The 52,349-nt window shown below is 33.0% G+C and carries 45 protein-coding genes and 1 pseudogene; 18 read left to right on the top strand and 28 right to left on the bottom strand.

All coding sequences use genetic code 11. The annotated features are described in order from the left end of the window. Positions 1 to 2,147, bottom strand: a 2,147-nt coding sequence (locus tag Q0050_RS00550; protein ID WP_367277135.1) for a beta strand repeat-containing protein, incomplete at its 3' end; no start/stop codon positions are given. 247 nt (positions 2,148 to 2,394) lie between these two features. Here Q0050_RS00550 and Q0050_RS00545 point away from each other — a divergent pair. Continuing rightward, complete coding sequence (locus tag Q0050_RS00545) at positions 2,395 to 2,823, top strand: hypothetical protein (RefSeq protein WP_298391624.1); 429 nt, start codon at positions 2,395 to 2,397, stop codon at positions 2,821 to 2,823. Between the two features lie 66 nt (positions 2,824 to 2,889). On the opposite strand, the gene Q0050_RS00540 is transcribed toward Q0050_RS00545, so the two are convergent. The 9 genes from Q0050_RS00540 to Q0050_RS00500 form a co-directional block, all read right to left on the bottom strand. Then, complete coding sequence (locus Q0050_RS00540; protein ID WP_298391622.1) at positions 2,890 to 3,951, bottom strand: peptidylprolyl isomerase; 1,062 nt, start codon at positions 3,949 to 3,951, stop codon at positions 2,890 to 2,892. A gap of 32 nt (positions 3,952 to 3,983) precedes the next feature. After that, positions 3,984 to 5,102: a peptidylprolyl isomerase gene (locus Q0050_RS00535; protein ID WP_298391620.1), complete on the bottom strand. Its 1,119-nt coding sequence runs from the start codon at positions 5,100 to 5,102 to the stop codon at positions 3,984 to 3,986. A 13-nt stretch (positions 5,103 to 5,115) separates the two neighbouring features. After that, positions 5,116 to 5,670, bottom strand: a complete 555-nt coding sequence (gene gldI / locus Q0050_RS00530; protein WP_298391618.1) for a gliding motility-associated peptidyl-prolyl isomerase GldI — start codon at positions 5,668 to 5,670, stop codon at positions 5,116 to 5,118. 2 nt (positions 5,671 to 5,672) lie between these two features. After that, positions 5,673 to 6,677: a bifunctional oligoribonuclease/PAP phosphatase NrnA gene (locus Q0050_RS00525; protein ID WP_298391617.1), complete on the bottom strand. Its 1,005-nt coding sequence runs from the start codon at positions 6,675 to 6,677 to the stop codon at positions 5,673 to 5,675. A 95-nt stretch (positions 6,678 to 6,772) separates the two neighbouring features. After that, the gene (locus Q0050_RS00520) at positions 6,773 to 6,940 is read right to left on the bottom strand and encodes a hypothetical protein (RefSeq protein ID WP_298391615.1); all 168 of its coding nucleotides are present in this window, start codon (positions 6,938 to 6,940) and stop codon (positions 6,773 to 6,775) included. After that, a complete protein-coding gene (locus tag Q0050_RS00515) occupies positions 6,930 to 7,436 on the bottom strand; it encodes a DUF2237 family protein (RefSeq protein ID WP_367277133.1) in 507 nt (168 codons plus the stop codon). The genes Q0050_RS00520 and Q0050_RS00515 overlap by 11 nt, the downstream gene beginning before the upstream one ends. A gap of 14 nt (positions 7,437 to 7,450) precedes the next feature. After that, positions 7,451 to 7,822: a fluoride efflux transporter CrcB gene (crcB, locus tag Q0050_RS00510; RefSeq protein ID WP_298391613.1), complete on the bottom strand. Its 372-nt coding sequence runs from the start codon at positions 7,820 to 7,822 to the stop codon at positions 7,451 to 7,453. 6 nt (positions 7,823 to 7,828) lie between these two features. Next, a complete protein-coding gene (locus Q0050_RS00505) occupies positions 7,829 to 10,054 on the bottom strand; it encodes a redoxin domain-containing protein (protein WP_298391611.1) in 2,226 nt (741 codons plus the stop codon). 2 nt (positions 10,055 to 10,056) lie between these two features. Then, positions 10,057 to 10,971, bottom strand: coding sequence for an ABC transporter ATP-binding protein (locus tag Q0050_RS00500; protein WP_298391609.1), 915 nt, complete (start codon positions 10,969 to 10,971; stop codon positions 10,057 to 10,059). Positions 10,972 to 11,063: 92 nt separating this feature from the next. On the opposite strand from Q0050_RS00500, the gene guaA reads away from it, so the two are divergent. The 6 genes from guaA to yidC all read left to right on the top strand — a co-directional run bounded on the left by guaA (position 11,064) and on the right by yidC (position 19,212). Next, positions 11,064 to 12,593, top strand: coding sequence for a glutamine-hydrolyzing GMP synthase (gene guaA, locus Q0050_RS00495; protein WP_298391607.1), 1,530 nt, complete (start codon positions 11,064 to 11,066; stop codon positions 12,591 to 12,593). A gap of 87 nt (positions 12,594 to 12,680) precedes the next feature. Next, on the top strand, positions 12,681 to 14,579 hold the full coding sequence (locus Q0050_RS00490; protein WP_298391605.1) for a LysM peptidoglycan-binding domain-containing protein: 1,899 nt from the start codon (positions 12,681 to 12,683) through the stop codon (positions 14,577 to 14,579). Then, complete coding sequence (locus tag Q0050_RS00485) at positions 14,579 to 14,983, top strand: OsmC family protein (protein WP_298391603.1); 405 nt, start codon at positions 14,579 to 14,581, stop codon at positions 14,981 to 14,983. Before Q0050_RS00490 ends, Q0050_RS00485 begins: the two co-directional genes overlap by 1 nt. 84 nt (positions 14,984 to 15,067) lie before the next feature. Continuing rightward, entirely contained in the window at positions 15,068 to 15,304 is a 237-nt protein-coding gene (locus tag Q0050_RS00480) for a DUF3820 family protein (RefSeq protein ID WP_298391602.1), read from the top strand. A 149-nt stretch (positions 15,305 to 15,453) separates the two neighbouring features. Next, positions 15,454 to 17,064: a CTP synthase gene (locus Q0050_RS00475; protein ID WP_298391601.1), complete on the top strand. Its 1,611-nt coding sequence runs from the start codon at positions 15,454 to 15,456 to the stop codon at positions 17,062 to 17,064. 255 nt (positions 17,065 to 17,319) lie between these two features. Next, entirely contained in the window at positions 17,320 to 19,212 is a 1,893-nt protein-coding gene (gene yidC, locus Q0050_RS00470; RefSeq protein ID WP_298391599.1) for a membrane protein insertase YidC, read from the top strand. A 68-nt stretch (positions 19,213 to 19,280) separates the two neighbouring features. Here yidC and Q0050_RS00465 read toward each other — a convergent pair whose 3' ends face one another. Continuing rightward, the gene (locus Q0050_RS00465) at positions 19,281 to 20,243 is read right to left on the bottom strand and encodes a fasciclin domain-containing protein (RefSeq protein ID WP_298391597.1); all 963 of its coding nucleotides are present in this window, start codon (positions 20,241 to 20,243) and stop codon (positions 19,281 to 19,283) included. A 283-nt stretch (positions 20,244 to 20,526) separates the two neighbouring features. Further along, positions 20,527 to 21,489 (bottom strand): fasciclin domain-containing protein, encoded by a 963-nt coding sequence (locus Q0050_RS00460; RefSeq protein WP_298391595.1) that lies wholly within the window; start codon positions 21,487 to 21,489, stop codon positions 20,527 to 20,529. Between the two features lie 163 nt (positions 21,490 to 21,652). Between Q0050_RS00460 and Q0050_RS00455 the strand changes: the two genes are divergently transcribed. The 5 genes from Q0050_RS00455 (at position 21,653) to pafA (ending at position 28,085) form a co-directional block, all read left to right on the top strand. Beyond that, positions 21,653 to 22,360 carry a hypothetical protein gene (locus tag Q0050_RS00455; protein ID WP_298391593.1) on the top strand — a complete coding sequence of 236 codons (708 nt, stop codon included), beginning with the start codon at positions 21,653 to 21,655 and terminating at the stop codon, positions 22,358 to 22,360. A gap of 103 nt (positions 22,361 to 22,463) precedes the next feature. Further along, complete coding sequence (gene mnmA, locus Q0050_RS00450) at positions 22,464 to 23,651, top strand: tRNA 2-thiouridine(34) synthase MnmA (protein ID WP_298391591.1); 1,188 nt, start codon at positions 22,464 to 22,466, stop codon at positions 23,649 to 23,651. Between the two features lie 25 nt (positions 23,652 to 23,676). Then, positions 23,677 to 25,287 carry a S8 family serine peptidase gene (locus Q0050_RS00445; protein ID WP_298391590.1) on the top strand — a complete coding sequence of 537 codons (1,611 nt, stop codon included), beginning with the start codon at positions 23,677 to 23,679 and terminating at the stop codon, positions 25,285 to 25,287. A 9-nt stretch (positions 25,288 to 25,296) separates the two neighbouring features. Then, entirely contained in the window at positions 25,297 to 26,235 is a 939-nt protein-coding gene (locus Q0050_RS00440) for a nitronate monooxygenase (protein ID WP_298391588.1), read from the top strand. Between the two features lie 233 nt (positions 26,236 to 26,468). Then, positions 26,469 to 28,085: an alkaline phosphatase PafA gene (gene pafA / locus Q0050_RS00435; protein WP_298391587.1), complete on the top strand. Its 1,617-nt coding sequence runs from the start codon at positions 26,469 to 26,471 to the stop codon at positions 28,083 to 28,085. 62 nt (positions 28,086 to 28,147) lie between these two features. Here pafA and lysA read toward each other — a convergent pair whose 3' ends face one another. After that, a complete protein-coding gene (lysA, locus tag Q0050_RS00430) occupies positions 28,148 to 29,353 on the bottom strand; it encodes a diaminopimelate decarboxylase (protein ID WP_298391585.1) in 1,206 nt (401 codons plus the stop codon). Between the two features lie 409 nt (positions 29,354 to 29,762). On the opposite strand from lysA, the gene sucC reads away from it, so the two are divergent. Beyond that, positions 29,763 to 30,956: an ADP-forming succinate--CoA ligase subunit beta gene (gene sucC / locus Q0050_RS00425; RefSeq protein ID WP_298391583.1), complete on the top strand. Its 1,194-nt coding sequence runs from the start codon at positions 29,763 to 29,765 to the stop codon at positions 30,954 to 30,956. A gap of 348 nt (positions 30,957 to 31,304) precedes the next feature. On the opposite strand, the gene Q0050_RS00420 is transcribed toward sucC, so the two are convergent. After that, positions 31,305 to 31,745 (bottom strand): DUF1456 family protein, encoded by a 441-nt coding sequence (locus Q0050_RS00420; protein ID WP_298391581.1) that lies wholly within the window; start codon positions 31,743 to 31,745, stop codon positions 31,305 to 31,307. Between the two features lie 79 nt (positions 31,746 to 31,824). Beyond that, positions 31,825 to 32,628, bottom strand: a complete 804-nt coding sequence (locus Q0050_RS00415) for an alpha/beta hydrolase-fold protein (RefSeq protein ID WP_298391579.1) — start codon at positions 32,626 to 32,628, stop codon at positions 31,825 to 31,827. 59 nt (positions 32,629 to 32,687) lie between these two features. Between Q0050_RS00415 and Q0050_RS00410 the strand changes: the two genes are divergently transcribed. Next, positions 32,688 to 33,089 carry a TerB family tellurite resistance protein gene (locus tag Q0050_RS00410; protein WP_298391577.1) on the top strand — a complete coding sequence of 134 codons (402 nt, stop codon included), beginning with the start codon at positions 32,688 to 32,690 and terminating at the stop codon, positions 33,087 to 33,089. Between the two features lie 179 nt (positions 33,090 to 33,268). On the opposite strand, the gene Q0050_RS00405 is transcribed toward Q0050_RS00410, so the two are convergent. The 3 genes from Q0050_RS00405 to Q0050_RS00395 form a co-directional block, all read right to left on the bottom strand. Next, entirely contained in the window at positions 33,269 to 33,742 is a 474-nt protein-coding gene (locus Q0050_RS00405; protein ID WP_298391575.1) for a hypothetical protein, read from the bottom strand. 203 nt (positions 33,743 to 33,945) lie between these two features. After that, positions 33,946 to 34,473 (bottom strand): hypothetical protein, encoded by a 528-nt coding sequence (locus Q0050_RS00400; protein ID WP_298391573.1) that lies wholly within the window; start codon positions 34,471 to 34,473, stop codon positions 33,946 to 33,948. Positions 34,474 to 34,643: 170 nt separating this feature from the next. Further along, positions 34,644 to 35,051, bottom strand: a complete 408-nt coding sequence (locus Q0050_RS00395; RefSeq protein WP_298391571.1) for a hypothetical protein — start codon at positions 35,049 to 35,051, stop codon at positions 34,644 to 34,646. 384 nt (positions 35,052 to 35,435) lie between these two features. On the opposite strand from Q0050_RS00395, the gene Q0050_RS00390 reads away from it, so the two are divergent. Beyond that, the gene (locus Q0050_RS00390; protein WP_298391570.1) at positions 35,436 to 35,861 is read left to right on the top strand and encodes an Hsp20/alpha crystallin family protein; all 426 of its coding nucleotides are present in this window, start codon (positions 35,436 to 35,438) and stop codon (positions 35,859 to 35,861) included. 50 nt (positions 35,862 to 35,911) lie between these two features. Here the strand turns inward: Q0050_RS00390 and uvrB are convergent, their stop codons facing one another. The 7 genes from uvrB to Q0050_RS00355 all read right to left on the bottom strand — a co-directional run bounded on the left by uvrB (position 35,912) and on the right by Q0050_RS00355 (position 43,448). After that, a complete protein-coding gene (gene uvrB, locus Q0050_RS00385) occupies positions 35,912 to 37,900 on the bottom strand; it encodes an excinuclease ABC subunit UvrB (protein ID WP_298391568.1) in 1,989 nt (662 codons plus the stop codon). A gap of 3 nt (positions 37,901 to 37,903) precedes the next feature. Further along, entirely contained in the window at positions 37,904 to 38,200 is a 297-nt protein-coding gene (locus tag Q0050_RS00380; protein WP_298391566.1) for a type II toxin-antitoxin system RelE/ParE family toxin, read from the bottom strand. Beyond that, a complete protein-coding gene (locus Q0050_RS00375) occupies positions 38,185 to 38,415 on the bottom strand; it encodes a hypothetical protein (protein WP_298391564.1) in 231 nt (76 codons plus the stop codon). The genes Q0050_RS00380 and Q0050_RS00375 overlap by 16 nt, the downstream gene beginning before the upstream one ends. Before the next feature lie 38 nt (positions 38,416 to 38,453). Then, positions 38,454 to 39,461 (bottom strand): 23S rRNA (adenine(1618)-N(6))-methyltransferase RlmF, encoded by a 1,008-nt coding sequence (rlmF, locus tag Q0050_RS00370; protein WP_298391562.1) that lies wholly within the window; start codon positions 39,459 to 39,461, stop codon positions 38,454 to 38,456. 53 nt (positions 39,462 to 39,514) lie between these two features. Then, on the bottom strand, positions 39,515 to 40,177 hold the full coding sequence (locus tag Q0050_RS00365; protein WP_298391560.1) for a thiamine diphosphokinase: 663 nt from the start codon (positions 40,175 to 40,177) through the stop codon (positions 39,515 to 39,517). Between the two features lie 81 nt (positions 40,178 to 40,258). Next, positions 40,259 to 41,071 (bottom strand): DUF4249 domain-containing protein, encoded by an 813-nt coding sequence (locus Q0050_RS00360; protein WP_298391558.1) that lies wholly within the window; start codon positions 41,069 to 41,071, stop codon positions 40,259 to 40,261. Between the two features lie 4 nt (positions 41,072 to 41,075). After that, the gene (locus Q0050_RS00355; RefSeq protein ID WP_298391556.1) at positions 41,076 to 43,448 is read right to left on the bottom strand and encodes a TonB-dependent receptor; all 2,373 of its coding nucleotides are present in this window, start codon (positions 43,446 to 43,448) and stop codon (positions 41,076 to 41,078) included. A gap of 226 nt (positions 43,449 to 43,674) precedes the next feature. Here Q0050_RS00355 and Q0050_RS00350 point away from each other — a divergent pair, with 226 nt between their 5' ends. Then, positions 43,675 to 44,292: a hypothetical protein gene (locus tag Q0050_RS00350; RefSeq protein WP_298391554.1), complete on the top strand. Its 618-nt coding sequence runs from the start codon at positions 43,675 to 43,677 to the stop codon at positions 44,290 to 44,292. Positions 44,293 to 44,341: 49 nt separating this feature from the next. On the opposite strand, the gene Q0050_RS00345 is transcribed toward Q0050_RS00350, so the two are convergent. From Q0050_RS00345 to trmD, 3 genes are all read right to left on the bottom strand, one after another. After that, positions 44,342 to 46,561, bottom strand: coding sequence for an NADP-dependent isocitrate dehydrogenase (locus Q0050_RS00345; protein WP_298391552.1), 2,220 nt, complete (start codon positions 46,559 to 46,561; stop codon positions 44,342 to 44,344). A 242-nt stretch (positions 46,562 to 46,803) separates the two neighbouring features. Then, positions 46,804 to 47,160: a 50S ribosomal protein L19 gene (gene rplS / locus Q0050_RS00340; RefSeq protein ID WP_298391550.1), complete on the bottom strand. Its 357-nt coding sequence runs from the start codon at positions 47,158 to 47,160 to the stop codon at positions 46,804 to 46,806. Positions 47,161 to 47,308: 148 nt separating this feature from the next. Further along, complete coding sequence (trmD, locus tag Q0050_RS00335; RefSeq protein ID WP_298391548.1) at positions 47,309 to 47,986, bottom strand: tRNA (guanosine(37)-N1)-methyltransferase TrmD; 678 nt, start codon at positions 47,984 to 47,986, stop codon at positions 47,309 to 47,311. Between the two features lie 574 nt (positions 47,987 to 48,560). Between trmD and Q0050_RS00330 the strand changes: the two genes are divergently transcribed. Both Q0050_RS00330 and Q0050_RS00325 read left to right on the top strand, forming a co-directional pair. After that, entirely contained in the window at positions 48,561 to 49,130 is a 570-nt protein-coding gene (locus Q0050_RS00330; RefSeq protein ID WP_298391546.1) for a hypothetical protein, read from the top strand. A gap of 33 nt (positions 49,131 to 49,163) precedes the next feature. Continuing rightward, positions 49,164 to 52,349, top strand: a pseudogene (locus Q0050_RS00325) (hypothetical protein); the annotation flags it as partial.

Here is a 52,349-nt window from a genome sequence, read left to right as displayed (position 1 = left end):
GGAGCAGATTCGATACCACCACCAGCTCTTCTTGAACTATTTTGCGTAATTGATGTACCATTTGCAGAGAAAGTTCCAGCAAAGTTGAATACACCACCACCAGAACCAGCACCAGTTACCGCTTGATTAGAAGCAATAGAACCACCAGTTACATTTACAGTTCCTGCAGCGATATAAATACCACCACCACCATCAGTTGGAGCAGCAGCACCAAGTGAAATGTTAGAAGTGATTGCAGAATTATTATTTATGGTGATTGTACCATTTGTATTTGTGATACCACCACCTTTTAAGTTAGCAGAGTTATTAGCAATAGTTGTATTGCTGATATTTACCGCAGCACCATCATTTAAGATACCACCACCAAGACCTAAAGTACCATTAGCATTGTTGTTAGAAACAGTTGCATCAGTTACATTTAAAGTACCTACTTGGTTGTAAAGACCACCACCGCCATTGTCAGCTAAATTACCAGAAGCAGTGTTTCCAGAAATAGTTGTTCCAGTTACAGACATTGTTCCAGAACCATTCCATAAACCACCACCTTCAGCACCAGCTACGTTATTGTTAACTGTTCCACCAACGATAGTTGCATTACCAGAACCAGAGATATGGAAACCACCACCATTACCTGGAGCCGCAATTGCTGGAGACACTCCTGTATTGTTATTTGTTAATGTAACGTTATTTAAGTTTGTTGTTGTACCAGCAACAGCTTCAATACCACCACCAGCTCTATTCGATCTATTTCCAGTAATAGAAGAATTAGTTATTGTAACAGTAGCTCCAACATCTGATAAAATTCCTCCACCAGATCCTGCAGTACCATTTGCTATGTTGTTACTAATTATGGTGTTATTTTGAATGATTAAAGTTCCAGCATTTAATTGATAAATACCACCACCACCATTGTCAGCGGCATTTCCTGATGCAGTATTTCCATTGATGGTAGTTCCGTTAATTGTCATTGTTCCAGAACCATTCCATAAACCACCACCTTCAGAACCAGCAAGGTTATTGTTAACTGTTCCACCAGTGATGTTGATAGTACCAGGGCCAGTCATGTGTAATCCACCACCATTTCCTGGTGCATTAAATACGGTGTTACCATTTAAAGAAACATTTGTCATATTAATAGTAGAAGAGCCAGCAGTGGCATTTCCTTCAATACCACCACCAGCTCTATTTGCTGTGTTCCCAGTAATAATTGTATTTGTTAAGTTTAACGTTGAACCTACATCATTTAAGATTCCTCCTCCAGAACCTGCGGTACCGTTTGCAACGTTATTAGAAATTGTAGAATCTGAAATAGTTAAAGTACCATTATTAAGATTATATAATCCGCCGCCACCATTATCACTAGCATTACCTGAAGCAGTATTTCCTGTGATTGTAGTTGTTGTAACAGTCATTATTCCAGTTCCGTTCCATAATCCACCACCTTCAGCAGCAGCTATATTATTGGTTACTGTACTACCGCTAATAATAGCATTACCATTTCCAGTAATGTGAAGACCACCACCATTTCCTGGCGCAGCAGTAGCTGGTGCAACTCCTGTATTGTTAGAAGTTAAAGTTACATTTGTTAATGTAGTCAATGTTCCTGCAGTAGATTCAATTGCTCCACCTGCACGATTTGAAATGTTTCCAAAGAATAAAGTATTCTCTGCTGTTAAATTGGCTCCTGCTCCAACAAAAATTCCACCACCACTTCCGTTTGTTGCATTGGCAACACTACTTGAAATTGTAGAATTTGTTAAAGTTAGGTTTGCACCAACTAATTGTATGGCTCCACCATTTGCAGCAGCACCATTAGTAAGTGTAAGTCCGTTGATGAAGAAACTGCCAGCAGTCACATCAAAAATTCGTCCATTGGCGTTACCATTTACAGTAGTATTCGCTGCTCCGTTTCCGTTTAGAGTTAGAGATTTGTCTACTGAAATTTGTCCTTGGGTCAGAAGGATCGTGGTAACACTAGGATCAATACTAATAGTTGCGCCCGGTGAAGCGGCTGCAATCTGACTTCTTAATGTTCCGGCGGAACCATCGTCAGCACTACTCGTAACGGTTTGTCCAAATGCAGTTACACTTCCGAAGAAGATAACCATCATGCAAACAAACGAATTCAAAGTAAATCTTTTTTTCATGATATAGTGTTTAAGTTAATAAGTTAGTATATACGAGTGGAAATTTTCCTTGGTTTTTTATTTTTTATTTTTTTTCAAAATTTATCTAAAATCCTATTAATTAGTAGGTTGTTGATTTCAAATAAACATTCCAAAATTATTTGTGGATTCTATTATTTCTTTGTTATCGCGGAGTATTTAAATTAAAATAATCGACTTATTTTTGTAAAAAAAAATAAATTTTACTTTTTAAATAGACGCTAATTTTATGAAGATAAATCCTAAGAACGGAATTGATCAATTACTATTTGGAATGAAAGAACAAGATGTTATTTCAATTTATGGTAATCCAGACAAAAAATTTGAAGATGATGATGCCAATCGAATCTTTTTATACAATCAATACAAAATGAGATTAACATTTTATGAAGATGAAGATTTTCGTTTGGGATATATTATTACTTCGAATGCCAACGCTGTTTTGTTAGATAAAAAAGTAATAGATACTAATACAGATGAATTAATCGCCTCATTACCATTTAATTCTTGGGAGAAAGAAGATTTTGATTCTACAGAAAATCATTTTAACGAAAGTAATTGGTTGACCTTACAATCAGAATATAATAAAGTTATAAGAGTAGAACTTGGTGCGATTATCAATGATAATGACGAGTTTGAATGGAAATTTAAAAAATAATTATACAAAAAAACACCCCAAAAAGTTTTGTACTATTTGGGGTGTTTTTACAAAAGTGTTGTTGTATTAGTTATTAATCTTTAATAATTCAACTTCAAAAATTAAATCGGTTTTTGGAGGAATAACACCACCAGCACCTCTTTCACCATAAGCTAACTTATAAGGAATAAAAAATTTGTATTTAGCACCTTCTTTCATCAATTGAACTCCTTCTGTCCAACCCGGAATTACTTGGTTTAATCCGAAGTCTATTGGTTGTCCACGTTGTACGCTGCTATCAAATACTTTTCCGTCTAAAAAAGTACCTGTGTAATGGACTTTTACATTACTAGTTGCTGTTGGGTTTGCTCCAGTTCCTTCTTTTAAAACTATATATTTAATTCCGCTTGCGGTAGTTTTTCCTTTTTCATCGAATTCTTTTAAGATTACAGCATTGGCAGCAGCTCTATCAGCTGCTTCTTTAGCTTCTTCAGCAGCTTTATTGATAAAATAATCATTGAAAACTTTTGGAGCATCAAATTTTGTAGCTTCTTGACCTTTTCTAACAATTGTTACTTTGGTAATCACATCATTTTGTTCTATATCATTAACAACGTCCATTCCTGTTACAATTGAACCAAATACGGTATGCTTACCATTAAGGTGAGGAGTTTCTTTGTGGGTAATAAAGAATTGTGAACCGTTTGTTTTTGGTCCAGAATTAGCCATAGAAAGTATGCCGCCTTTGTCGTGAACTAGGTCTGTAATTTCATCTTTGAAAGCATAACCTGGTCCGCCAGTACCATTTCCAAGTGGATCACCACCTTGAATCATAAAATCTTTTATTACTCTATGAAACTTTAATCCGTCATAGAATTTTTTTCCTTTATAATTTTCAGATACCTTCGGATTTGTTCCTTCTGCTAACGAGATAAAGTTCGCAACTGTAACAGGTGTTTTTTTGTATTCTAAACGCAATACAATTTTGCCTTTTGTTGTTTCAATTTCAGCAAAAATTCCATCATTTGGATTGGCAACTTTAGGAGCGGTTTGTGCCACTGCTTTTTTTACGGTCGCTTTCTTTTTGGTTTGGGCATTTGTTGTAATTGTTAATCCTAAAAAGAGTAACAACATGATTTTAAATTTCATTTTCATTGTAACAAGTTTAATGTTTAATTGCTTTATAATTTATCTAAAATTTCTACTTCAAAAATAATATTTGCATTTGGCGGAATTACATCTCCGGCACCATTTTCACCGTATCCTAAATTAGAAGGAATGAATAAAATTGCTTTATCACCAATATTCAATTTAGATAATCCTTCTTCAAATCCAGGAATAGCAGCACCTTTTGAACCACAAACAAATGGCAATGGGCTGTATTCATTTCGTGATGCTTTTTGCGGATCAAATTTACCAAAGGCAGTTGCTATTTCTGCCAAGCTTGTATCAAATAATGTTCCGTTTTCTAAATATCCAGCATATTGAACATAAATTTCTGTGCCATCAGCAGGTTTCTTACCAGTGCCTTTTTTCAAAATAGCATATTGTAATCCTGATGGTAACTTTGTAGCAGCCGCTTTTTGTTGTGCAAAAAAGGCAATTTTATCGGTGATCGCTTTTTTAAGAGCTTCGGCGTCAATTGCGGCTTGTTTTTTTTGCTTTTCGGATTCTACTTTAAAATAATCACTAAATACTTTTACTGCATCAAATTTTTTGGCAGCTTCACCTTTGCGGATAATTGTCACAGAATTGATGGCATCATTTTGCACAATTGTATTTACAACTTCCATTCCGTTTTCAACAACGTGACCAAAAATGGTATGTTTTCCGTCTAACCAAGGCGTTTCTTTAATGGTGATGAAAAATTGACTGCTGTTTGTAGTTGGTCCTGAATTAGCCATTGCTAATAATCCGCCTTTATTGAATTTTAAATCGGTAATTTCATCTTTAAATTTGTAACCAGCATCTCCAGAGCCGTTTCCTAATGGATCACCACCTTGAATCATAAAATCTTCTGCGTCTCCGTTAGCTTTTGAAATTACTCTATGAAATACCAATCCATCAAATAATTGTTTTCCTTTTAATTCACTTGAAACAAAGGTATTGGTTCCTTCTGCTAAAGTCACAAAATTAGCAACTGTAATAGGTGTTTTCTCGTATTCTAGTGCAATTAAAATAGTACCTTTTGAAGTTTCAATTTCTGCATATAATCCGTCTTTCAAATTAGTGTGTTCGTCTTTACATCCTACCAAAAGAGATGAAATTAGGGCAACTACTATTAAAATTTTATTTTTCATTCTGATTATTATTCTATTGTTTATTTTCGGGTTTAAAATCATTTAAAGTTACGGTGCATATTAATGGTTCGTTGGTTCCAATTCTGCGGTCATCGCCGTGATAGCCATAACCTAAATGCGATGGAAACAAGAACGTAACTTTTTCGTTTTTGTGCATTTGTTTGATTCCTAAACGCAAACCAGACATTATGTTTTGTTTGTCAACAATATAAGTTTGTGGTTTAAGTTCTAATTGCGAATATATAATGTTTCCTGCAATGTCTTTTATTTCATAATCAAAAAATGCAACATCTCCTTTTTTAGGACGTAAGGTATCGCGATCATTCTTCACTTCATAATGATACCAATAACCTTTTTGAGAGGTTAAATATTTGATTTGAGGATTGCTTTTAATGATGGAATCAATTTGTTTTTCTTCTCCTTTGATTAATTTCTTATTACGTTCTACCGATTCATTCATAAAAGCACCTGAATTCCTTGAAATAGGCATTCTTGCTTGCTGTTCTTTACATCCAATTAAGGTTGTAAGAAGTAACAAATAGACTAGTATTGTTTTAATATTTCTCATAGTTATAGTGCGATTTTAGAAATAATTTGTTCAAATTTTTTGATAGTATTTGCTAAAGAATCATTTGATTTTCCTCCAGCTGCATTGATGTGTCCACCACCATTAAAATGTTCTCTTGCAAATTGGTTTACATCAAAGTCACCTTGCGAACGAAACGAAATTTTAATAATATTTTCATCACGATGTTCGATAAATATAGCTGCAAAAACAATGCCTTTAATCGTTAAGCCATAATTTACAATACCTTCGGTGTCGCCTTTAACATAATTGAATTCGTCGAGTTCTTTTTGAGAAAGCGAAATATAAGAGGTTTTCTTGTCAAAAATCACTTTCATATTTTGCATAGCTCTACCAAGAAGTTGCAATCGATCATAGGAATTATTGTCAAATAATAATGTAGGAATTTCAGTATTTTCAACACCTAAATCTATGAATTCAGCAACAATTCGATGCGTTGTTCCCGTAGTTTTCGGAAATCTAAATCCGCCAGAATCAGTTAATATTCCAGTGTAAAGGCAAGTGGCAATCGTTTTGTCAATCAATGATTTTTTTCCTAAATAGGAAATGAAATTATAAACCATTTCACAAGTAGAACCAAAAGAGGTGTCCGAATAAGTTACAACAGCATACGAATCAGGAGATTGATGGTGGTCAATCATTACTTTTGGTGCCTCAAGTTTACTTAAAACGTGTTCCATTTCACCAGTGCGATGCAATGCATTAAAATCTAAAGTAAAAATCAGCTCTGCTTCCTTTAGAATTTCAGTGCAAGTTACTTTGTCATTTTCATAAATAAGAACTTCCTTTGACGATGGCAACCAAGCCAAAAAATCTGGAAAATCATTGGGCGCAATAACTACTGGTTTGTGATTTAATTTTAGTAAAAAATGATTTAAACCTAAAGTAGAACCCATAGCATCGCCATCGGGACTTCGGTGTGGAATAATTGCAATTTTTTTTGGTGTGCTTAATAACTCTTGAAGGAGTAAAATATCTTTTTCATTCATAGGTTGCGAAAATACTAAAAATTAACACAATCTAACTACAGATTAACACAGAATTTTAAGTTTTACTATCTAAATATAATCTCTTTTTTTAAAAATTAATGGCGGTTTCCTTTCCAAGTTCCGCCATATTTGTAGTGTTCTAATTTTTGCGATTTTTCGCAGCATATTCGGCAAACAAAAAGCCAAGTTTTTCCTTTTTGAATTTGAATTCTAAACAGCACTGATTCTTCTGCTTTGCACAATTCACAGGTTTTAGTTTTCAAATTTTTTACTATTTAATTCCTCAAGTGTTACATATTCTAAAGCTTTGCTATTAGTCGCTTCAAGCAAAACTGGTGGAGCAACTCCTGCATTGAGTGCTTCTTTCCAACGCAATGCACATAAACACCAAACGTCACCTGGTTTTAAACCTGGAAATCCACTAGACGGATAGGCTGAAATTAAATCATTTCCTTTAGAAAGAGAATATTTTAAAAACTCGTCAGTAACTACTGCTGCAATGACATGCACGCCACGATCATTGGCATCAGTTGAACAATAACCATTTCTGTAGAAACCTGTTAGAGGATCTAAACTTGCCAGCTGTAATTCGGTTCCAAGAACATTTAATTGATTCGGTTTCATCGTGCTTTTTTTTAAGTCTTTGCTATTTTTTATCAAACAATTTTCTTCTTTTTTGGTTTTGTTTTGAGCCAAACTTGTATTCACAATAAGTGTTATCGTTAAAGAAACAAAAGATATAATTTTAGAGGAATTCATTATTTAAATTGTATTTATTTAGTGAGTGTTAGACCAAACCAAACAGCCATCAAACCTAGTAATATACTTAATCCAATGTAACCAAAAGCTACTATGGAATTATTGTTTTGTAAAAGCGAAAAATTTTCATAACCAAAAGTTGAAAAAGTGGTATAACCGCCGCAAAATCCTGTGATCAAAAACCATTTCAAATTACTATTAGCTACATTGTTTTTTTCTAAAATTCCAATTAGTAATCCAATTAAAAAACATCCTAAAACATTAGTAATAAAAGTAGCTAACGGAAAATGATTTGACCAGTATTTATTGACAAAAACGGCTGTTAAGTATCGTAAAACGCTTCCTATTGCGCCACCAAGAGCTATGTAAAGAATGGTTTTCAACATTTTAGATTAATATTCATCAGGCAAATTTAGCGTTTTTCTCAGTATAATTTCAAAGGCATCGTCTGAAGGTTGTGGCATTTTTGAATTTACAAATTTTCCGTTTGGGTCAATTAAGATAAACCTCGGAATAGAAGCAACATTATATTCATTACAAAACAATTCTTTATCGTTTATGTGCCAATTAGCTATGGATTTAGTTTTAGTTTTGGTTTCGATATACCATTTTTTCACATCGTCATCGATACTCAAGCTCACAAACTGAACCTTTTCTTTTTTGTATTTCAAAGCCATTTTTTCAAAGTACGGTGCTTGTTCTCTACACGGTCTGCACCAAGTTGCCCAAACATCGATTACTGTATATTTTCCTTTTAAATCAGATAATTTTACAGCTGTTCCATCAATATTTTTTGCAAGTAATTCAGGTGCTATTTTTCCTCTTCCGATGCTTTCTATTTCTTTGTAAACATTCTTTATTTTGCTTTGGTAATTTTTATTTTCAAATTTTGACGGATTAGCTACTATTAGATTGTTTCGTTCTTCGCTACTAGTCGCGTCTTCAAGACTTTTGCGCACTTGCCAAAACAATAATTTATCTTTAAAGCTACTCGGTTTTAATTTTGATATTTCAGTAATAGCTTTAGTATTGTCATCAACTTCTTGGTTGTTTTTTTGAATTAATTGACTTTTTACAAAATTAAAATAGCTTTCATTACTCAATAAACTTTCATCTTGAAGAGATAATTTAGTTTGCATTTCTTTAATACCAGGACTTGCTGTTGTCTTCTCGTCAGGATAAAGTGCAGCTCGTTTTTTAACTAAGTCGTTCCAAAAATTCAAGTATCTTGTGGTAACCAATTTTTCACTTCGTTCCCTAAAATCTTCTTTGGCGATATAATTGTCAATAGTTCTAAATTTACTTGGTTTGGCTAATTCTTCTTTCCATTCGGTGTAAATTCCTCTAATGATTTTGTCTGGTTCATCAAGATTTTGATTTTCTTTTATTGAATATTCAACCATACTCCAATCGAATATCGAATTCGGATTTGTTTGATTTTCGGCTAATCTTGTACCTTTAAAAGTAAGCTCGATGTTACGACCATATAATTTTGCACTTAAGTTAATACTGTCTTTGGTACCAAAGAATAATTGATTAGTATACTGACCATCAAAATTAAATTCATAATAGTCAGTGATGACATTCTCTTTTATTTCATAATGAAATTGGTTGTTTTTTATTGGAATAATCGCAATGGTATCATTAACAATAGCATCTCGTATGTAAATATTTTGAAACTTTTGCTTACTTTCAATGGTTCCACAAATAATGGTTCGGTTGTGATTTTTCATTTGATTTGGAACTAATAGCCAAAATAATAATCCGCCACCAAGAAGTAGTACCGCTAAAACACTGATTATTCTTTTGGAATTTCCGAAAAATGCTAATTTAAATTCTTTGTGTTTGTACCATTCAAAACCAATGTACAAGACAATTATACTTCCGATAAGACTAATGTATTCTGTAAAAAGAAATAAATATCCAAGCTGACTGCCAGTAGTAGTTGAAGTTACTTTTGATAAAATGTCATAAGGATACCAAACCGGTGCAAGTTGCAAAGGCGTTAAAAATAAAGTCAATAATAATCCGAAAAAACCGATAAGTATCGACCAAATAAAACTAGAAATTACAACCGATACAAAATATTGAATAGCAGTTATCAATAAAGAGGCTACAAACAATCGAAGTAGCAGAGAAAAGAAAAGTGTAACAGGAAGTTCTTGTGTTGCAATTTTCGGAACCGTTATAATGTGACTTAACAACCAAGAACAAACAATGGAAAAGATCAAAAAAGAAAGTATCGAAATTAAATTGGCTATCAATATGGTCGTAAATTTCGAAAAATAGATGGAGAATTTATACGACGGTTGTGTTTCCATCAATTGCCAACCGCCATTTTTATGGTCAATTTGAGTAATTCGACTCACCATAATGATGATAAATAAGGGAAAGAAAAAAAACGTAAACGGATTCAGACTAGACTCAATGAATTTACTATAAATATTGAAAGGAATTTCGGTTTTGGTTTCGTCGGTATTGTTTATTATCTGTACGATAAAAAATAATATTGGTGAAATAATTCCCATAACAAGGCTTGTCCAATAAAATCCGGTGCCTCTTTTCTTGATATGCTCTGCTTTAAGCGCAGTTATAAAGTTGGTTATTTTAGTTTTCATGGCTAGTTTTTTTCATCAGTTATTGTTAAGAACCATTCTTCCAATCCGTCAAGGATTTTAACTTCATACAGCAAAGCGTTTTGCTCCGTCAGATTTTTGATAAAACCTGGAATTTGAGTTTTGCTGCCAATTTCTAACGTAAATTGATGATTGGAAATCAGTTGTATTGTTGGATACTCGCTTTTTAATTTTTCATACCATTGTTCGGCGTCATCAATAGTAACTTGTATTTTGCTAAAACTTGATTTTTCAGAAAGAGCTGCCATTGTGCCTTCAAATTGTAAAGTGCCTTTATTGATAATCCCAACGTGCGTGCACATTTTTTCAATTTCACTAAGCAAATGACTTGAAACAAATATCGTAACGCCTCGTTCTTTGTTGAGTTTTACAAGTAGTTTTCTAATTTCAATTATTCCGTTCGGATCTAAACCATTAACTGGTTCATCAAGCAATAACAATTCGGGTTCGCTCAACAAAGCCATCGCAATAGCCAATCGTTGTTTCATTCCTAAAGAGTATTGCTTAGCTTTTCGGTCGCCATCTTTTGCTAAGTCAACCAATTCAAGAGTTTCCTTGATTTTATCTTCCGATATTCCTCTAAGTTTTGCAATATAGCGAAGGTTGTCTAAACCACTTAAATGCAGATATAATGCAGGTGATTCTACTAACGAACCAATTTTATTAAAAACCAAAGGCAATTGTTCTATCAACGCTTGGTTAAACAGTTTTATGGCATTTCCTTGTTCAGGAATTATTCCGGTTAGCAGTCGCATTGTAGTTGATTTTCCGGCGCCATTCGGACCCAAAAAGCCATAAATAGAACCTTTTGGAACTTTAATTGAAATGTTATTTAATACTTTTCTGCCTTTGGAATACTCAAAGTTTAAGTTTTCTGTTTCAATGATATACTCAGCCATATAAATTTGTTTGTAGCTAAAGTAAGTAAAATAATACAATAATAAATTTATATTCTACTTTTTATTTTCTCTTAAAAATAGTACTTTTGCACATGCAACACAACGTACTTATTTTAGATTTCGGCTCGCAATACACACAACTTATTGCACGCCGCGTTCGCGAATTAAATATATTCTGCGAAATTTTTCCTTACAACAATTATCCAACTGATTTATCGTCTTACAAAGCGGTTATCCTTGGCGGAAGCCCATACTCGGTGCGCGCTGAAGATGCTTTGAAGATAGATTTATCGCACATTCGTGGCAAATTACCTTTGCTTGCCGTGTGTTACGGTGCGCAATATTTGGCCCATTTTTCTGGTGGTGAAGTTGCAGCTTCGAACATTAGAGAATACGGAAGAGCAAATTTGACTTACATTAAACAAGACGAAGTTTTCTTTGAAAATGTAAACCTCAATTCACAGGTTTGGATGAGCCACAGTGACACCATTAAACATTTACCAACCAACGGTGTTAAACTAGCAAGTACCAACGACGTAGAAAATGCGGCTTATAGAATTGAAGGCGAAACAACTTACGCCATTCAGTTTCACCCAGAGGTATATCATTCGACTGACGGAAAACAAATGCTTGAGAATTTCTTGGTAAAAATTGCCGAAGTTCCTCAAAATTTTACTCCGAATGCTTTTGTTGACGATTGCGTTAAAGATTTGCAAGAAAAAGTTGGAAATGATAAAGTAGTTTTAGGACTTTCTGGCGGTGTAGATTCTACAGTTGCAGCGGTTTTATTACACAAAGCGATTGGAGCAAATCTATATTGTATCTTCGTGAATAACGGATTGTTACGCAAAAATGAATTCGAAAGCGTTCTAGAACAATATAAAGGAATGGGATTGAATGTTAAAGGTGTTGATGCTTCGGCACGTTTTTTGGATGAATTGGCTGGAGTTGATGATCCTGAAACTAAACGTAAAATAATAGGACGCGTCTTTATTGAAGTTTTTGACGATGAGTCGAAAATTATTGAAGACGTAACTTGGTTGGCACAAGGAACCATTTATCCGGATGTTATCGAATCGGTTTCGGTTAAAGGTCCGAGTGCGACTATAAAATCGCATCATAATGTTGGCGGTTTGCCTGATTTTATGAAGTTGAAAATCGTTGAACCACTTCGAATGTTGTTTAAAGACGAAGTGCGAAGAGTAGGCGCAACTTTAGGAATTGATCCGGAGTTATTAGGAAGACATCCTTTTCCTGGTCCAGGATTATCAATTAGAATATTAGGCGATATTACACCAGAAAAAGTGCGTATCTTGCAAGAAGTTGATGCCGTTTTTATCAACGGATTAAAAGAACACGGATTATACGATAAAGTTTGGCAAGCAGGAGCAATTTTGCTTCCAGTAAATAGTGTAGGAGTAATGGGCGATGAACGAACTTACGAAAAAGTAGTGGCACTTCGCGCAGTAGAATCTACCGACGGAATGACCGCTGATTGGGTGCATTTACCCTATGAGTTTTTGATGAAAATCTCAAATGAAATCATCAATAAAGTGAAAGGTGTGAATAGAGTTGTATATGATATTAGCTCAAAACCACCAGCAACTATTGAGTGGGAATAATCATTTGGTAGTGATCAATTTGCAGTTTGGGATTTGGAATTTTTTAATTGGAATTTAATTTCTTAATGGTTTAATATTTTAAAAGATATGTTTAAAAGAGTAATTTGTATAATTGTATTGATGTTTGCGACTTCTATTTTCGGACAGAATTATACTAAGCACAAAGTGGCTAAAGGCGAGACGATTACTCAAATTGCTCAAAAGTACAAAGTGACACCTTATGATATTTATAAGTTAAATCCAGATTCTCAAAACGGGATTCAGCCTGATGCTATTTTACTAATTCCTAAAAGTATTGAAAAAGTAACTTCAAAGGAGGTGCCATTTAAGGAAAAAACATATGTAGTAAAAGCAAAGGAAACTCTTTATAGTATTGCAAAAGAGAATAATGTAGAAATTTCAGATTTAGAAGAAGCAAATCCATTTTTGAAAACAGATGGATTGCAACCTGGCCAAGTTTTGAAAATATTGAAGTATGAAGAACCACCAAAAGTACAAGCAGGAACAAAGATGTTCTCAACTTATGAAGTGCTCGCAGGCGACACTAAATATAGTATTTCAAAAAAATATGGAATTTCGGTTGAAGAATTAGAAAAACAAAATCCAGAGATTAAAGACAATCTTCCTGTTGGTTTCAAATTAAAAATAAACAGCAGTCAGAAAACTGTTGCACCAACTGAAGTAGTAAAACCAAAAGCTGAAGTTTCTCAAAAAAACACGCTTGAATATACAGTAAAATCAGGCGAAACAATGTACAGTTTAACTAGGCTTTTAGGATTATCCGAAGCTTCATTAATTAGTTTAAACCCTGATTTGAAAGAAGGAGTAAAAGAAGGAATGATTTTAAAAGTGCCTTCTACTTTATCATTTACCAAAGAAAATAAAAACAGTTTGAAAGATTTATCCAAATCTATTTCTAGTCAAAAAAGAAAAGAATTGGTGTTGTTCTTGCCTTTCAACGCTTCAAAAATTCAAAACGATACAGTTACTTCAATTTCAGAACGATTAAAGAAAGATAAATTTCTTAACATGACTTTAGATTTTTATGCTGGAGCTTTGATGGCCATAGATTCTGCTAAAGTTCTCGGGATGAATCTTGATATAAAAATTTATGATTCGCAAGAAACTAAAAATTCAACAAGTGCACTTTCAGTAATTTCAAATAATGATTTTTCCTCGACCGATGCTGTAATTGGTCCGTTTTATCAAGTAAATGTCGAAAAAGTAGCCGATGCTTTAGAAAACAAAAACATTCCGGTCATTTCACCTTTGTCTAGAGATGAAGGTAAATCATATAAAAATTTGTATCAATCTATGCCACACGCTGATGCGGTTAAAGGTGCAATGTTTAGTTATATGCAATCCAAAAACGGAAATATAATTGCAGTAATTGATCCTAAAAAGACTTCGATAAAAGAGTACATACAAGATTTTCAAAAAGAAGTTAAAATAGTTGGCGTTACCGAAAAAGGTGGATTTGTTGCTGACAGTATCAAAAAACATTTTGTAAAAGACCGAATAAATTATGTAGTTATGGCTTCTGAAAAAACCGGAACTATTTTTACAACAACATCAGCAATGTCAAGTGCAATGAAAGAATATCAAGTACAATTGGTAATTTTAGAACCTAACGAAACACTTGATTTCGAGGAAATTGCTCTTTCAAGATTGACCAAATTAAAAATGGCTTATCCTTCAGCAACGAAAGATAACGATTCTGATGAAGCATTAAGGTTTGAAAGAGCTTTTAAAAAGAAAAATAAAATACTTCCAAATCAATATGCTGTTCGTGGATTTGATTTAACATTCGATACAATGTTGCGATTAGTTCAAGACAAACCTTTTGAAGAATCTATCAATAACGATGCTACTGAACAAGTAGAAAGCAAGTTTGATTATGCCAAGAAAATTTCAGGTGGTTTTGCCAATAACGGAATTTACATTTTGTATTACGACGAAGATTTAACAATAAAACAAGCGCAATAATGGCCACATCTAAAGTTACTTATTTAGGAGATTTACGAACATCTTCCATTCATTTACAATCGGGTTCAGAGATTATTTCAGATGCGCCAATTGATAATAACGGAAAAGGAGAAGCGTTTTCACCAACCGATACTGTTGCCAATGCATTAGCCAGTTGTATGTTGACCGTTATGGGAATAAAAGCACGCGATTTAGAAGTAGATTTTTCAGATTCAACTGCTGAGGTAACCAAAGTTATGGGCACTGAACCAAGAAGAATTACTGAAATTCACGTTACTTTCAATATGAATTTGGTTGCCGACGATAAAACCAAAACCATACTTGAAAAAACCGCAATGACTTGCCCAGTTTTTAATAGTTTGCATCCTGATATTAAAAAAGAAATTGTTTTCAATTGGAAATGATATTAGAATTAAGAAAATAGAACATAGAATATAGATGTTCTAAAAAGTCTATATTCTATTATCTTTAATCTATTTTCTAAATAAATGGACGACCAACAAAAATCCTTAATCAAATTAGCGCACACCAAAATGCCTTTCGGTAAATATGAAGGCAAATACTTAATTGATTTACCAGAATATTATTTGGTTTGGATACACAATAATCGTTTACCAAATGGTCAGCTTGGCGAACAACTCAAACTCGTTTATGAACTCAAATTAAACGGTTTAGAAGAGCTAATTCGCAACATAAAAAAGCAATATCCAAAGCCATTTTCGTAAAATTTTAAAGCCTTTTTATTGTTCCTTTTCTACTCAATTGTCTTGTCTTTATGTTTCAGTATTTACACATTGAAATATTTTCACATTGATTAATTAAATTGTACTTTTGCATCGTTTTTTACAACAACACAACTACAACAAACAATAAAATGAATCAAACGAAATACATTTTTGTTACTGGCGGTGTGACTTCTTCCTTGGGTAAAGGAATTATCGCGGCGTCTTTGGCAAAATTATTACAAGCACGAGGTTACCGAACTACTATCCAAAAATTTGATCCTTATCTCAATGTAGATCCAGGAACTATGAATCCTTATGAACACGGCGAATGTTATGTTACTGATGATGGAGCAGAAACTGACTTAGATTTAGGACATTACGAACGATTTCTAAACGTTCCAACTTCGCAAGCCAACAACGTTACTACAGGAAGAGTTTACCTTTCAGTTATTGAAAAAGAACGTCGTGGAGAGTTTCTTGGAAAAACAGTACAAGTAGTTCCTCATATCACAAATGAGATAAAAGAACGAATGCAATTGCTTGGTAAATCAGGCGATTTTGATATTGTTATCACTGAAATTGGTGGAACAGTTGGTGATATTGAATCACTTCCGTACATAGAATCGGTACGTCAATTAGTTTGGGAATTGGGCGAAAGCAACGGAATCGTAATTCACTTAACGCTTGTGCCATTTTTGGCAGCAGCTGGTGAATTAAAAACCAAGCCAACGCAGCATTCTGTAAAAACATTAATGGAAAGCGGAATCAAAGCCGATATTTTGGTTTGTAGAACTGAACACGAATTATCGGATGAAATTCGTCAAAAACTAGCTTTGTTTTGCAATGTGAAACGCGAAGCTGTTATCCAATCTATTGATGCTTCAACCATTTATGAGGTGCCTTTATTGATGTTAGAAGAAGGTTTAGATGTTGTGGCTCTAAAAAAATTAGATTTACCTCAAAAAAACACACCAGATTTAGAAAACTGGAATACTTTTTTACACCGATTGAAAAATCCAAAACATACCATAAATGTTGGTTTAATTGGGAAATATGTAGAATTGCAAGATTCTTATAAGTCAATTTTAGAAGCATTTATTCACGCTGGAGCTTCTAATGAAACTAAAGTTAATATCATCAGCATACATTCAGAATTTATTGACAAAGAAAATGTAGCCGAAAAATTAAGCGGTATCGACGGAATTCTTGTAGCACCAGGTTTTGGTGAGAGAGGAATCGAAGGAAAAATCGAAACCGTTCGCTATGCACGTGAAAATAATGTACCGTTCTTCGGAATTTGTTTGGGAATGCAAATGGCTGTCATCGAATATTCTAGAACCATTTTAGGGTTAGCCGATGCCAATTCTACTGAGATGAATCCAAACACAACCAATCCGGTCATCGACTTGATGGAAGAACAAAAAACCATCACCGATAAAGGTGGAACAATGCGTTTAGGTTCGTGGAAATGCGATATAAAAGAAGGTAGTTTAGCTCATCAAATCTATGGAAAAGCTCAAATAGCAGAACGTCACCGTCACCGATACGAGTACAATAATAAGTTCTCAGCCGAACTAGAAAAAGCAGGATTAATCAGCTCCGGAACCAATCCCGACACCGGTTTGGTTGAAATAGTAGAGATTCAAAATCATCCATTTTTCATCGGTGTGCAATACCATCCGGAGTACAAAAGTACCGTTGCTAATCCACAGCCAATTTTTGTTAGCTTTGTGGCCGCAATGGTAAAGAATAAAAAATAGAAGTTAGGAGCGAATCAGTAGTAATTTTGGTTATCCATTTTCCTGCTTTCCGCAGTATCTTTTTTGTCATCCCGAGTGCAGTCGAGGGAAATTTCAAACAAAAAAGGATACTTGCTCCAATCAGGGCTAGCTAGCCAACTTAAGGTCACTAAAATAGAGTTTCTAAAACTTTATTTTTAACATTTGAAACAAAGAAGTCAACACAACGACTAACCTATATATTAATTAAAGATACTGAAACAAGTTCAGCCTATTATGGAAGAAAAGAAGTTTGACAAAAATTCGATTATTGGTTTCCTATTAATCTTCGGGATTATTATGTGGATTATGTACAATAGTCAACAAACGGCCAAAAAAGAGCAAGCCGAAAAAATAAAACAAGAAAAAATTGATAAGGCTAAAAAAGCTAAAGAAGTTGCTACTAAAGAAGTTTTAGCAACGGCTGTTGATACTACTGTGAGTGATACAGTAAAACTTCAAAAACTAAATTCAGCTTTAGGAAGTTTTGCTTATTCAGCAACATTGCCATCAGCAAAAGAAAGTTTTACAACTATCGAAAACGAACTAGTTACTTTAAAAATTGCAAATAAAGGTGGCTATATCTCCGAGGCAATTCTTAAAAACTACAAGAAATTTGATAAAAATTCAGGACAGTTTGTTGAATTAATAAAAAACAACAACGCCAACTTCAATCTTGAGCTTCAAACCAAAGACAATAGAGTTTTAAACACTAAAGATTTATTCTTTGAACCAACTTTAACAAAAAACGGAAACGATCAAATTCTTTCTATGAAGTTAAAATCTGGAGCTAACGAATTTTTAGAATACAAATACGTTCTAAAAGCTAACGATTATATGTTAGATTTTGATGTTCGTACGCAAGGGTTAAGTAAAGTTTTGAATACAGCAAAAGCAGCCGATTTGCAATGGGATATAAAGACCTACAGAAATGAGAAAAGTATTTCTTATGAAAACCGTTATGCTGAAATCTATTTTGAAAACGACGGAAAAGTTGATTATGCGGGAACAGGGCAACAAGAAGATGAAACTCTAGAAAAAGCCACTTTTATAGCTTACAAGCAACACTTTTTTAGTTCTATTTTATTATCTCAAACTCCAATTGAGAATGCAAAAGTTAGCTCTACAAATCTAATTAGAGACGAAAAAATTGACACTGTTTTTACCAAGCAGTTTAAATCGACATTGCCTTTAGCTTTTAAAAACGGCGAGTTAGATTATAAAATGAATTGGTATTATGGTCCAACGGATTATAAGATATTAAATGAATACAAGAAGAATATTGAAGACATCGTTCCATTAGGATGGGGAATTTTCGGTTGGATTAACAAATTAATTTTCATTCCACTTTTCGGGTTCTTGAGTTCATTTATGGGATTAGGTATTGCTATTATTGTGTTTACCATTATTATCAAAATTGCAATGTCGCCTATTACTTTCAAATCGTTCTTGTCGCAAGCCAAAATGAAAGTCCTTCGTCCTGAAATAGCAGAGTTAGGCGAGAAGTTTGCAAAAGATCCGATGAAAAAACAACAGGAAACAATGAAATTATACAACAAAGCTGGGGTTAATCCTATGGCAGGTTGTATTCCAGCATTGATTCAGTTGCCTTTTATGTATGCTTCCTTCCAGTTTTTTCCATCAGCAATTGAGTTGAGGCAAAAAGGATTCTTATGGGCAGAAGATTTATCATCATTTGACCAAATTTTCAAATTGCCATTCAACATTCCGCTATATGGTGATCACGTGAGTTTGTTTCCGATATTGGCTGCAATAGCTATTTTCTTTTATATGAAAATGACTTCTGGCGATCAAGCTATGGCGCAACCACCACAAGAAGGTATGCCAGATATGGGTAAAATTATGAAAGTTATGATTTACCTGTCACCAATTATGATGTTGATTTTCTTCAATAGCTACGGTTCAGGATTGAGTTTGTATAACTTTATTTCAAACTTGATTACCATCGGAATTATGTTAGTTATCAAGAAGTACTTCATCGATAGTGATAAGATTCACGCTCAAATTCAAGAGAATAAAACCAAGCCAAAAACTGAAAGTAAGTTCCAAAGAAAGATGAGAGAAATGATGGAACAAGCCGAAGAGCAAAAGAAATTAAATAAGAAATAAAGAGTAATTTATAAAACAAATAAAGCCGTTTCAATTGAAACGGCTTTTTGTTTGATGTCTAAAGAATATTAAGGCACACTATTTGGTAAAAGTACTTTGTTTACAGCGTGAATAACACCATTTGCACATTGTACATCAGTTAATACAATATTGGTTTGTCTAAGTTGTTCATCAGTAATAACTGTTCCTGCTACTGTGAAAGTACCACCTTCAAAAGTAGTAATAGGACTAGTAGGAATTGCATTTGATAAAACATTAGCGCCAGTAACTACGTGGTATTTTAAGACTGCAGTTCTTTTTTCGCTTGATGATAAACCATTATAAAGTGCTAGTGTCGCAGTATCAAAAGCACTTTCCAACGGCGCAAACACTGTAAATGGTGAACTAGGAGTTCCACCTAATGTTCCAGTTAAGTTTTGAGCAATTAATAACGATTCTAAAGTGTTAAAATTAGGATTAGCGACAGCATGTGTAACAATAGTTGGTAAACCAATAATAGCATCAACTTTGTGAATTACACCATTTGTAGCAATAATGTTAAAAGTTCCTCCAGCTGTTGTAGTTATAACAGACGAAACTCCATTTAATCTAACACCAGATGTTGTATTTACATACATATCTAATTTATTAGTTGTTGAAGCAGATCCAACAGCTAATGTCTTGATGTAAGAGTTGTTTGTTAATCCTGATGATTGTACAGCACCACTAACAACATGATTTAACAAAATTTGTCTAAGTACAGGAATGTCAGCTGCAGGATAATTGTCAATTGCATTTGCTGTAAGTCCAGCAGCAATAAAGGCTTGGTCAGTTGGGGCAAAAACGGTGAATGGTCCAGCACCTTGCAATGTTGTAGCTAAATCAGCTTTTTTAAGTGCCTTTACTAATAATGTTAAGTCACTTGCTTTAGAAGCAATACCAGTTACGGTATTGTCTGGTGCAACTTGTGGATTGTCATCATCACTGCACGATGTTAAAGATAATCCCATAAAGGCAATCAATGCCATCAGTTTGATTTTGTTTGTTCTCATAATAATTTTTGATTAAAGTTGTTATTTTTGTTTAACGAAGTAAATAAATAACTAAACAAAAAAATCAAATTTTGCTAATGTTTAACTTTTTTGTTTAACTTATAAAGTAAAATTATAAGATAAAGATGACGGAATATTACTATATTTTATAACTACTTGTCTTATTGACGATTAAACAAAACATATAATTTGTTTAAATTATTTGTAATTATTTTCTGATAAAATATAATTTTTCCAAAAAAAAAGCTGCCCAAGTGGACAGCTTTATAATGGTATTTTTGTTTTACATTGTAGGTTTTAATGCTTGACTTAAAACGTGAATTACGCCATTAGTACATTGAATATCAGTGATTACAATACTGCAGTTTCTATTGTTGCTGTCTTTTAATTTTGGACCAGTGCTCAATAAAACTTTCACTGTTTGAGGTGTTTCTAACGTTGGAAGAATTTGTCCTTCTGATAATCCAGAAGCTAAATTATTTCCGTTTGCAACATGATAATTTAAAACTTTGGTTAATTGCGCTGAAGTTAAACTTGCAACGCCACCAGGTAATTCATTATCCAAAGCTTCTAAAGCAGTATTGAAAGGTGCAAACAAAGTAAATGCTCCTGATCCTGATAATGTAGCTGTATAATTTGGCTGTCCTGTTGTAGTTAATAAACTTGATAATGAACTAAAATTTGGATTAGCATTTACGTGTGTGATTATTGTAGGTAAACCAATTACACCATCAACAATATGAACAAGTCCGTTACTAACGTTATAGTTGGCTACGGTAACTTCAGAAGAACCATTTAAAATTACACCATCGGTTTTGTTTACATACAAACTCAAATTATTGTCCGATACATTTCCTACTGCCAAAGTTTTAACATAGCCAGAAAATGGCAAATCGTTTGCGGTTTTTACTTGAGTGATAACGTGATTTAAAAGAATTTCTCTTAAAATAGTTGTTGGAACCGCATTGATGTTAGCAAATCCATTATCTGATAAAAAAGAATTGAACGCCTCATTGGTTGGAGCAAAAAGAGTGTATTTAGTTCCGCCATCCAAAGTAGCAAGTAGGTTGGTTCGTTCTAAAGCAACTCCTAAAATTGACAAGTTATTTTGTGATTGTACAAAACCTGAAATAGTAGTTTTCTTAGCATTGACATCATCTTCTTGACTACAACTAAAAAGTAAAGTTGAAATAGTTACAAAAAAGATTACCAATAAACTGTTTTTTAAAGTAGTTAAATGTTTCATATGTTTAATTATGTTTTTTCTTATTAATTAAAAATCAGCAACAAAAGTATACAAATTATTTAATTTGCAAACAATATTTTTGCACTACCTATTTTTGGAAGTACATTTGTAATAATAAAATAACGATTATTTAGTTATATAGAAACTTTAAACTAATTACTTTATGAAATACGTAGTACTATTACTGTTTTTTACAACATCAATTTTTGCACAGGAATTAAATAAACTTGATGAAAAAGGTAAAAAGCACGGCTTGTGGAAAGGCGTTTATGAAGAATCTAAAAGACCACGATATGAAGGTACTTTTAATCACGGAAAAGAAACGGGCACTTTCAAGTTTTTTGACGATACTAAAGATGGAACCGTAATTGCAACACGTGAGTTTAATGCTAAAGACAATTCGTGCTACACTATTTTTTTTAATCAAAAAGGCAATAAAGTAAGCGAAGGCAAAGTCGTTAATAAAAAATATGAAGGAGTTTGGAATTACTATCACGAAGATTCGCCTCAAATAATGACGCAAGAATTTTATAAAAACGGCAAATTAGATGGTATGAGAAAGGTGTTTTATGTAAGCGGTAAAATTGCAGAAGAATGTTTTTACACTGCTGGAGTCAAAAACGGAGTTTACAAAAAATATACTGAAACTGGTATCATCATAGAAGAGAGTAATTATAAAAATGGAGAATTTGATGGACCAGCGGTTTTTAAAAGTTCAGATAATGTAGTTATGGCAAAAGGAAATTTTGTCAATGGAAAAAAAGAAGGAATTTGGGAATTTTTCAAAAACGGAAAACGAGTAAAGGAAAATATGTCTAAACAAAAAGTTAGAAAATTCGTAAAAAAACCAATTACCAGAGAAGAAGACTAATATTCAAATAAATATTATTTACAGAAGTATATGTTTTAACAATTAAAGCATATACTTTTTTTATTTTTATTAATGTAAATTTGCATCAAATAAAAAATAGATAATGAAACGTGTTGTCGTTGGACTTTCTGGTGGTGTTGATTCAAGTGTTGCTGCTTATCTTTTAAAAGAACAAGGCTATGAAGTCATAGGTCTTTTTATGAAAAATTGGCACGATGATTCAGTAACTATTTCAAACGAATGTCCGTGGTTAGAAGATAGTAATGATGCACTTTTAGTAGCCGAAAAGTTAGGAATTCCTTTTCAAACGGTTGATTTAAGTGAACAATATAAGGAGAAGATTGTGGATTACATGTTCAAAGAATATGAAAATGGTCGTACGCCAAATCCTGATGTACTCTGCAACCGAGAGATTAAGTTTGATGTTTTTATGAAAATTGCTTTGTCACTTGGTGCTGATTTTGTGGCTACCGGACATTATTGCAGAAAAGGAACACTCGAAATTGAAGGTAATCCTATTTATCAATTATTAGCCGGAAAAGATGATAACAAAGATCAATCTTATTTTTTATGCCAATTATCTCAAGAACAATTAGCCAAATCATTATTTCCAATCGGAGAGTTGACTAAGCCTCAAGTTCGCGAAATTGCTTTACAATTAGATTTAGTTACAGCCGAAAAGAAAGATTCTCAAGGACTTTGCTTTATCGGTAAGGTAAGATTACCAGAGTTTTTACAACAACAATTGCAGCCCAAAGAAGGTTTGATTTACGAAATTTCTTCAGATAATGACATTTATAGAAAAGAAAAACCAGTCTTTAAGTCATTTGAAGAAGAGTTAATTTTTGAATCAACTTCCATAAAATACCAGCCCGAAAATGGAAAGGTTGTTGGTAAACATCAAGGCGCACACTATTTCACCATCGGACAACGCAAAGGATTAAATGTTGGTGGAACAAAAGAAGCACTTTTTATTATTTCAACCGATGTAAATTCAAATGCTATTTACACTGGACAAGGTCATACTCATCCCGGATTGTTCAAAAAAGCTTTAAAAATTAATCCATCTGAAATTCATTGGATTAGAGAAGATTTAAAGCTAAAAAATGGCGATTCGATGAACGTTATGGCTCGAATTCGATACCGACAAGAATTGCAAGAAGCAACACTTTATCAATTTGAAAGCGGATTGTATGTGCATTTCAATCATCCTCAATCAGCTATCACCGAAGGGCAATTTGTTGCATGGAATATTGAAGATGAATTAGTTGGTTCGGGAGTAATTTCGTAATTTAGTACATTCTAAAGTTATCAAGATGAAAAAAATCCTACTAGTACTAGCTTTTTTTGTGACATTTGCCTCTTTGTCACAAGAAGATGCGTGGGTTTATTTTAATGGAAAACCCAACGCACAAACTTATTTGAATAATCCGTTAACGATGCTTACTCAACGAGCGTTAGACCGAAGAGCTGCTCAAGGAATAAGTATTGGTTTTAATGATGTTCCAGTCGAACAATCCTATATCGACGCCATTGCGGCAACTCCAGGAATTACCGTTAAAGCAAAATCTAAATGGTTGAATTGTGTGCACGTTAGAGGTTTGCAATCGGATATCAATGCCTTAGAAAATCTTTCATTTGTTAGTCAGGTTATTTTCGCTGATGCTTCTTTAAATGCGAGAAGTTCGTCACCTAAAATGGTGAAACCCATTAACAAGCAAATGAACGTGCAGGCAACTTTTGCTTATGGAAATTCCGCTAATCAAATAGAAATGCTTAACGGACATTTGTTGCATCAAGCGGATTATACCGGAACTGGCAAAATCATTGCTGTTTTAGATTCTGGATTTTTAAATGTCGATACTGCGCAGCCTTTTCAGCGATTATTTGCTAATAATTCAATTCTTGGTGGTTATAATTATGTAAGTCAAAATACCAATATTTATGCTTTGCACAATCACGGTACATTAGTTTTGTCTTGTATGGGTGGTTTTGCAGACGGACAATTGGTTGGTACTGCGCCTGATGCTAAATATTATTTATTTATTACCGAAGATGTACTTGAAGAAAATCCGGTGGAAGAAAGCTACTGGGTTGAAGCAGCCGAAGAAGCCGACCGATTAGGTGCCGATATTATTTCAACATCATTAGGATATTTTGGATACGACAATCCTAATTATAGTCATACGTATTCTGAAATGACCGGAAATACTGCTTTCGCTTCAAGAGGTGCTAATATTGCATTTTCTAAAGGGATGATTGTTGTAGCAAGTGCAGGAAATTCAGGAAATTCAGCTTATCCACATATCGGAGTTCCAGCAGAAGCTACTAATGTTTTGGCAGTTGGAGCAGTAAGATTTGATGAAACTTATGCTACATTTAGTTCAATCGGACCTTCTTTTGATGGTCGAGTAAAACCCGATGTGATGGCGAAAGGACAAGCAACAACTATTTCAAACACTAATGGTGATATTAGTACAGCGAGTGGTACTTCTTTTTCTTGTCCTGTTATGGCAGGAATGATTGCTAGTTTTTGGCAAGCTGTTCCTAATTTGACAAACCAACAAATCGTAGATTTTGTAAAACAATCATCCGATAGATTTACAAATCCTAACAACCAATTTGGTTACGGCATACCTGATTTTCAGCTAGCGCTTCAAAATGCTCTTCTTTCTGCAGGAGAAAATACTATAGATCAACTTCAGTTTTTCCCAAATCCAACTAGTACTTCGGTTACATTTGTATCTCCAAATACTATTGTTGGTAGTACTGTTGTCTTTTATAATAATCTTGGTCAAACGGTTTTATCAAAAGCTATTGATAATCCCATTCAAAATCTTCCACTTGAAAGTTTAAGTTCAGGAATTTATTATTTTACAATTTTTAGTTCAGATAAAGTATTCCAAGGAAAAATCATCAAACAATAATTCATTTTAATGAACAGGATTACCCAACTTTTCAATATAAAATATCCAATTATTCAAGGAGGAATGATTTGGAATTCAGGTTATAAATTAGCAAGTGCCGTGAGTAATTCTGGTGGTTTAGGTTTGATTGGCGCAGGATCAATGTATCCCAATGTTTTAAGAGAACACATCCAAAAATGTAAACTGGCTACCGATAAACCTTTTGGTGTAAACATCCCAATGTTGTATCCTAATGTCGAAGAAATCATTCAAATAATAATTGAAGAAGGAGTCAAAATTGTATTTACATCAGCTGGAAATCCTAAAACTTGGACCTCACATTTAAAAGCCAACGGAATTATAGTTGTTCACGTTGTTAGTAGTTCTAAATTTGCTTTAAAAGCCCAAGAAGCTGGCGTTGATGCAGTTGTTGCTGAAGGTTTTGAAGCTGGCGGACACAACGGTAGAGAAGAAACAACCACGTTGACATTAATTCCGATGGTTAAAGAAAATATTTCAATTCCGTTAATTGCTGCTGGTGGCATTGCAACTGGTCGCGGAATGCTCGCAGCTATGATTCTCGGCGCTGATGGTGTTCAAATGGGAAGTCGTTTTGTTGCTTCTACCGAGAGTTCAGCACACGATAATTTCAAGAATACAGTTATTGAGACAGGTGAAGGTGAAACGCAATTGACTTTAAAAGAATTGGCTCCAGTTCGTTTAATTAAAAATAAATTTTTTAACGACGTTCAAGATTTGTATGCTAAATGTCCTAGTAAAGAAGATCTAGAAAATCTTTTAGGAAAACGTAGAGCAAAACGCGGAATGTTTGAAGGTGATTTGATTGAAGGCGAGCTTGAAATCGGGCAAATAGCAGGATTGATTCACGACATAAAACCTGTGGTCACTATTATAAATCAAATTGTTGAAGAATTTGAGGTGGCTAAAAAAGAAGTATTAAACTTTTAGAAATTCTTAATAGTTCATTCACAAACAATCATTTTCTATTCCTTATTTTTACCGAAATTTTTTATCTTATGAAATCGCCATTAACAACAAATTTGCGCAAGCAATTGAAAAATCATCGAACTCCGATGAAAAATAAAATCAATTGTGAGATAAACACCAATAAATAAAAAGGCGCTACCACCTGCCTGTCGGCAGACAGGTATATGACCGCTAACAAATCAAATTTTACATATATGAAAAAGCTACTCTTTGCTGTGGTGCTGTTTATTTTTTCTTTAAATAGTCAAGCGCAAGAACGTCCGAAATTGGTTGTTGGAATTGTCGTTGACCAAATGAAAATGGAATATTTGTACCGTTTTGAAAGCGACTTTGGCGACAACGGATTTAAACGTTTAATGAACCGTGGATATACTTTTCATAATGCTCATTATAATTATATGCCAACGTACACTGCGCCAGGTCACGCGTCTGTTTACACAGGTACAACGCCTTCAATGCACGGAATTGTAAGTAATGAATGGTATCATAGAACACTCAAAAAAGAAGTGTATTGCACTGATGATGCCTCAGTTTCAACATTAGTTCCTGGAACTGAAAACGAAGGAAAAATGTCGCCAAAGAATCTTCAAAGTACTACAATTACTGATGAGTTAAAGTTGTCAACTAATTTTAAAGGCAAAGTCATCGGAATAAGTATTAAAGATAGAGGTGCTATTCTTCCAGCGGGTCATTTTGCAGATTGGGCTTTTTGGTATACTAAAACAGGTGAATTTATATCAAGTTCTTATTATGGTACTAAACTTCCATCTTGGGCTGACGATTTTAATAAAGAAAAAAATTATATAGCTTATGCCAATAAAGGTTGGAGTTTGTTAAAACCAAAAGCAACCTACAACGAAAGCCTTTCTGACGATAATCCATATGAAGGAAAGTTATATAAGAAAACGCCTTTCTTTCCTTACAATATGAAAGAATTGCTTGATAACAATGATGCAGGCGTTTTAAGAGTTAGTCCTTTCGGAAATAACTTGGTGGCCGATTTTGCTAAAAGAGCAATCGAAAAAGAAGCTTTGGGTAAAGATGAAATTACTGATTTCCTTGCCATAAGTTTTTCTTCTACAGATTATATTGGACATACATTTGGACCTCGCTCAGTTGAAATACAAGATACTTATTTGCGCTTAGATGAAACTATCGCAGAGTTTTTAAACTATTTAGATACAACTGTTGGAAAAAATAATTACCTAATTTTTCTTACTGCCGATCACGCTGGTGCTGAAAATGTTGCACATCTTCGAGATAATAAATATAATGTAACCAATGTAAATTATAAGAATGTCGAAAGTGATTTAAAGGAATTTTCTAAAACGACTTTTGGTGAAGATTTAATTTTGAAATACGACAGTTTTAATGTGTTTTTTGATAAAGATTTAATCAAATCTAAAGGTATTGATTTTACTAAAGTGAAACAATCGTTCAAGGAATTTCTCTACACCAAAGAATATGTAAAACGCGTTTATACAGAAGAAGAAATTTTGGCATCATCACCCAACGATGAACTTTTAGGATTTATTTCAAAAGGTTACGATCCGACCCAAAATGGCGAATTGTATTTTGTTTACAAACCAGGTTATATGGAATATGGAATTACAGGAACGACGCACGGATCGCCTTATTCTTATGATACGCACGTTCCAGTAATTTTTTATGGTTGGCATATTAAAAAAGGTGCTTCACACGATAAAAAAGTAATCACTCAAATTGCACCAACAGTATCGCAATTACTAAAAATCACAATGCCAAATAGCACAAAAAGTGAAGTACTAACAGAACTTTTTAACAAAAGATAAATCAACAAAAAATCCACTAGAAGAAACTAGTGGATTTTTTTTATTTGATAAAATTTATAAAATTACAAATCAATTTCAATTTGATTTTTGATTAAGTCTTCGAAGGTTTCTCGTTTGCTAATCAAGTGACCTTTTCCATCTTTCCATAAAACTTCGGCTGGTTTAAAGCGTGAGTTATAGTTGGATGCCATTGAAAAGCAGTAAGCTCCAGCATTTTTAAAACTTAAAATATCACCTTCTTTAATTTCCGCAATTTGTCTGTTGTTTGCAAAGGTATCTGTTTCGCAAATATATCCTACAACGGTGTAAAAACGCTCTTTTCCTTTCGGATTTGAAATGTTTTCAATGTTGTGTTGTGAGCCATAAAACATCGGACGAATTAAATGATTAAATCCGCTATCAATTCCGGCGAAAACCGTTGACGTTGTTTGTTTTACGACATTTACTTTTGCTAAGAAATAACCAGCTTCACTAACCAAGAATTTTCCCGGTTCAAAGGCTAATGTTAATGGTCTACCATATTCTTTTTCGAAAGCTAAAAAACGTTTAGTTAGTTTTTTTCCTAATTCTTCAATGTTGGTTTCAATGTCACCTTTTTTGTAAGGGACTTTGAATCCTGAACCAAAATCGAGAAAATCTAGATCTTTAAATTGTTTTGCAGCATCAAATAAAATTTCGGCAGCATATAAGAAAACTTCGATATCTAAAATATCTGATCCTGTGTGCATGTGAATTCCGTTGATGTGCATTTTAGTATTTTCAACTATTCGAAGGATGTGCGGAATTTGATAAATCGAAATACCAAATTTACTATCAATATGTCCAACAGAAATGTTTTGATTTCCACCAGCCATAACGTGCGGATTGATTCGGATACAAACTGGAATATTCGGATATTTTGCACCAAAATGCTCTAAAACAGAAAGATTGTCAATATTAATTTGAACACCCAATTTAGCAACTTCTTCAATTTCTTCAAAGGAAACTCCGTTGGGTGTGAAGATTATTTTATCTGGTGTGAATCCGGCGTGCAATCCTAATTGCACTTCTTGAAACGAAACAGTATCTAATCCTGAGCCGCACTTCTTTAGCAACTTCAAAATCGTAATGTTTGACAAAGCTTTCATTGCATAATTAATTCTAAGACGTTCCACCTTAGAAAATGCAGCTGTCAAACGGTTATACTGATGCTCAATGGTTGTAGCGTCATAAACGTACAACGGACTGCCAAATTCTTCGGCAAGCGTAAGTAACTCTTTTGGTTGCATAAAATTTATATTTATTGTTTATATTTTAAATCAGAAAGTTCGCTATTGAACAAAATTTGTACTAACAAAGCCGTTTAATAAAGACTTGAACTTTTTGCAAAGATAAGTCTTAGAGTTAGCAATGCCAAAGGGATAAGTATTTCTAAGGAATTGATAATTTTCAACTTATTTTGTTTTTAAAATCTCAATAAATTAGCATAGAATTTATATTTGTGAAAGCAGTTGCTTTATTATGGCAATAAACATTTAGTACAGAATTGATTAGTGGATTTCCTTAAGAGGATAAAACAGTCAGAATATTGGCTCGAAAAAAATATCAAATAAAGTTACTAAATTGGTATACATTTCTTTTTGGTTTCACTGAAATTAATTACTTTTGTGACACTTTATAAAAGAATAAATCTTCATTATGGACATACACGAATACCAAGGAAAAGAAATATTAGCCAGTTATGGTGTAAAAATTCAACGTGGTCACGTAGCAAACAATCCTCAAGAAGCGGTTGCTGCTGCAAAACAGCTGACTGCTGAAACAGGAACAGGTTGGCACGTTATCAAAGCTCAGGTTCACGCTGGTGGACGTGGAAAAGGTGGTGGCGTTAAACTTGCTAAAAATTTGCAACAAGTTGAGGAATTAGCAGAGCAAATTATTGGTATGCAATTAATCACTCCACAAACAAGTGCTGAAGGTAAAAAAGTTCACAAAGTTTTAGTTGCTGAAGATGTTTATTATCCTGGTGAAAGCGAAACTAGTGAGTTTTATATGTCGGTTTTATTGAACCGTGCTACTGCTAAAAATATGATTGTTTATTCTACAGAAGGTGGAATGGATATCGAAGAAGTTGCAGAACACACACCTCACTTAATTTTTAATGAAGAAATTGATCCAAATGTTGGATTACAAGGTTTTCAAGCTAGAAGAATTGCCTTTAATTTAGGTCTTTCTGGAAATGCTTTTAAAGAAATGGTTCAATTTATTGATGCATTATACAAAGCTTACGTTGGTTCTGATGCTTCTATGTTTGAAATTAACCCAGTTTTAAAAACATCTGATAATAAAATCATCGCTGTTGATGCTAAAGTAAATCTTGATGATAATGCTTTATACCGTCACCCAGCTTTAGCAGAATACAGAGACGTTCGTGAAGAAAATCCAATCGAAGTTGAAGCAAAAGCTGCCGGATTAAACTACGTTGACCTTGATGGAACTGTAGGTTGTATGGTTAACGGTGCTGGTTTAGCAATGGCAACAATGGATTTAATTAAGTATGCCGGTTTTGAACCAGCTAACTTCTTGGACGTTGGTGGAACTGCAGATGCAAAACGTGTGGAATTGGCTTTCAGAATCATTTTGAAAGATCCAAACGTGAAAGCTATTTTGATTAACATCTTTGGAGGAATCGTTCGTTGTGACCGTGTGGCTCAAGGTGTTGTTGATGCTTACAAAAATATGGGTGATGCAATTAAAGTGCCAATCATTGTAAGACTTCAAGGAACAAATGCTGAAATTGCTAAAGAATTAATTGATAATTCTGGAATGCCAATTTTATCAGCTGTTCAATTTCAAGAAGCTGCTGATCAAGTACAAGCTGCACTTTCTTAATTAGATAGAAATTAGTTTCTGAAATAAATTCAGAATAAAGATAGAAAATCCCGAGTTTGATGCTCGGGATTTTTTTATATCGTTCAAAGAAAAAATAGTGCAATTATAGCTAAACAAATTCCATTTATTATGGTTAACGTTTTCGTATTGTATTTAGTTTTAAAAGCTAAACAAGCCGGAATTAAAAAAGAATGAATTAGCAAAAGAAAAGGAATAGCAATAAAACCAAAACCCATTGGACCACCACCATTATAAAGTTTTTAATGGTTAACGGAATAAAAACTAGTAAGTTTGATGAAATGATGATTAAACCAAAAATCTTATTTACTATTTTATAATTCATTGAAATTATCCTTTGGTATTCTTTCCGTTTTTGTAGTTTACTTTTTCTACAATTTCAATTTTCTTTACCGGTTTTTTGTCTTTATAATTTGGTTTAGAAGCTGGTTTTTTCTTGAAATCACCAGACTTAAATTCTTTTTTAGGAGCTGCAACTTCTGTTTTTTTAAACTCTTTTGGTTGTGCTTCTTTTTTGTGAATTGCAATTACATCTGCTGGATTTTTTGGATTTTCTTTTGTACCGCGCAAATATATTACCAATCCGTTTAAGAAATTACGCAACACTTGATCACCGCATTCCATAAATTTAGGATGGTCTTCACTTCTAAAAAAGTTGCCAATTTCACCTTTAGACATTCTGAAATCTACCAATTTTAAAATTTCTTCTATTTGGTCGTCGCGAAGCATTAAAGCTACTCGTAGTTTTTTGAAAATATCGTTGTTGTTCAATGTTTTTATTGTTTATAGTTTGTTGTTTATGGTTTGTTGTTAAGCTAACTACTAACTATGAACCATAAACTACTAACAGTTAGAAAAGCCAAAGGTACGCTTTTTTGAAACCTTCTCGCCATAATTTTTCATTGTGTTGTCCTCCTTGTACAATTGTTTTTTTATTTAGCAGCTTGCATTCACAGCGTTTGGTGTTAATTTGATATTCCATCGCGTTTAAATCTTTTACCATATCGTCATCGCCTTCATTGTCTCCGCACAAAAAATATATTTTAGTTTTAAACGTCTTTGTTTGTTCCATCAATGTAAAAATTTCTTTTCTGTTGAACCAAAAAGAAGGTGAAAAGCAGCCAATTTTCCCAAATACTTTTGGATATTTTAAAGCACCATAAAACGAAATCAAGCCGCCTAACGAACTGCCGAAAAGTGCTGTATTGCTGGCATTTGTTTTTGTTCGATAAGATTTATCCACATAAGGTTTTAGGGTTTGTACAATAAAATCTAAATAAGCTTCACCGTTGCCACCACCATATTTTTCGTTTTTGAATGGTGTAAGTTCGTCCATACGTTTTTCGTTGCCGTGTTCGATTCCAATAACAATGACTTGCGCCGAAATGCTATCAAGTGTTTCATCAACATTCCATTCTCCAACGTAAGATGTTTTGGCATCAAACAAGTTTTGTCCGTCGTGCATATAGATTACTGGATATTTTTTCTTGGTATTGGAGTCGTATTCTTTTGGAAGATATACCCAAATTTTCTTGGTCGTTTTTAATTGAGGTGCATCGATAGTAAACGTTGTAACTTGTTTGCTAGCGGTACTTTGCTGCGCATTTAAAGTCAAATATCCTATACAAAGGAAAAAAGTTAAAATAAATTTCAAGTGATTTTATTTTTAGAATTTAACAAATAATTATATTTTAGCTAAAAATAAACATTTTGATGAACACTAAAGAACAAAAATTAAGTTTATTGTCAGATATGATTGCCTTTGCGATAGTTGATGGCGAATTGCACGAGAGAGAATATAGATTTTTATCACTAATTGCAATAGAACTTGGTGTGAATAACGACGAGCTGAAACAACTTTTTCACGATGAAAGTCGTAGTGAAATCATTAAAAGTGAGTTTGAACGCATTCAGCAATTTTACCGTTTAGCCTTGTTAATGCATTGCGATGGTGTTTTGCACGAAAGAGAACAAATAAAAATCCACGAAATCGGAATTAATATGGGATTAAACCCTTTCGCAATGAAGCGCGTTCTAAAAGCGATGCAGCAATCACCAACCCGAATGGTGTCACCCGATTATTTATTAGAAGTTTTTCAAGAACAAATGAATTAAACTCACAAATGTCGAGTATCTTTAAATAGGTTTTTGACGTTTGACGCTTTGCTTTTTTGGTAATAAACCGAGACGAAAGCTTTAGAGGTATGAACAAAACTTTAAATTAAAAACCTTTTCGATTTCAAATAAAGCAATTGCCTTGCCATTTTTTGAAATAGCTGATATGTGCTGTTTTATTAACCCATCCATGCAAGTAACACAGCTTTTTGTTTCCATAATTCGCCAATCTTTTCCATTAAAATTAAGCTACCATTTCCACATAAACCTTCTTTGCATTTCTCTGTTTCATAGAAAATAGCATAATTTCCATCCCTTGAAAAAATTGGTTCGGTAAATCTTTGTTTTTTAAACTCACGCTTTCCAGCTTTAAATGTAAATTCATGAAGTTTTCGAGTAGAATTTTTCAATTCTTTCCAATCAAATTTATTGACCACTATATTATATGCTTCTTCTCCTTCATACATTGAATTAATTTCATCTTCTATATAAATTTTAATATAGTTTGTAAGAATTTCGTTTGATATAGGTAATCTTGATATATCTTTCGTCGAGTAATTTTTTTGAATATAGTTTTCCAAAACAAGATTTGCATTTTGAGAAAAATTTGAGTTCCAAAATATTATGAAAAATATAAATAAACATTTTTTCATAGTTGTATTTTATCGTGATTTTTGAGAAAATAGCACATAACGTGCAGCGGCTTCAAGAAGTGGCGATGAACCAAGACCAAGCATTAACAAATATAAACAAAACTTTTAATTAAAGGCCTTTTCGATTTCAAATAAAGCAATTGCCTTGCTTTTTACTGAGACTATATTTAAATGGAGCTAATTTATATTAGTTTCGTGTCGGTTTATTTTTTCTTCGACATATAATTCAATGCAAAATTATTTATCCACTTATTAAAAAATATAAGTAATGTAATACTTAATAATATTGTTCCTTTAATAATGTACTTGTATAGAAGTCCAAGTTTGGGAAATATATCGTCAAAAGAATAAAATAGTGTATTAATTATGTGGTTTTTGAATAGCCCAAGTTTTATAAATAATAGCCCAATAAAAAAAATAATTAATGAGTTTAGCCAAAACATTTTCTTTCTTATAATGATTATTAAGGATAATATAAATCCTGTTAATAATCCAATCATATTGGACATACTATTCCAAAGTAAAAAATCTGAAATTCTACTAATGCCATTAGTATCTTTTTGCAATTGTTTTAAAGAGTTTTCAGCACCATATTTATCAATTAATTTAATGATTTCTATGTCATTAAGTTTTACAAATTGTTGAGTACAGAGAATAATGAAAATTGTCGCAATACTATGAAGTAGTATTATTCTCCAATTAATTTTATAAATTAGGTCGGGAGTTTTCATTGTCTTTTGTTCTCGTTAGTTGGTTGTCATCAACGTTCCCAAGCTTTGAGCTGTTGCGAAGTTCGGAACTTTTTATTTTCTGTTATAGATAAAATTTCTTACGAAAGATAAACTTGAATTTCGCACTTTTCTTGCAATAGCGCAGAACGTGTGCTAGCAGTAGCTTTATATTAATCAAGTACATAACCGTAGTACCAATTAACTATTTTCAATTCAGAAAATAAAAGTACTACAACTAATAAGTTATATCCAATGTATAAGAAAAATAATTTTTTATGCACATTTATTTTTGGAATGAAATATCTTAGTAAAATCATAATTGGAATATAGAAAATATTAAATAAGTAAAAATATAAGTAACTCCATACAATTCTTATTCCTATAGAGAATGGAAAAATATTAAATGATTTTCCGGTGCTTTTAATGAGTTCGGGTGTATAATCTTCTGATAATGGTACCATCCCGAATGTTAAATAAACATTTAGGTACGAATATATTGAAATTATCAAAAAAGCACTAGTCAATATAATTGAAGATACATAAATAGTTTTTTGAGTTTTATTGATAAATGAGGTCATCTTTTTAAATTGGTTACTGCTAAAGTTAACACTAACTTGCGTCTAAACTTTGCGTTATGACTTAAATGCGCTCAAATAAAGTTAGGAGTAGCGCTATTTGGTTTCTTATTTTACCCAAAGCTACAAAACTAAAATTTATCTTACAACGAAAGTAAGTTTTTATCTAGTGTTGATTATCTTTTATAATTCATTATTTGAGATGCTGCTATAAATTATAAATACTATTTCTTCTCTGAAAATTCGTCAGTTAAAAACTTCTTAAAATGCCAATATTTCAGTTTAAAGTATTGATATTCAGTCAAAATGACTTGTTTTTGGTGTTGGTATATAATTTGTTTTAATGTCAATAAAATATTAAATGTTTAATCTTAAAATATAACAATTATGAACTTAATTAAAAGAAACACTGTACCATTTCCATCTATTATCGATGAATTATTAAAACCAGATTGGTTGGGAGGAATTCAAAATTTTAATACCAATGTTCCTGCAGTAAATATCAAAGAAACCGATACAAGTTTCGGCATTGAATTAGCTGCGCCTGGAAAGAATAAAGAAGATTTCAATATCGAAATTGATCACAATGTGTTAACTATTTCGTCTGAAATGAAAACAGAAAAAGAAGAAGTCGAAGGAAAGTATACTCGCAAAGAGTTCAGTTATTCGTCTTTCAGGAGAGCATTCACTTTGCCTGAAACAGTTAATACAGAAAACATCAATGCCACTTATGAAAATGGTGTTTTGTATGTAGCACTTCCGAAGCGAGAAGAAGCGCTTCCAAAACCAAAACGTACGATTGCAATTGGTTAATAATTGTTGATTGGTATGAAAAAACGCAACCTTAAAAAGTTGCGTTTTTTTTATAATTTTTCTTGTAGCGCTTTAATTTCATCTCGGAATTTTGCGGCTTGCATAAAATCTAAATCTTTTGCAGCTTTCTCCATTGCTTTTTTGGCTTCTCGAATTTTCTTTTCAATTTCAGGTTTTGACAGGTACAAACTTTCAGGTTCGGCTGCTTTCAAGACTTGATTTTCGTAGTACTTTGTTGATACCGAATTGTTTCCTAATGCACTTCCCAAACTTTTATTCAAGGCTTTAGGTTCTTGTCCGTGTTTGGTGTTGTAATTAGTTTGTTTTTCTCTACGGTAGTTGGTTTCGTCGATAGTTTTTTGCATAGAATCGGTAATTTTATCACCATACATTATGGCTTTTCCATTCACGTTTCTTGCGGCACGTCCAACGGTTTGCGTTAACGAACGATGACTTCTAAGAAATCCTTCTTTATCAGCATCAAGTATGGCAACAAGAGAAACTTCGGGTAAATCTAATCCTTCACGAAGTAAGTTCACACCAATCAAAACGTCAAACAAACCTTTTCGTAAATCTTGCATAATTTCAACACGCTCCAAAGTATCTACATCAGAATGAATGTAGCGACAACGTATTGAAACTTTTGTCAAATATTTGGCTAATTCCTCAGCCATTCTCTTGGTTAAAGTTGTTACTAAAACACGTTCGTCGACTTCACAACGTTGTTGGATTTCTTCAATCAAATCGTCAATTTGATTCAAACTCGGACGTACTTCAATTATTGGATCAAGTAATCCGGTCGGACGAATAACTTGTTCTACATAAATTCCTTCCGATTTTTGTAATTCATAATCGGCTGGCGTTGCAGAAACATAAATGACTTGATTTTGCATTGATTCAAATTCTTCAAACTTCAACGGACGGTTATCCATCGCTGCCGGAAGACGAAATCCATATTCGACAAGGTTTTCTTTACGACTTCTATCGCCACCATACATAGCGTGTACTTGCGAAATGGTTACGTGACTTTCATCAACAACCATCAAGAAATCATCTGGGAAATAATCTAATAAGCAGAAAGGTCTAGTGCCAGGCAAACGACGGTCTAAATAGCGTGAATAATTTTCAATTCCAGAGCAATAACCAAGCTCACGAATCATTTCTAGGTCGAAATTAGTGCGTTCCTCTAGTCGTTTGGCTTCTAAATGTTTACCAATTTCTTTAAAATAATCGACTTGTTTTACCAAATCTTGTTGAATATCCCAAATGGCTGCTTGCAAAACATCTGGTGATGTAACAAACATATTGGCAGGATAAATCGTTAACTTGTCATATTTTTCTAAAACTTTAGAACTTCTTGCGTCAAAAGCTTCAATATCTTCAATTTCATCTCCAAAAAAGTGAATTCTAAATGGTTCGTCGCCATAACTCGGAAAAATATCTACAGTATCACCTTTAATTCTAAAGGTTCCAGGCGTGAATTCAGCTTCGGTTCTAGAATATAAACTTTGAACTAATCGGTGTAAAAGTTTGGTTCTTGAGATAACTTGATTTTTTTCAACAGTAACCACATTTTTTTGAAATTCAACTGGATTTCCGATACCATAAAGGCAAGATACGGAGGAAATTACAATGATATCACGACGACCAGAAAGTAGGGCAGAAGTAGTACTTAAACGTAATTTTTCGAGTTCTTCATTGATGGATAGATCTTTTTCGATATAAGTTCCAGTTACAGGAATAAAGGCTTCTGGTTGGTAATAATCATAGTACGAAACAAAATATTGCACCGAATTATTAGGAAAAAATTGTTTGAATTCAGAATATAATTGTGCGGCTAACGTTTTGTTATGAGCCAAAACCAGCGTTGGTCTGTCTACATTTTGAATAACGTTAGCTACAGTAAAAGTCTTTCCTGAACCCGTAACTCCTACAAGAGTTTGGTATTTTTCACCAATTAAAATACCATTTGAAAGTTTTTCAATAGCTTGTGGCTGATCACCTGTAGGTTCGTATGCGGAGATTACTTCGAATTTCATTTATTATAATTTCAATCTATCTGGGTTTTGTCTTGAATCCCAAACTGATAGTATAATGATTTGATTTTCATTTAATTCATAATAAACAATATGATTTTCAATGATTAAACCTCTAACATTTATTATATCTGTCTTTTTACCAATTGTAGGATAAAGGATTAGAAGATTTATTTCAGATTGTATTTTTCTAAAAAGGTTTTGAGAGTATGTTTTAGTTTTATTCCTAAAATTATAAAATTCTAGAATATGTTTTAATTCAATTTTAGCAATTGATGTCCATATAATTACTCTTTCAGCCATTTTTCCATTTCTTCGTTTACGGAATCATTTGAAAAATAATTGCCTTCTAAATATTCTTTTTGAGATTTTTTAATAGAACTTTTTTGGTCATCAGAGACCATTAATATGCTTTCCGATTTGCTATCCAAAATAGTATTAATTGCAGCTAAAAAAGCTTCATCATTGATTTCTGAAATTTTAGAAATTACAATGTTTTTTAAATCAATTGTACCCATAGATATTAGTTTTATACAAATTTAAGCAAAAGTTTTTATCAAACCGTGAACTTCCAATCTTTCTGCTGCTTTTCGCTCAAGAAAGTCCAAGCAACGAAACGACTTATTTTTTGTCCTTGTGCCATTTCTATAGTTTTAATTTCAACGGCTCCAACTTTATTTAAGGTTTTATAAATGCTTCTTAAATTATCTTTTTTAGAAACCAAAGTCGTAAACCAAAAAACTTGTAATGGATATTTTACACTTTCATAAATCATTTGAGTAATGAAGCCAATTTCGCCTCCTGAACACCAAAGTTCTGCGTTTTTACCACCAAAATTTAAAGTAAGTTTAGCTTCGCTTGTTCTAGATTTGTCTTGACTTAGCGTTTTTTCTTTTTCTAAATTAGTTACTTTGCGTAAAGCTTGTTTCGTTGCTTCATCTTGTGAGGCGTGAAATGGCGGATTACAAATTGTGAAAGCAAATTTATCTTCTGGCAGAATAATATTTTTGAAAATATATCTAGGTTCAACTTGTAGTTGTAAACTTATTGCTTCAATCAGATGCGGATTGTTTGCAATGATTTTTTTGCAATTTTGAAGCGCTTTCTCATCAATATCAGTTCCTACAAAGCTCCAATTGTATTCATTATTTCCAATAATTGGATAAATGCAATTAGAACCAATACCAACATCTAAGCCAATGGTAGATTCATCATTAGGAATGATTCCATTATTAGATTCGGCTAGTAAATCGGCGATGTAATGAATGTAATCAGCTCTACCGGGAATTGGCGGACACAAATAGTTTTTAGGAATGTCCCAATATTCCACACCATAATCGGAAATTAAAAGTGCTTTATTTAGCGCTTTTACAGCATCTGGATTTGCAAAATCAATAGTTTGCTTCTCCTGTTCGCTCTTGCTCGGGTCAATATCGTGTTCGTTGATGAAAATATAATTTTTTAATAAGGGATAATTATAAATTAATTTTTCAAAATCGTATCTAAATCTATGTTTATTTCTTGGGTGTAAAGTCGTTTTTTCGGTACTTGTTTTATTCTTCATTTTGTCATTTCTCTATTTCAAATATAGGAAATTGATTATAGATAACCAAAGTTTTAGTCAAAACATTCCATTAAAAGTAAATCGCCTTTTTGATGCTCGATTTTTACTATTCCATCTTTCGCTACGTGATTGCTACTTCCGGTTCGATATCCAAGGGTAAGCTGTTCGTTATTTAAAGGATAAAATAAATTATGGGTTGTAATTCCATTAACTTGTCCGATTGGAATTAACGAAATAGGAGTGTTTTTTGTGTACCATTTTTCAAATTTATTGGGCAATAAAAATATTTTGGAATGGTCATCAAGGATTACAATTTTTAATTTATTTCTATAACTAACAATAGTTGTGATATTGGTAATGGTATGATCTGCGCGTTTTCCTGTTGCCCATACTACGTTAACAGCTTTATGACCTTTATCTATTAAATAATCAAATGCTTTTTCTAAGTCGGTTTTATCTTGGTTTGGAGTATGAACAATTTCAAGCGGAAACTGCTTTTCTTTATAAATTTCGGCATCAAAATCATCATCAAAGTCTCCTAAAAGTACATCAATTTTAATGTCTAATTGCAAAACTCGATCAATGGCATTGTCTAAGACTACAACAATTGGCGACCATTCTAATAATTGGCCTAAAAGTTCAAAACTGCACGAAGCACCATTTGCTATGATTAATGCAGGTTCTTGATCGTCGCGAACAATATGATGTGATGACATTTAAATAAAGTAGTTTAAAGTTTTAGATGTAAAATTGCAAGTCTATTTTCAAAAGTACTACTTTATTTGACAACTCTAAATTTATTGCACTGTATAACTTAAAGTATCGGTTTCTGATAAATGGAAATATCCTAGTGGATAATTACTTTCATTAGTTTGATTAATAATATTTCCTCTTAAAGTTGCTGGTGGCGTTGCAAAAGGGCTACCATTGGTGCTGCCTGCAATATTTAACAACTTATTCATATAGTTAAAATAACGAGTTGAAATTCCTTTCAAACTAAAGGTCAAAATATGACCCGCTTTCAAATCGCTATTGGTATAAAATCCGAACATTTGATTTCCTTGAAAAAATTCATCTTTTATGACACCAAATTCAGGAAGTAATTTATCAGAATTTTTCACTCCAATCAAATAATTATTGTCTTCTAAAGCATTGTCTTGATAGAAAAATTTTACTTGAATTTCATCACCAGCAAATCCTTGAACGGTTGTTTGTTGTGTCGTGTCAATAGTTGGTGTAGCCAATAGTTTTTCAGTTGAAGTATAATTTTGACCTTCGTAAATAACCGACAAAGTATAATTTTCATTGATTACAGGAACAAAATTAGAACAAATGTATTCGCCTGTATTGGGTGTTTCAACAAAGTTAAAAACGGTATTTGAACTATTTGTGACAGTTACTGTAGCACCAGAAACTACTGGAATGGTACTATTATAAAAATCAGTGGTTAAAGTCAGTTTGATTTTTTGTTCGTTTCCGATTGTTCCTTTTTGCCATAAAATATTGGCATCAATTACTAATTTTGGTGCTGCGGTATCTAAATCAATATCGACTTTGTCTTCGCAACTTACTAAAAATAAAAGTGCTAGAATGTAGATTATATTTTTCATTTTTTTAAAATTTAAAGTTGTAAGAAACTGCAGGAACTATACCAAAGATGGATAACTTAATGGCTTCATTTTGTCCAGTGTCTTGGTTTTGTCTGAAACTAATTGATGCAGCATTTTTTCGTGCATATAAGTTATAAATACTAAAAACCCATTCACCTTTCCATCGTTTTTTCTCACTGCTTTTGGGCGTTAAAGTTGCTGAAACATCTAAGTGATGGTAAAGCGGAAGGTTGTTTTCATTTCGCAATCCATAACTAGGAACTTTAATTCCTTGATAAGTATATTGCCCATTAGGATAGGTTACTGGTTGTCCGGTTTGAAGTACAAAATTGGCACCGAAATTCCATTTTTTATTTAATTTATACGAACTGGTTACGGCTAAATTATGGGTTTTATCATAAGCAGAACGGTACCAATTGCCATTATTTATTCCGGTTTCATTTGGAGTTCTACCTGGAGTTCGTTGTTCAGAACGCGAAAGTGTGTATGAAATCCAGCCGTTGAACTTGCCTGTATTTTTCTTGAACATTACCTCTAATCCGTAAGAACGCATTTCGCCATTTAAGATCACTTGTTCGATAGCTTCGTTTGCAATCAAATCGGCACCATCGATATAGTCAATTCTGTTTTTAACCTTTTTGAAAAAACTTTCTACTTCAATAGAATAGGCATCGTCTTTAAAATTTGCAAAATAGCCAAGGGCAACTTGATCGGCAATTTGAGGTTGGATGAAATTATCACTTGGTGTCCAAACGTCAAGTGGAGTAGGTGACGCCGTATTGGTGACAAGTTGTAAATATTGAACCATTCGGTTATAACTAGCTTTAACCGATTTGTTATCATCTAATTCATAGGCAACGGAAAATCTTGGTTCAAAGTTGTTGAAATCGGCAATGACTTGATTTTTGCTAAAAAATTCTGTTCCTATTGGAGTTGCTTTCTCATAGATTTTTAAATCATTATCAAATGTTACCGCTTGATTATTAGCATAGATATTTCGAGTCGAACTACCTAATCTGTAAAACAAACTGTAGCGCAAACCGTATTCTATATTTATTTTATCGCTAACTTTTTGTTCTGCGCCAGCATAAAATGCAGGTTCAAAAGCATACTTTTTTTCTAATTGACGAAAATTTATCCCGGAATCACTTCTTGAAGGTTCGATAGTTCCCGGATTGAAATCATAATAAATTCCGTTAGCACCAAAATTTAATTTGATTTTATCGTTTAAATAGTACTTAAAATCATATTTGATATTATAATTTTTAATGCCTGAATCCCAATTAAATCCAACGAAATCTAAATTTAAACCATAATAATAATCACTATAGATTAAAGATAAATTAGAAAATAACTGGTCTGAAAATAAGTGATTCCAACGCAAGTTTAATGTGGAGTTTCCGTAGGTATTGGTAAAACTTTGGTTTAGTGAGAAAACGTCTCTACCAAAATATCCAGATAAGTATAAATTGTTGTTTTTGTTGACTTTATAATTTAATTTAGTATTTAAATCATAAAAATAAGCCGAGTTTTCGTTATTGGATAATTTTAAAAACAAATGTGCGTAAGAACCACGACCGGCAACAATAAACGAACCTTTGTTTTTGACAATTGGACCTTCAGCTAACAATCGACTAGAAATTAATCCGATGCCGCCATTCATATGAAAATTATTGCTGTTGCCATCTTTTTGATAAATATCTAAAACAGACGATGCTCTTCCGCCAAAGCGCGACGGAATTCCGCCTTTATAAAGTTTTAGATCTTTTATGGCATCAGGATTAAAAACTGAGAAAAAACCAAATAAATGCGAAGAATTATAAATGGTAGCTTCATCAAGAAGAACTAAATTTTGGTCGGCGCCACCACCACGAACATTAAATCCTGATTGACCTTCGCCAGCATTAGTAACTCCAGGAAGAAATAATATTGATTTAATGATGTCAACTTCGCCCAAAACAACTGGCATTTGTTTAATAGTTGCAATTGACATTTTATTGACACTCATTTCAGGTTTTCGAGTGTTGGTTCCAATTTTTTCTTTTATTACAACTTCCTCTAGTAATTCGCCGCTTTCTGAAAGGCTAAAATTTTTCTTGATATTTTGATCTAATGTAATTTTTTCATCAATAGTTTCATAACTGATATAACTAATGCTTATTTCATAATTGCCTTTTGGTAAGGTCAAAGAATAAAAACCATATTCGTTGGTGATAGTAAAGGACTTCGTGCCTTTGACAATCACGTTGACGCCTATTAGCGTTTCGTTATTTTTTTTATCAGAAATGGTTCCGCTTATTGTGAATTTTTCTTGTGAAAAACCACAAAACGACAGTAATAAAAATAAAATTAAAGACGTTAATTTATTAAAAGGCATACTCTTTGATTTAGATTTGCAAATTTGACGATTAATTATCTTTAATTTTAGATAACGAATGTTAATGTATGGTTAATAATTAAGGAGTTGTATTTCTTTTTTAAATATATTTACACTTTAAAGTAGTATGGTTAGGATAATATTTTTAGTTACTTTTTTAGTTTGTTTTTCCTTTAGTTCTCAAGCCCAATTTGAGCAAACTAAAAGAAAAGTGAACATTAGTGCAATGCCAGAAAAAGCAGCGAAAAAGAAAGCTGTTATGCCAGAAACTCCGCCAAAAACAATTGCACCAGAGATAAAATTTGAAAGTCAATATTTTAAATCTAATGACGATAAGTTGTTGAGAGATTTGCCGAAGCTACCAAAAGTAGGCGAGGTTCAAAGCCCGAAAACATATGATGTAAGACCAGCTTCCGAAATTTATACTGAAAAAATTCAATCCCAAATGGCTAAAGAAGGTATCACTAGAGAAATCCTCAATAGTGATATTTTTCTTGGAGAATATACTGTTTATACTAGTGAAATTAAAATTTCAGCAAGAGATTATAGTGCTATTGATGGCGATATGGTTCGAATTTGGTTGAATGGAGAAATTGTAACTAAGGTTATTGATTTAGATTCAGGATATCAAAAATATGATTACAATCTTAAAGAAGGATTGAATATTATTCAAATTGAAGCCTTGAATATTGGTTTGTCTTTTCCAAATACCGGACAGTTCTCGTTTGTTGATGGTAACGGAAAAATAATCACGGAGCAATTTTGGGGTTTGAACGAAGGTTATCGAGCAATAATTAAAGTTTACAAAAAGAAAGGTTTGGACAAAGAACCAACAAATGAATAAAAAAAGACGACTTAATTCAGTCGTCTTTTTGTTTGAATACTATTTATTATTAATTCAACTGCTCTAATATTGAATTAAAGGTTGCACTTGGGCGCATTGCTTTGAACATTAATTCTTGGTTTGGTTTGTAGTAACCTCCAATTTCTTGAGGTTTTCCTTGAGCACCAATTAGTTCAGCATTGATTTTCTCTTCATTTTCAGTTAATTGTTTTGCGATAGGTTCAAATTTAGCTTTTAATTCTAAATCTTTATCCTGAGCTGCAAGCGCTTGCGCCCAATAAAGTGTAAGATAAAAATGTGAACCTCTATTGTCAATGCTGCCGATTTTTCTTGATGGCGATTTGTCGGTATCTAAGAATTTTTCTGTTGCAGAATCAAGTGTTTCAGATAAAACAAGTGCTTTTTTGTTATTAAAAACTTGACCTAAATGTTCTAAAGAAACTCCAAGTGCAAGAAATTCGCCAAGTGAATCCCAACGTAGATAACCTTCTTCAATAAATTGTTCAATATGTTTTGGGGCAGATCCACCAGCGCCAGTTTCAAATAAACCACCACCATTCATTAAAGGAACGATAGAAAGCATTTTAGCTGAGGTTCCAACTTCTAATATTGGAAATAAATCGGTTAAATAATCTCGAAGTACATTTCCTGTTACTGAAATAGTGTCTTCACCTTTAACGATTCTCTCAAGAGTGAAATTAGTTGCAGCCACAGGATTCAAAATTCTTATGTCTAAACCTGTTGTATCATAATCTTTTAGATAGGTTGTAACTTTTTCTATCAATTGTCTATCGTGTGCGCGATTTTCATCTAACCAAAATACCGCAGGCGTGTTAGACAATCTTGCTCTGTTAACAGCAAGTTTTACCCAGTCTTGAATAGGAGCATCTTTGGTTTGACACATTCTAAAAATATCTCCCGATTGTACTTTTTGTTCCATTAATACGTTTCCGTTAACGTCTGTAACTTTTACAACTCCATCGGAAGCCAACTGAAATGTTTTGTCGTGTGAACCATATTCCTCTGCTTTTTGAGCCATAAGTCCAACGTTTGGTACGCTTCCCATTGTTACAGGGTTGAATGCTCCGTGTTTTTTACAGAAATCAATTGTTGCAGTATAAAGTCCTTCATAGCAACGATCTGGAACAATAATTTTAGTGTCTTGTCCTTTTCCTTCGGCGTTCCACATTTGACCTGAAGTTCTAATCATTGCCGGAATTGAGGCATCAATAATTACATCAGAAGGAACGTGAAGGTTAGTTATTCCTTTATCAGAATTTACCATTGCAATGGCTGGACCAGTTTCATAAACCGCATTTATTGCCGCTTCAACTTCAGCTTGTTCAGGTCTGCCAGCGATTTTAGCATAAACATCACCTAAACCATTTTTGGTATCTATTCCTAATTCTGCAAAAAGTGTAGCATATTTAGTGAAAACATCTTTATAGAAAACATCAACAGCAGCCCCAAAAATAATTGGGTCAGAAACTTTCATCATTGTAGCTTTCATATGAATTGAAAACAAAACACCTTTTTCTTTGGCGTCGATGATTTCTTTGGCGATAAACTCTTTGAATTTTGAAATACTTAAAGCAGAACTATCTATAATTTCACCAGCTTTTAATGGAGTACTTGCTTTTAGTACAGTTGTAGTTCCGCTGTTGTCAACAAATTCAATTTTAACATCAGTAGCTTCGGTAACGGTAACTGAGGTTTCGCTTCCATAAAAATCGCCACTTTCCATACTTGAAACGTGTGTTTTAGAATCAGAAGACCATGCACCCATTGAATGTGGATGTTTTCGAGCGTAATTTTTTACAGCTTTTGGTGCTCTTCTATCAGAGTTACCTTCTCTAAGAACAGGGTTTACTGCTGAACCTAATACTTTTGCATATTTTGCTTTAACAGTTTTTTCTTCGTCAGTTTGTGCTTCTTCCGGAAAATTTGGAAGTGCATATCCTTTAGATTGTAATTCTGCTATAGCATCTTTTAATTGTGGTACAGAAGCTGAAATGTTTGGAAGTTTGATAATGTTGGCTTCTGGAGTATTTGCTAATGCTCCAAGTTCGTTTAATGCATCGCCAAGTTTTTGTTCTTCGGTTAAATATTCTGGGAAGTTCGCAATGATTCTTCCTGCTAATGATATATCTCTACTTTCTACATCAATATCGGCTGTTGCAGCGAATGATTTAATGATTGGAAGTAATGAAAATGTGGCTAACATTGGCGCCTCATCAGTAATAGTGTAAATGATTTTAGACTTTGACATTTTGTTGTTTGTTTTTATATCAAACGATATTTTCGTTTATGTTGTAAAATAAATTTCGCGGATAGCAAAGATATGAAAATGAGATAAAATAGGTAATGATTTACAACGAAATCGATTGAATTATGAATTTATTATTTTAAAGATTTTAAATTGTGAATTTGATAATTTGAAGTTGACTTTATTGCAAAAAAAAATCCTTTTGTTTTATCAAAAGGATTTTTCTATTCATTTTCAAGAAAGAATTAGTTTTTGTATCTTCTTTCTTTGATTTTTGCTTTCTTACCAGTAAGTTCTCTAAAGTAATAGATACGAGCTCTTCTAACTTTACCTCTTTGGTTAACTTCAACTTTTTGTAAAGCTGGCATATTGATTGGGAAGATACGCTCTACACCAACTGCACCAGACATTTTACGGATTGTAAAAGTTTCAGTTAAACCTGAACCTTTTCTTTGAATAACAACTCCTTTAAAAAACTGAGTTCTTGTTTTTTCACCCTCTTTAATTTCATAGTAAACTGTGATTGTATCACCAGCTCCAAATGAAGGGAAATCTTTTTTTGTTGATAATTCGTTATTTACGAAATCTACTAAATTTGCCATTTTTAATTCTATTATGGTTTAAATCTGAGTAACATTCACGGTTTTCGCCAGAGGTTAATCAAATGAGGGTGCAAAAGTACAAATTTATTTTAAATAAACAAGTTTTTGTTTTTAGTTTTAAATGATTTTTAAACTAAAATAAAGTAGTTTATTCTTCTAATAAGTCTGGTCTTCTGTTTTTGGTATGTTCATAGGCCATATCTTCACGCCATTTGTCAATTTTAGCAAAATGACCGCTAGTTAATACGTCTGGAACCTTCCATCCTTTATAATCGGCTGGTCTTGTGTAAATTGGTCCTGAAAGTAATCCATCTTGAAAACTATCGGTTAAGGCAGAGGTTTCATCACTTAATACACCCGGAATTAATCTTATTAAAGCATCTGATAAAACTAATGCACCGAGTTCACCGCCAGAAAGTACATAGTCACCAATTGATATTTCTTTTGTAATAAAATGATCACGTACTCGTTGATCCACTCCTTTATAATGACCACATAAAATGATGATGTTTTCGTACATTGACATTGTATTTGCCATTTTTTGATTTAAAGTTTCACCATCAGGAGACATATATATTATTTCATCGTAATTTCTTTGAGTTTTTAAATGAGTAATGCAATCATCAATAGGTTGAATCATCATAACCATGCCTGCACCACCACCAAACGGATAATCGTCTACCGATTTTTGTTTGTTAGTTGTGTAATCTCTCAAGTTATGAAAATGCACTTCAACCAATCCTTTATCGATGGCGCGTTTCATAATTGATGCCTCAAACGGGCTTCTGAGTAATTCAGGTAATAATGTAATAATGTCTATTCTCATTTACTATGTATTATTCTGCAAAGATACAAAGTAAATAGCATTTGTTAAAAGGTTTAAGAAATCGCCGTTTAATTGTTACATAAAGAGAGAGTAAAAACACGTATTTCTACGGGTATAGTTTTATGAACTAACTTTATAAGTTTGTGAAGTCAAAATGGTGTTTCATAGAATTTATCGTTAGACCAATTGAGTGAAATGTATTTTTGCAAATTGAATCATTTAATTTGAATTTAAAATATTGATTGTCAAATATTTATATTTATATAATAAAATTTTAAGTAAATTTTAAGTTTAAATTAACAAAAAATAGTCCAAAAGTGTAGCTGAACGATTTTCAATGCTTTTCAACGTTTTTAATTTTTTGTAGGAAAGTTATAATTTAGGTTTGCTGTAGAATTAATTCGACTAAAATCGAAGAGATAAAAAAGAAATTAAAATATATTGTGAAGTTGATCTTAGCTTTCTGCCCCGAAACTAAAGATAAAATAAACTTAACCTCGAAAGAAATTTAAACCTTGTTTAAATCTCATTAGTGCTATATTTTAATAATAAAAAACATTTAAAATATAATATTATGAGTAATTTAAAAGTAAAACAATTAACAAAATCGTCTGTTCTACAATCTAAAAGATTTGTAAGAACTCTTAAGATTGCTTTTGTAATTTTATTGATGATGTTTTCAATTTCCAGCGTTCATTCACAAAGAACTGCACAAGCGAATCAAATCATTACAAAAGATGCTTTTTTGAATTCTATATCTACTTCAAACACTAGAAGTTCTTCAGCAGAGTATAATACAGTACTGGGTTTATTAAATAATTCAAATGCGTCTTTGTATCTAAGTAATGGTCAAGCTAGAACATTCGGGCAAATGCCAGTTTGTATGTACACTGACCTAACTTCACTTAGCATTGCAGATCGACCTGATTTACCAACTAATGATATTCAGATAGTGACAATAAAGATTGCAAGAGCGTCTGATATTAGTGGTCCGATAGATTTAACAACAATCTGTAATTACAAAAACGTAAAATACATTCACATCAAATTAAATTTTGATATGGAAGCAACTCAATTGGCTAGATTGATTAAAAACTGTAACCCGAAATGCGTTGTTTTTTTCAGCGTTGAAAAAATATCTTAAGTTATTATTTTGAATAAAATAAACCTATTTATTATGAAAAAATCATACTCAAATACAAATAATCGAATTAGCTTTTACTTTATCCAGACAATGTTCTTGCTAGGGTTATTATTTTCTGCTAATGCACAAGTTAGAGTACCTTTTACGCAAAGGACTTCTCAATATACACCATCAAGAAATGTTTATAACATTAAAGGTGATTTTGCAATGGTTGGAAATACGAATCTAACACTTCAAAGTTATAACGACACCGATACTAACAACAACCAAATGGTTTATGTTGATATTGATGGAGATGTAAATACACTTAATTCATCATCAGCAAATTTGACATTTTCTACTGAAAATGGTGCTTTGCCATCTTGTTCGAAAATAGTTTATGCAGGATTGTATTGGACAGGAAGATCGTCGGATTCTAACCCAAGTAACAATATTTTTACGATAACAAAGTCGGTTCCTGGCAATCAAGCAATTAATACAAATTATAATGTTGGAAATGGTAACGCGATTACAAATACCAACTATTCTTTAGGAATTACTAGAGGTGGAGGAACAGGTAATCGTTATCCAATCTATACATTCTCAAACGGCACTAATAGTTATGTTTTCAATTATACTAACGCAGTTGGAGCAGCTATGGTTACTTTATCTGTGAATGGTGCCGCTGCTGTTAATGTACCAGTTACTGTTTCAACAACAGGATCAACTTCAACAGCAACATTAAATACTCCTTATGTTATTACAAACGGATCTGTAATTTTAACAATTAAAGATTTAGTTAGAGACACATCTACAAGCTTAACTACAACTAATACTCAGACTACTTCATTTTCTAATGTTAATGTATCAGGTACAATTTTGGGTACTGTATCAGTAACGAAAACATATGATAAACGAGTTATATCTTTAAAAGGACCACAATCATCAACCTATACTCAGTTTACAGCTGCAGCTACAGATATTTATTATCCTACAACTACAGATGGATATATGTATTCAGCTTACGCCGAAGTTACAGATTATGTTAGAAACAATGGATTAGGAAATTATTTTGCTGCTGATTTAGCATTAGTTGAAGGTAATGGCGGAGGAACTGGTTTCTACGGCGGATGGAGTTTGGTAGTTGTTTATGAAAATTCTAAAATGAAATACAGAGATGTAACAATCTTTGATGGTCACGCTTATGTTGCGGGTAGTGTTACAGCTGATTTTGAAATTCCAGTTTCGGGATTCAATACGGTGCAATCTGGACCAGTAAATATGAAATTAGGTTTAATGGCAGGTGAAGGTGATAGAGGAATTTCAGGTGATTACTTTCAAATACGAAACCATACCAATACAAGCTGGGTAACATTAAATCACTCAGGAAATGCGATAGATAATTTCTTTAATTCATCAATTCAAACAGGTGGTAATACTAGAAATCCAAATTTACTTAATAACACGGGTTTAGATATTAGTGTTTTTGATATTCCAAATTCTAATAATACTGTTTTAACAAACAATCAAACGGTTACTAGGTTTAGATATGGTACAACCCAAGATACTTATGTGATTTTCGCAGCTGTAATGTCGGTTGACGCTTATATTCCAGATGTTGAAAATGTGTTAACTACAACAGCAATAAATAATGTTCCTGTAGTTGCTGCTCCGTATACAGTTTTACCTGGACAAGAAATGACTTTTAATGTTTCAATCAAAAATTTAGGAACAGAACCAATTAATAATTACAAACTTATAATTCCGATGCCTTTTAATGCAACTTATGTGGCAGGAAGTGCAGTTGGTACTATATTATTTTCACCATTACCAACTCCAAATACAATATTTTTTGATCCTACTTTAGGTGCAACAGGTTCACTTGTATGGGATTTTGGTACTTTACCTTTGCCAGCTGATCCAAGTACACTATTAGGTTCATTAACATTTAAATTAAGTGCAACAACTGATTGTTCTATATTGAGTAATCCAAATTGTTTGGCTCCTATCTCTGTTAATGGAACATCGTCTGGTGTTGGAGGAATAACAGGAGTTAGTTTTAATGGAAAGGGATATATAAAAGGTTATACACAAAATGGGAACTGTGTTGGTGAGCCAATAAGTCAACCTTTGAATGTAGATATTAATGGTACTAATTACGTAAATGCGAATTGTCAAAATACGCCATTAGTTAGAAATTTTAATATTTGCAATTCTAGTACAACTGTTGCTGTTTCTCAAATAGCTTCAAATTTTCCTTTAGGTTCATTATTTTACAACGAATATCCAATTACTTCTACGTCTATTCAATATAATGTTAATACACCGTTTCCAGCAATTGCAGGATCGACAGTAACCTATTATGCAGTTCCTCCAAATACTTCAGGTTGTTTTTTCCCATTTACAATTAGTAGATGTGGAGCGATTAATGCGATAGATGACAATTATTCAAATATAAATTGTTCTTCTTCTGGTTTGATTGGAAACGTTATTTCAAATGATTTATTAAATAATATTCCAGTTTCATCTAATCAAGTAACATTTACATTATTAACAGGAAGTAATCCAAATATAACTTTTGATAATTCTGGCAATATAACTATTGCTAGCGGAATAAGCGCAGGATCGTACACGTTTACTTATAGAATATGTGAAATTGCAAATCCATCTAATTGCGACATAGCTACAATTACAATAAATGTTGTAGATACAACAGCTCCAGTTATTGCAGCATTACCATCGCCATCAACAATCAGTTGTCCAGCGACGCCTAGTTTTGCAACAGCAACAGCAACAGATGCTTGTGGCTCAGTTACTTTAACATTTAATGATGTAATAACAAACGGACAATGTGCTTCAAGTTATTCAGTAACTAGAACTTGGACAGCAACAGACTCAAATGGTAACACATCAACAGCATCTCAAACAATCAATGTAACCGATACAACAGCTCCAGTTATTGCAGCATTACCAGCTCCAAGTACAATTTCTTGTCCAGCGACGCCGAGTTTTGCAACAGCAACAGCAACAGATGCTTGCGGATCAAATGTTACATTAACATTCAATGATGTAACAACCAACGGACAATGTGCTTCAAGTTATTCAGTAACGAGAACTTGGACAGCAACAGACGCTTGTGGAAACACATCAACAGCATCTCAAACAATCAATGTAACTGATACAACAGCACCAGTTATTGCAGCATTACCAGCTCCAAGTACAATTTCTTGTCCAGCGACG

The organism is Flavobacterium sp., from assembly GCF_027483985.1.
Lineage (GTDB): Bacteria > Bacteroidota > Bacteroidia > Flavobacteriales > Flavobacteriaceae > Flavobacterium.
The sequence above is the reverse complement of the archived record's forward strand: the minus strand, read 5'-3'. Positions and strand labels throughout refer to the sequence as shown.

Bases quoted from the DNA above. Each gene is read 5' to 3' on its own strand.
- Q0050_RS00545 (WP_298391624.1), top strand. From the start codon at position 2,395: ATGAAGATAAATCCTAAGAACGGAATTGATCAATTACTATTTGGAATG.
- Q0050_RS00540 (WP_298391622.1), bottom strand. From the start codon at position 3,951: ATGAAATTTAAAATCATGTTGTTACTCTTTTTAGGATTAACAATTACA.
- Q0050_RS00535 (WP_298391620.1), bottom strand. From the start codon at position 5,102: ATGAAAAATAAAATTTTAATAGTAGTTGCCCTAATTTCATCTCTTTTG.
- gldI (WP_298391618.1), bottom strand. From the start codon at position 5,670: ATGAGAAATATTAAAACAATACTAGTCTATTTGTTACTTCTTACAACC.
- Q0050_RS00525 (WP_298391617.1), bottom strand. From the start codon at position 6,677: ATGAATGAAAAAGATATTTTACTCCTTCAAGAGTTATTAAGCACACCA.
- Q0050_RS00515 (WP_367277133.1), bottom strand. From the start codon at position 7,436: ATGAATTCCTCTAAAATTATATCTTTTGTTTCTTTAACGATAACACTT.
- crcB (WP_298391613.1), bottom strand. From the start codon at position 7,822: ATGTTGAAAACCATTCTTTACATAGCTCTTGGTGGCGCAATAGGAAGC.
- Q0050_RS00505 (WP_298391611.1), bottom strand. From the start codon at position 10,054: ATGAAAACTAAAATAACCAACTTTATAACTGCGCTTAAAGCAGAGCAT.
- Q0050_RS00500 (WP_298391609.1), bottom strand. From the start codon at position 10,971: ATGGCTGAGTATATCATTGAAACAGAAAACTTAAACTTTGAGTATTCC.
- guaA (WP_298391607.1), top strand. From the start codon at position 11,064: ATGCAACACAACGTACTTATTTTAGATTTCGGCTCGCAATACACACAA.
- Q0050_RS00490 (WP_298391605.1), top strand. From the start codon at position 12,681: ATGTTTAAAAGAGTAATTTGTATAATTGTATTGATGTTTGCGACTTCT.
- Q0050_RS00485 (WP_298391603.1), top strand. From the start codon at position 14,579: ATGGCCACATCTAAAGTTACTTATTTAGGAGATTTACGAACATCTTCC.
- Q0050_RS00480 (WP_298391602.1), top strand. From the start codon at position 15,068: ATGGACGACCAACAAAAATCCTTAATCAAATTAGCGCACACCAAAATG.
- Q0050_RS00475 (WP_298391601.1), top strand. From the start codon at position 15,454: ATGAATCAAACGAAATACATTTTTGTTACTGGCGGTGTGACTTCTTCC.
- yidC (WP_298391599.1), top strand. From the start codon at position 17,320: ATGGAAGAAAAGAAGTTTGACAAAAATTCGATTATTGGTTTCCTATTA.
- Q0050_RS00465 (WP_298391597.1), bottom strand. From the start codon at position 20,243: ATGAGAACAAACAAAATCAAACTGATGGCATTGATTGCCTTTATGGGA.
- Q0050_RS00460 (WP_298391595.1), bottom strand. From the start codon at position 21,489: ATGAAACATTTAACTACTTTAAAAAACAGTTTATTGGTAATCTTTTTT.
- Q0050_RS00455 (WP_298391593.1), top strand. From the start codon at position 21,653: ATGAAATACGTAGTACTATTACTGTTTTTTACAACATCAATTTTTGCA.
- mnmA (WP_298391591.1), top strand. From the start codon at position 22,464: ATGAAACGTGTTGTCGTTGGACTTTCTGGTGGTGTTGATTCAAGTGTT.
- Q0050_RS00445 (WP_298391590.1), top strand. From the start codon at position 23,677: ATGAAAAAAATCCTACTAGTACTAGCTTTTTTTGTGACATTTGCCTCT.
- Q0050_RS00440 (WP_298391588.1), top strand. From the start codon at position 25,297: ATGAACAGGATTACCCAACTTTTCAATATAAAATATCCAATTATTCAA.
- pafA (WP_298391587.1), top strand. From the start codon at position 26,469: ATGAAAAAGCTACTCTTTGCTGTGGTGCTGTTTATTTTTTCTTTAAAT.
- lysA (WP_298391585.1), bottom strand. From the start codon at position 29,353: ATGCAACCAAAAGAGTTACTTACGCTTGCCGAAGAATTTGGCAGTCCG.
- sucC (WP_298391583.1), top strand. From the start codon at position 29,763: ATGGACATACACGAATACCAAGGAAAAGAAATATTAGCCAGTTATGGT.
- Q0050_RS00410 (WP_298391577.1), top strand. From the start codon at position 32,688: ATGAACACTAAAGAACAAAAATTAAGTTTATTGTCAGATATGATTGCC.
- Q0050_RS00405 (WP_298391575.1), bottom strand. From the start codon at position 33,742: ATGAAAAAATGTTTATTTATATTTTTCATAATATTTTGGAACTCAAAT.
- Q0050_RS00400 (WP_298391573.1), bottom strand. From the start codon at position 34,473: ATGAAAACTCCCGACCTAATTTATAAAATTAATTGGAGAATAATACTA.
- Q0050_RS00395 (WP_298391571.1), bottom strand. From the start codon at position 35,051: ATGACCTCATTTATCAATAAAACTCAAAAAACTATTTATGTATCTTCA.
- Q0050_RS00390 (WP_298391570.1), top strand. From the start codon at position 35,436: ATGAACTTAATTAAAAGAAACACTGTACCATTTCCATCTATTATCGAT.
- uvrB (WP_298391568.1), bottom strand. From the start codon at position 37,900: ATGAAATTCGAAGTAATCTCCGCATACGAACCTACAGGTGATCAGCCA.
- Q0050_RS00380 (WP_298391566.1), bottom strand. From the start codon at position 38,200: ATGGCTGAAAGAGTAATTATATGGACATCAATTGCTAAAATTGAATTA.
- Q0050_RS00375 (WP_298391564.1), bottom strand. From the start codon at position 38,415: ATGGGTACAATTGATTTAAAAAACATTGTAATTTCTAAAATTTCAGAA.
- rlmF (WP_298391562.1), bottom strand. From the start codon at position 39,461: ATGAAGAATAAAACAAGTACCGAAAAAACGACTTTACACCCAAGAAAT.
- Q0050_RS00365 (WP_298391560.1), bottom strand. From the start codon at position 40,177: ATGTCATCACATCATATTGTTCGCGACGATCAAGAACCTGCATTAATC.
- Q0050_RS00360 (WP_298391558.1), bottom strand. From the start codon at position 41,071: ATGAAAAATATAATCTACATTCTAGCACTTTTATTTTTAGTAAGTTGC.
- Q0050_RS00355 (WP_298391556.1), bottom strand. From the start codon at position 43,448: ATGCCTTTTAATAAATTAACGTCTTTAATTTTATTTTTATTACTGTCG.
- Q0050_RS00350 (WP_298391554.1), top strand. From the start codon at position 43,675: ATGCCAGAAAAAGCAGCGAAAAAGAAAGCTGTTATGCCAGAAACTCCG.
- Q0050_RS00345 (WP_298391552.1), bottom strand. From the start codon at position 46,561: ATGTCAAAGTCTAAAATCATTTACACTATTACTGATGAGGCGCCAATG.
- rplS (WP_298391550.1), bottom strand. From the start codon at position 47,160: ATGGCAAATTTAGTAGATTTCGTAAATAACGAATTATCAACAAAAAAA.
- trmD (WP_298391548.1), bottom strand. From the start codon at position 47,986: ATGAGAATAGACATTATTACATTATTACCTGAATTACTCAGAAGCCCG.
- Q0050_RS00330 (WP_298391546.1), top strand. From the start codon at position 48,561: ATGAGTAATTTAAAAGTAAAACAATTAACAAAATCGTCTGTTCTACAA.